Origin of the sequence: Dorea acetigenes, assembly GCF_025567385.1 — a bacterium.
GTDB lineage: Bacteria > Bacillota > Clostridia > Lachnospirales > Lachnospiraceae > Claveliimonas > Claveliimonas acetigenes.
The window spans coordinates 1-57671 of record NZ_JAOQJU010000015.1; the positions used below are offsets into that span (position 1 = coordinate 1).

Consider the following 57671-nt stretch of genomic DNA (forward strand, 5'->3'; position numbering starts at 1 on the left):
TGTTTAGAATTATCCTTCTGTCTAATCAAAAAAGAATAAGTCTGCAAGCTGTTTTCTTGCTTACAAACTTATTATACGAGGAGATGAGAAATGTAAATGTGGGAACTATGGTTTTTCTGGGTATTATGCTGATGATCTTTCAGATTCCGACCATTATAGGAGAAAAAGAAGAAGGGACGGATGGGAATGGGAAGTAATATAGAACTTATGATTTTGGACTGGATACAAAATATACGGACACCGGCAGGTGATGCGGTCATGTGTTTTATTACAAAATTAGGAAATGCAGGAATGATTTGGATTGTACTGGCAGTGATATTGTTGCTGATTCCAAAAACAAGAAAACCCCGCAAGGGGATACCACTATGGCCATCCGGCCAGGGAAAGAGGAAACCCCGCAAGGGGATACCACTATGGCCATTCGGCCCGGATACAAGGAAAACAGGAATGGTAATGATGGCTGCGCTGTGTATAGAACTTGTAGTGTGTAACGGAATACTGAAAAATCTATTTGCCCGGATACGTCCGTGTGACGTGAACACACAGATACAGTTACTGATCGCAAGACCGGATGATTTTTCTTTCCCGTCAGGACATACGGCGGCTTCTTTTGCAGCGGTGGCAGCGCTTTACTTTTCAGGGGAAAGAAAATTGTGGAAACCGGCATTGATCCTTGCGTGCCTCATTGCATTTTCAAGACTGTATCTGTACGTCCATTATCCAACCGATATATTAGGAGGCATTTTGGTAGGAATTGCCGCAGGATATGCAATCATTCAGCAATGTTATGTATGGATTGTGATGGCCAGCATTTGCGAAGGATACTTATGGCGTGGGATATTCAGAAAAACTTACCGATATGTCGGCAAGGATGAAGTCAGTTCTTGCGGTAAACGGAGATTCCTACAGTAACAACCGTCATGAAAATAATGGAACCATTATCCGGAACGGGGTGATATACAGGAATAAACAGACAACGGAAGAAACCTGTGTATTAAACTGGGACGGGACGATGGATATCTACCAGCCGGGGCATTACTGCCTGCTGCTTGTAGACGGAAGGCAGAAAAGCTCCAGGGGAATGTTCCTTGATGAGATGGCAAAAGTATTTGAAGATTTGGGTTGTAAGGCGGCTTATAATCTGGACGGCGGCCATTGTTCTTTTATGACGATGAAGGAGCAAGTGGTGAACCACCCTTATAAGCCGGAACATGAAGTAGAAGATGGAATTTTTATCACGGAGGGATTGTCATGAACAGAGTAAGAGAAATTTTATTGCATATATGCGTCGTATGCAGTCTGGTATGTGTGACTGCAAAAATTTTGGACTGGTATAATCCGTATATGGACTTCACGGGACATATATGGGGCTCCAGATGGCATTGTATCTGTCTGCGATTATTCTTGGGGTTACCAGGAAATATGTATCTCCAAAACAGAGAAAGGTAAGTGGGGGGACTACATATCTAAAGAATCATAGGAAAAGTGAATAGGAAAAGAACTTCGTATGCCCTACAAATAGAAGTCAAAATACTTATGTTCTGGAGGAAGCGAATAATCTGTTCGGTCAGTATTTGTGTGAAAAACTCGGTATGTGACGAGAGGGACATTCATAGAGTTTGTATTTTTTGTAAATAATTCGGATAGGAACTCCACACCATGAAAACACTTATCAACATGCTGTCCTAAAAAAGATCTTTCATCATTTGATACTGGCAGGAAGCTAATACTTCCTTTGGCTGCTTGTAATTGCTTTTAATCCAGCGAAAAGTCATTCCGACAAGTCCGCTGACATAGAAAGCGATTACGGATTCAACGGGACCGGGGAGCAAACTGCCCTTTGAGAGTTTTTCTTCTAATACCAGAGAAATATAGCGGCTGAAAAACTGGTAAAACATTTCAATTAATTCTTCGTTTATTTCTGTTTCAAAGAGATTGTAAAAAACTTTTTCTTTTTCCTGGCATTTACTCAGCAATACGACAAAAAAATCTTTGGGAGCATGTGTTTCCATCAATTCATCTAATTCTTTTGAGATTTTATTCAGGCAATACGAAAGTAATTCGTATTTGTCCTGAAAATGAAGATAAAAAGTACTTCGGACAATCATGGATTTCGCGCAGAGCTCATTTACGGTAATTTTAGGGAACGGCTTGCTTTCCAGAAGATCTATTAATGTATTTGCCAGGATTTGTTTGGTTTCCAGAGGAGAATTTTTGTTCATGGACAGGTCCCTTTCATTTTAATAAATCTATCATAAAGGATTTTCAGAAAAATCACAATATAAAAGAAGTATAACGAAAATAGAAAAATTTTATAAAATGAGACACATTTTCAAATATGTTTTGTCCGCAGAAAGAAATTCGTATTATACTTTTGATACCAGTTAGAATTCAAGGTTCATAACAGAAAGGAGGACATATGGTTGGCGGACAGGGTTTTGGAGGAAAGAGAACTGGAAATAGAGCGGCTCACAAAACAGTTAGATTATATGGAACAGGAATTATTAGAAAAATATTGTGATGTAGGGAAATTTGTTCTGGAAAAAGTTGAGAGAGAAAACAGAGAAATCGATCAATTGACAGATCAAGTCATCAAAGTAAAAAAAGAACTGATAAAAGTAAAAGGGGAGATTCGATGCCCGTACTGTTATCAATATAATGAGCCGGAGAGTATTTATTGTAACAGATGTGGAAAAAAATTAGAAAAAAAGAAGTTGGAGGAAGAAGATGATTAAGCAGGATAAACCAAATAAGAAACCGCTATATTATTATTATGTTATAGCAATTTTAGTTGTAATGCTGTTAAATGCATTATTATTTCCATCGATTCTGCAGTCCGGCGTAAAGCAGGTGGGCTACAATACTTTTCTTGAGATGGTGGACGAAGGGATTGTTACGCAAGTAGAAATGGAAGAGGAAAATAACAGAATCCTTTTTGTAACAGAGGAAGACGGCAGAACCAGGTATTATAAAACCGGTATTTTCCCTGATGAAGGATTGCGGGAGAGACTGGAAGAAGCAGATGTGGAATTCGGGGCAGATATCCCGACGCAGAATTCACCGCTTCTGTCATTCCTTTTGACATGGATTTTGCCGATGATAATTTTCTTTGGCGCAGGTCAGCTACTGTTTCGGATGATGCAAAAGCGAGGCGGTAATATGCCGGGAAATGCAATGAGTTTTGGAAAATCAAATGCGAAAATTTATGCGGAAACGGAAACAGGGAAGACCTTTGCAGATGTAGCGGGGCAGGATGAAGCCAAGGAAGCGCTGACGGAGATTGTAGATTTCCTGCATAATCCGGAGAAATATTCAAAAATCGGAGCAAAACTCCCGAAAGGAGCGCTGCTTGTAGGACCTCCGGGAACTGGAAAAACATTGCTTGCGAAAGCAGTTGCCGGAGAAGCGCATGTACCATTCTTTTCAATCTCTGGTTCTGATTTTGTGGAAATGTTTGTAGGTATGGGAGCTGCGAAGGTAAGGGACTTATTTAAGCAGGCAAATGAAAAGGCACCTTGCATTATATTTATTGATGAAATAGATACCATAGGAAAAAAGCGTGATAATGGCGGTATGGGCGGTAATGATGAAAGAGAACAGACTTTAAATCAATTGCTGGCAGAGATGGATGGATTTGACGCCAAGAAAGGTGTTGTAATTCTGGGTGCTACAAACCGTCCGGAATCTTTAGATCCGGCGCTGTTAAGACCGGGGCGTTTTGACAGACGGGTTCCGGTGCAGCTTCCGGATCTTCAGGGGCGCGTTGCGATTTTGAAAGTCCATGCGAAAGATGTCCATCTTGATTCCGATGTAGATTTTCTGCCAATTGCAAGGGCAACCTCCGGCGCATCCGGCGCAGAACTGGCAAATATGATAAATGAAGCAGCTTTGCGGGCAGTGCGTATGGGACGGGAAAGAGTAACGCAGGCTGATTTGGAAGAGAGTGTGGAAACTGTAATTGCCGGTTATCAGAGAAAAAATGCGGTTATGTCAGAAAAAGAGCGAAGAATTGTTTCTTATCATGAGATCGGTCATGCGTTGGTTGCGGCGAAGCAGAGTAATTCAGCGCCGGTTACTAAGATTACGATTGTTCCGAGGACGTCAGGAGCGTTGGGATATACCATGCAGGTAGATGAGGGCGAACATTTCCTGATGAGTAAAGAAGAAATTGAGAATAAGATTGCCACGTATACAGGCGGGCAGGCAGCGGAGCAGTTGATTTTTGGCAGTATAACGACCGGGGCGTCTAATGATATTGAGCAGGCGACCAAGCTGGCAAGGGGTATGGTATCCAGATATGGTATGAGTGATGATTTTGGCATGGTGGCGTTGGAAACGGTTACAAATCAGTATTTGGGCGGAGACACTTCGCTGGCATGTTCTGAGACGACAGCAGCCAGAATTGATGAGCAGGTCATGCAGGTGGTAAAAGATGCACGTGCGAAAGCAGACAAGATTCTTAAGGAAAATGAGGAGAAGCTCCATGAACTTGCGGAATATCTAATTGAAAAAGAGACGATTACCGGGGAAGAATTCATGGAAATACTGAATCGTTAAGAAAGTAGTGGAGAAAAAGATGTTAAGTTATTTATTTACGCTGGAATATTTGAAGAGTATAATTTATACGGTTCCGGCAATTTTACTGGCAATTTCGGCACATGAATTTGCACATGGGTATGTATCCTATAAATTAGGGGATCCTACGCCGAAAATGGACGGAAGGCTGACGCTGAATCCATTTGCACATCTTGATTTATGGGGAACGGTATGCCTGATATTGTTCCGGATGGGATGGGCGAAACCTGTCCGGATTAATACTGCGTATTACAAAGATAAAAAGAAGGGAACCATTCTGGTATCACTGGCGGGACCTGCGATGAATTATATCATGGCGTTTGTTTCTATGTTGATCTATGGATTATTTTATAAAGCAGGAAGCAGTTTCGGAATCTGGTTTTATTATCTGGCGGTTATCAACGTGGGACTTGGAACATTTAATTTAATTCCCATCCCTCCATTAGATGGTTCCAATGTTTTACAGGAACTGTTTCCGGGAATCGGAGATTTTTATCGCAGGATTAGGCGCTATGCAATGCCGATATTGTTCCTCTGTCTGTTTACAGGAGTTTTAATAATCCCGTTAAATCGGGTTAATTCGGCTGTGATGAATGGTATGTGGGATATTGTAAAGAAGATACTGAAAATTCAGATTCTCCCACAAGGATCCGGCTCTTATATATAGGAGCCGGATAACAAAAAGATAAGATTGGGACAGGTGATAATTTGAATTTACTGAAAGAAAATAAGCATACATGGATTATCTTGATCTATGGGATTTTCTATATTAGTTCTTTTGCGTTTTTGGAACAGAGCAATGTGAAGCCGCATATCATTCATTGTGCGTTGGACGACTATATTCCGTTTTGTGAATATTTCATTATTCCATATGTGCTATGGTATGTTTTTGTTGCCGTAACCTTATGGTATTTTGCATTCCGGTGCAGAGAGCGGGGAACCTGTTCGTTCAGGTAGTCAAGCTGTTATACCGGATTGACACGCCGACGAATATTTTCCCAAGTATGCATGTGTTTATTGCGGTTGCCTGCGGTGGCGCTATTTTGAAAAATGGAAACTGCCGAAAATATAAATCGGTTATGTGGGGAACGGGAACGCTTACGGTGCTGGTTGTGCTTTCTACTGTGTTTTTAAAACAACACAGCGTAGTGGATGTGGTTTTTTCCATTGTATTATATGGAATATGCTATTATGTGTTTTACAGGGTACTGCCGGGATATAAGGAGGAGATTACCCGGCTGGCAACCCGGGAGGAACTTCTGACGGTGCCGAATCTGCTTAGCACGTTTCGGCTTGTTCTTGCTGTCCTTTTTTGGGGAATTTACCAGAGATACGGAGGAATGGCAGAAAACAGAAAATTGTTGACCGGTATTTTGCTTCTGTCCGGGATTACCGATTTTCTGGATGGAAAAATTGCCAGAAGATTCCATATGGTAAGCGAAGTAGGGAAAATATTAGACCCAATCGCTGATAAGGTAACGCAGGGAGTGCTGCTTATTTGTTTCTTCTCTGAATATGAAGTGGCCAAAGGCGTGTTTTTACTGTTTTTGGTAAAAGAGTGTTATATGAGCGTGATGGGGACAAGAGCTATAAAAAGAGTAAAGAAAAACGAAGGCGCGAAGTGGTATGGCAAAATTAATACCGCAGTATTTTATGCGGTGATGGCTGTCCTTGTTTTTATCCCGGACATATCGGAAAAGGCGGCTAACTTGTTAATCTTGTGTTGCGGCGCTTTTATGCTGCTGGCATTTATTATGTATGGAAATTACTATTCTGTCCTGTTAAAAGAAGAGAAAGGATAAGGATACATTAGGGTAGAGAGTGTCCAATGCCTGGAAAAGCGGCTCGGTGCAAAGATAAGCGTATCAGAGGATTCGCAGCTTTGCGCCGAGCCGTTCTTCTGGGAATGGAAGCAAATTAATCGTTATTCGCTTCGCAGTGCAACGGCCGCGTCTTTCTTCGCAGCCATACGGGCCGGGATGTAGCCTCCTAATAAGGTTAGTACCGTACTGATTAAAACCAGAATAGCAGCGTGTGAAAATTGCAGTTGGGCGACATTTTCTAACTCAGTCTGATTGTATAGAACCTTATTAATCGGGAAGGTACACAACCAGGCAATTACAACGCCTAATGTTCCGGAAAACAGCCCCAGGATGCCGGTTTCGGCATTAAATACGCGTGTGATATCTTTTTTTCTTGCACCAAGAGCCTTTAAGATACCGATTTCTTTTGTACGTTCGATTACAGAAGTGTAAGTAATGATACTGATCATAATCATACTAGTTACCAATGAGATCCCTGCAAATGCAATCAGGACAATGGTGGTTGCATCCATAATACTGCCGCTCATTTCAGAAATATTGCCGGCGAGATCAGTATATAAAATCTGATCGGCCGTGTCCTTTCCGGTATTGTAATCATCCAAATAAGAGAGCAGCGCCTCTTTGTCATTAAAATCAGCGGCATAAAGCATAATCATATAAGGCTTGCTTTCAGCACCGAGACTTGTCAAAAACATAGAGCGGGTATTCTCATCCATTTCTTCCATCGTGATAACATTTAATTTGCTGTCCGTCTGGGCTTTTACGATCTCGGAATCTTTATTTTCGTTCATAATAAGCTCTGTTAATGCGTCGCTGTATGCTATGCCGGTTGACAAAATGCCGGTGGTGTTCTGGCGAAGAATGCCGGTGATGGTAAGTGTAATACTTTTATCAGATTCATACATGGAAGTATAATCCTGACCGGGTACGAAATTACCGGCTTCGGTCTGTATATAGTAATCATCATTATTGATTAGTTTAAGCTCAGTTCCAACGATATCATCGAAAGAAACAGAGTCTTTGTCTTCTACATCAAAACCAAGGTTTGTGAGAATACTGCTGTCTAATTCATTTTCTTCATTTACCACAAGTACTAAGTCGGTATCCTGTTTGGGATAATTTCCTGCAAGAAGCTCATAATTGGCTTCCAGATAGGAGTCTTTTTCCTTGTCCAGATTTTCCGGGTAAGAGGAAAGTCCGGCAGAGTTTATATCCATATTGGAAACGGTATCTGCGGACATAGAGTTCATATCTTTTGCAGAAAGTGTAACGGGAATGATTGTGCCGTCTGCATCTCTTAAAAGGTTCATACCGGTCAGGCGCATGTAACCGATATTGTCACAGATATCCGGATCAATGGAATTGATATATTCCAAATAGTCATCCGTAAGGATGTTAGTGTGTGTCTTCTGGTTGTCCTCAGCATCATAGAGATAAATCTCCTGTGCGTCGGTGTGTGAGATATCCTCTTTTTGTCTGTCCCGCACTTACTTGCGTATTTCGGTCATCGTCTCTTCGTCAAGTTCCATGGCCGATTGAGAGATAATAACCGGGAATTGTGACAAGGTACTATTCTGTGTATTGTCAATCTGTTTTTGGAAACCGGTGGACAGGCTTAGTATTACTGCAATTCCTATAATGCCAATGCTGGAGGCAAAAGAAGTAAGGAATGTCCTTCCCTTTTTCGTTTTTAGGTTATTGAAGGAAAGCGAGAGGGCAGTCTTCATGGACATATGTGTTTTCTTTATTTTAAAACTGTCCGGCTTGGGCCGCTCCTGATGAGGGTGGGTATCGGATATCAGATGTCCATCCTGAAAACGGATGATACGGTCGGCGTATTGTGTTGCAAGATCAGGGTTATGGGTAACCATGATAACCAGACGGTCTTTGGCTACTTCTTTGATTAAATCCATGATCTGTATGCTGGTAGCAGTATCCAAAGCGCCGGTTGGCTCATCGCAGAGCAGGATTTCCGGATCATTAGCCAGTGCTCTGGCGATTGCAACACGCTGCATCTGTCCTCCGGAAAGCTGGTTCGGTTTTTTGTCCAGATGCTTCTCTAGTCCTACCTGCTTTAAGACTTCCAGGGCGCGTTTGTGTTTCTCCTGTTTGGAAACGCCGCTCAATGTCATACCCAGTTCAACATTTGCCACAATACTCTGATGCATAATCAGGTTATAACTCTGGAAGATAAAGCCAACGGAATTGTTTCGATAGGCGTCCCAGTCACTTTCTTTAAAATCTTTGGTATGCTTTCCTTTGATGATTAAATCTCCGCCGTCGTATCGGTCAAGTCCGCCTATAATGTTGAGGCAGGTGGTTTTGCCCGAACCGCTGGTTCCTAATATTGCAACGAATTCCTTTTCGCGGAAGGCAACGCTAATATCATCAAGTGCAACGGTATCCGTATTGCCTGTGTGATATACTTTTCTTATGTTCTTTAGTTCAAGCATAATATCTCTCCTTTACATATGATTCATACATAATAGGATTCGTAAATGAGAGAATCAAGTGGTTTCATACTTTTTTTATTATTTCTCTGGTGTTTTAGTGATATCAAGCGGCGGCGTCATAAAAGAAGCAATCATCTGAGCCATCTGTTCGGGCGTCTCTTTATATCCGCTGTCGCTCCAAAGAATCAATGCAAAGGACAGACCGCCTGCACTAAAGTGTAAATGATAATTTGCAGAAGCGCTTAAATTTTGTTTTCCTAAAAGATTCGTATAAAAGTTTTTCAGGTTATCAACAAAATTTTGAAAGACCAGTTCAAGCAGGTTCGCTTTTTTTAATGTGGGAATCAAATTGCCATGTTCCCGAAAAAAGGTAAAAAAATGCACGGCAAGTTGGTAGAGTGTAATATTGGGATGGGACTTTATCTCTGATATGAAATCATTGGCGATATTGTTAAAGTATTGGATTAAAATATCTTCTTTGGAAGAATAAGTCCGATAATAGGTCATGCGTGAAACTCCGGCTTTTTTTGCGATATCTGTGACAGTGATGCTTTGGTAATCATTCTGCTCCATAAGAAGGAGCAGGGCAGTGGAAATATAATTCTTTACCAGCGCAGTCTCATGTTCTTCTTTTTTTCTTCCCATATATACATACCTCCGCTTCTAAGATTTTGTTTATAGATTTTACTTTTTTTTAATGAACAAATGGAAAGGATGTGTCACAAATGCGTTTTTCCGTATTGTTTCGGAAATACGGATTGTTTATACTAATTATTGTTACAAGTGTAACATGAAAAAGAAAAAATATCCAGACAAAAGAAGGAGGACTACGAATGAATTTATCACATATTGCAACAAGGAAAGCGGGCGAGAGCAATCGATGCAAAACACAGAAATAAAAAATGGCTGAAAGTAGGTTTTATTTTACTTTTATTCGGAATCGCAGTATTCAGACTTTGGGATTATTTGTGGGAAAGCTTTCGTGAAATTGCAAGGATTTCTGTTTGGGGAAAGATTGGAATGTTCCTGGCATCCACAGGTTATATGTTGATGGAAGGAATGGCTGTCAGCCGGTTAGCGAAGGTCTTTCATACAAATCTCAAGTGGAGAGAAGGCGTTGGGTGTGCCTATTACTGCAGTTTCGTAAGAGTTATGACGTTTGGGGGAGGAGCAGGTGCGGCGGAGATTTATTATTTGAGCAAAAAAGGTATGGAACCGGCACATGCTTTTGATACTACTCTGATACAATATCTGTGCCAGAAATTAACGGTTACCATTTTAGGAGCGGGGAGCCTGATTTTTCTTTTTAAAAGTATAGAAGATGTTATCGGGAAGTATAAGTATTATTTCGTGTACGGAGTGACAATCGCTGTTGTGATTATTGTCGCGATCATGCTGGTTTTATTATCAAGAAGAATCGCAGAGTTGCTGTGCGTGGGATTAGACCGGATCGGAGAAAAGAAAGCAGCCTGGAAAAATAAGACTGATCAGTGGAAGGAACAAGTGATGCTTTCACAAAAAGGGGTGAAAGCAATGCTTGGGGAAAAAGGAATACTGGCAGAAATGTTTGTGTGGAATACGCTGAAGTATTTTTGCTGGTTTTCCGTTCCTTTTCTCATATATGGAGAGAGGAATATGGGATTCTGGTATATTTCCGCCGGACTTATGGCAGTTGCAACGGTCATGGCTTCTGTTATTCCGGTGCCGGGCGGTTATGGAGCACTTGAATTTATGCAGCTTCTGTTGTTTGGATCCGTGCTTGGAAGGGCGAGGGCAGTATCCATGGTGATATTATACCGGGTAGTAACAACGATCTTGCCTGCTTTTATCGGAGGAGGGGTTGCGGCATTCTATAAAAGGAGAATCTTACATTGAATATATTGTTTACAGTAAATAGGGAATATATGGAACATGTCATAGATTGTATCCGGTCGATTATACGTTTTCCTTCAAATGACGGATATAATGTTTATATTTTACATTCTGATTTTCAGGCTCAGGATCAGATATATTTTATGACACAAATAGGAGATAAGAATACGATGGTGCATTTTCAGTTTGTTGATTCTTCGTTGTTTGCGTCTTTCCCGGAAAGCGACAGGTATCCGAGACTTATTTATTACCGTATATTTGCAGCGTCTTTACTGCCGCCGGATGTAGATAAAGTCCTATATCTGGATGGAGATACGATTGTAATTAATCCGCTTGAGGAGTTGTACAAGCGGGATTTTGAAGGAAATTATTTTCTGGCATGTACACATGTAAAAAAATTTCTCAACAAAATTAACCAGTACAGGCTCGGCATGGAGGAGGAAAGTACGTATATCAACAGTGGAGTTATGCTGATGAATTTAAGCGAATTACGAGAGAAACAAAATATAAAAGAAGTGATGTCATTCGTTGAGAAAAAAAGACGGTATCTTACCTTACCGGATCAGGATATTATAACCGCTTTATATGGAAATAAAACAGGGATTTTGGATACGATGAAATATAATTTGAGCGACAGGATGCTATCTTTTTATAATGCGGATCCGAGCCATAAAAAGATAGATTTAGAATGGGTAAGAGAAAACACGGTAGTGATTCATTATTATGGAAAACAAAAGCCCTGGAAAAAGAATTATTTGGGCATATTGGATGTTTTTTATCGTGAAATGAAAGACTGCAGATATATTTGAGGAGAAGAGTTATTATGTCAAAAAAAAAGAAGGCTGTGTCTCGACGGCCAATTGTAATTGGAATACCGAGGGCGATGCTGTACCACCGTTATTCTGTGTTGTGGGATTCTTTTTTCTCCGGGCTGGGCATTGGAACGGTTGTCAGCGAACCGACAACAAAAGGAATTTTGGAAGAGGGCACATCTTATGCGATTGATGAGGCCTGCCTGGCTACTAAAATATTTCTGGGGCATGTGAAATCGTTGATCGGGAAATGTGATTATATATTAATACCGCGCATTTCTAATTTTGGTTTACAGCGCAGTATGTGTACAAAATTCGAGGCGCTTTATGATATGACTGTCAATACCTTTCGCAGCACAGGACAAAAATTCCTTTCTTATAATGTGGATGTAAAGCATAGACAAGACGAAGAAAAAGCATTTCTGGAAATGGGAATTCATTTGGGATTCCATAGAAAGGAAGTGCAGAAGGCATATAAAAGAGCAAAAAAAGCGGAGTTGGAGGATGTCAAACAGAAAGTAAAAGAACAGGAAAGATTGTATCAATTACCGAAAACCAAAATTCTGCTGGCGGGACACAGTTATATCATTGAAGATGCATATATCGGAAGGCCGATTCAGAGAATGCTGGAAAGGATGGATGCAGTACCGATACGGGCAGATCTTACGGAACGGAAATCAGCGCTGGAACGAAGCCTGAAACTATCGCCTACATTAAAATGGGAAATTAACCGGGAGATTGCAGGAGGTATTTATAAAAAACGAAACAATGTAGACGGAATTATCCTTCTCAGTGCATTCCCCTGTGGCCCGGATTCCATGGTAAATGAGATGATAGTGCGGAGAAATAATGGAATCCCGCTTTTGAATCTGATCATGGACGGGCAGGACGGAGACGCTGGTGTAGAAACAAGGATTGAAAGTTTTATTGATATTATCGGATTTAAGAAGGGAAAATTATAATGGAGCAGACGAAAAAAGTATCATTTCCTATGATTGCGAGGTATAACTGTGCGATTCGTTATATTATAGAAAATGGCCTTGATGTAAATTATGTGATGCAGCCGCAGATGACCAGAAGGACAATGGAGCTGTACACCCGAAATTGATATTATGCCGGTGCTGCAGAATATAGGAAAAGATTATAAAATACCCATCTTATACCTGACATATGATTCTCAGACGAGCGATACAGGCTTGATGACAAGAATCGAAGCTTTTTACGATATGATACAGATGAGAAAGAAGGTAATCCGATGAGGGAAGCATATCTTGGGATTGATGTGGGATCAATTTCTACAAAAGGAGTTATTATTAATAAAGACAAAGAGATATTGGCAAGCGAGTATATCTGGACGGAGGGAGATCCGATTGGCGCGGTTAAAAGGCTGGTTGCTTTGCTGGAAAAACAGTTTGATAAAGAACATAATAAGATTGTTGCTACGGGAACGACGGGAAGCGCCAGGCGGCTGGTGGGGACCATTACCGGGGCAACTATGGTTAAAAATGAGATTACGGCGCATGCTGTTGGGACTACTGCTTTTTATCCGGAAGTTCGGACAATTCTGGAAATTGGCGGGCAGGATTCTAAAATTATATTAGTGGAAAATGGCGTGGCGGTAGATTATGCGATGAATACGTTATGTGCTGCAGGAACAGGGGCATTTCTCTCCAGTCAATCAAAGCGCCTGGGAATTGAAGTGGAAGAAATGGGAGACATTGCCCTCCGGTCAAAGCATCCGACGCCGATTGCCGCCAGATGTACAGTATTTGCGGAGTCAGATTTGGTTCATAAAATTCAGATGGGGCATACGAAGGAAGATATTATTGCAGGGCTCTGTAATGCGGTTGTTTCAAATTATCTGAATAATGTGGGAAAAGGGAAGAAAATTGTTCCGCCGATTGTATTTCAGGGCGGTGTCAGTAAGAATATTGGTGTAGTGGAAGCTTTTAGAAAGATGTTGGGATATGAGATTCAAGTGGATGAAAATGGACATCTGATGGGAGCGTTGGGGGCGGCTATACTGGCGGAAAAAAGTGAAAAGAGAAAAGAATTTGATTTTTCGATGGAGGGCACACAGTTCCAGACACGGGAAATCTGTTGCGGGCGCTGTGCCAACAACTGTGAAATTATGTGCGTGTACCGGGATAATGTGTTAATAGACAGTTGGGGGAACCGCTGTGAAAAAGGAGAAATCATTCATTAATTTGAGAAGGACGGTGTGGGAAGGAAAAATGATGTGGTTATTTTATGCGGTGGGTTCATCCTTTTTTGCAGGGATAACAGCAATTCTTGCGAAATGTGGAATAAAAAAGACAGATTCTAATGTGGCGACGGCGATACGAACGGTTATTGTACTGTTGTTTTCGTGGCTGATGGTGATGGTTACGGGAACGGCGGGAGAAATCAGGCAAATTGACAGCAGAACGCTCTTGTTTCTTGTGCTGTCGGGACTGGCGACAGGGGCATCGTGGCTGTGTTATTTTCATGCGCTGCAAAAAGGGGATATTAACAAAGTGGTGCCAATTGATAAATCCAGTACGGTACTGACGATTCTGCTGGCGCTTATCTTTCTTCAGGAAGGACTTTCTGGAATAAAAATTGTATCAGTTGTATTGATTGGCATTGGCACACTGCTTATGATTGATAAGAAGGATACGAAAGCAGACGTACAGAAACAAAGCGGCGGCTGGCTGGTTTATGCGGTCCTATCTGCGGTATTTGCAAGCCTGACTGCTATTTTAGGTAAGATTGGAATTACAGGAATTGACTCGAATCTCGGGACGGCAATTCGGACAACTGTTGTGCTGGTTATGGCATGGCTGATGGTATTTTTTACAGGAAAGCAGGGAGAAATTAAGAAGATAGAGAAAAAAGAACTGGCCTTTATCTGTCTGTCCGGTCTGGCAACGGGGGCATCGTGGCTGTGCTATTACCGGGCGCTGCAGGATGGTCCGGCGAGTGTGGTCGTTCCCATTGATAAATTGAGTATGCTGGTTACGATAGCTTTTTCCTGGATTGTATTTCATGAGAAATTGACAAAAAAGGCAGCGGTGGGAGTTGTGTTGATTACGGTAGGAACTGTCCTGCTGGCAGTCGTTTAAACCGTCCGGCTCTGGGCAGAATAAGCACAATTTTGAATAAACACCATATAACACTTGACAACAGTTATAAACTGTTATACACTGTTTGCAAAGGGAAAGGAGAATGTGCCGGATATGAAAATTATAATCAACACATCTTTGATGATTCCTATCTATGAGCAGATTGCAGACCAGATTAAACGGCTCATTCGTAATGGGGAACTGAAGGAAAATGATAGTCTTCCGTCGGTACGTGCTCTGTCTAAAGAGCTGAAGATAAGCGCCCTGACTGTGAAGAAGGCATATGACAGTCTGGAAAGCGAAGGCTTTACGGTGACGGTTCATGGAAAAGGAACCTATGTGACCGCAGCAAATATGGAACTTCTCCTGGAAGAACAGAAAAAGGAGCTGGAGGCAGAGCTGGAGCAGGCGGTTCAAAAGGGCAGAAGCTGCGGGATCAGCGATGAAGAGATAAGAAGTTTGCTCGAACTGATTTTGGAGGGATGAGAATATGTTAAAGATAGAACATTTAAAAAAGAATTATGATACATTTTCTCTGGATTGTTCTTTGGAACTCCGGCCGGGGTATGTGACTGGTTTGATTGGGCAGAACGGGGCAGGAAAGAGCACCACGTTCAAGGCGGTGTTGGGACTGATTGCGATAGATGGTGGCACGATTACCATATTGGGAAAAGACATCAGGGAATTTACTGCGAAGGACAGGGAAAAGCTGGGGGTTGTGTTATCCGATTCGGGGTTCAGCGGATACCTGCGGATAAAAGATTTGATTCCCATCCTGGAAAATCTGTATGAAAAGTTTGACAAAACATTTTTCGTGGAGCAGGCAGAGCGGTTCCGGCTTCCGCCTGATAAACAGATAAAGGATTTCTCGACGGGCATGAAAGCCAAGCTTAAATTGTTGGCGGCTATTTCCCACGATGCAAAATTATTGATTTTGGATGAGCCGACAGCGGGGCTGGATGTAATTGCGAGAGATGAGCTGCTGGAGTTGCTGAGGGAATTTATGGAACAGGATGAAGAGCGTTCGGTTTTGATTAGCTCCCACATTTCCGGTGATCTGGAATCTTTATGCGACGACCTCTATATGATACAAGATGGGAAAATTGTTTTGCACGAGGATACCGATGTTCTGCTAAGTGAGTATGCACTGCTGAAGGTGGATGAAGAACAGTATGAGAAATTGGATAAACAGTACATCCTTCGTGTGAAAAAAGAAACATACGGGTATAGCTGCCTGACAAATCAGAAGCAGTTTTATATAGAAAATTTCCCGAAGATTGCGATTGAAAAAGGAACGGTTGACGAAGTAATCAGCTTGATGGTAAGGGGGAATGAAGAGTGAAAGGACTTTTGATTAAAGATTTTAAACTGATGATGATGCAGAAAAATTTCTTCGCCATGATAGTCGTGATTGCTGTCGTTATGACGGTATTTACGGATGACATAGCATTTCCATTAGGATTTTTGACCTTTGTGGTATCTATGTTTACCCTAAGTACCATCAGTTATGATGAATTTGACAATGGTAATGCGTTTTTATTCTCACTGCCTGTCAGCCGTTCCGGCTATGTCGTTGAAAAATACTGCCTTGCGCTGCTTCTGGGAGGAGGAGCCTGGATTTTCGCAACTGTCCTGGCAATGGGAGCTGTGATAATCAGAAAAATCATGCCTGCCGGGGATTTAGTGGTGATTGCGCTGTTCATTCTGCCTGTTATGCTGATGATGCAGGCCGTTATGCTTCCGATTCAGCTTAAATTCGGTGGAGAGAAGGGACGTATTGCACTTATCGGAGCGAGCGGATTGGCTGTGGGGCTTGCCGCCATTATTGTAAAAGGGGCAGAGACAGTCTTACACATTGACCTGGTAAAGGGATTTGCCCATCTGCAGACTGTAAGTGTGAGAGTGCTTATTCTGAGTGTGGCTGCTGTGGCTGTTGTTTTGTTGCTGGCTTCAATGAAGATTAGTATTGCGGTTGTGAAGAAGAAAGAGTTTTAGAGATAATATGAACGGAAAATATCAACATATCAGACACGAATTTGAACCTGTTTACGACAGCAGTTCCCGCATTTTGATTCTTGGGACGCTGCCGTCAGTTAAGTCCAGGGAACAGCAATTTTATTACGGGCATCCCCAGAACCGCTTCTGGAAGGTTCTGGGGAATCTTTGCGGTTTGGAGAAGATGCCGGAGACGATTTCAGAGAAAAAAGAATTTCTGTTGCAGTACCATATCGCCGTGTGGGACGTGATTGCAGAGTGCGATATTATCGGTTCCAGTGACAGCTCCATTAAAAATGTAGTGGCGGCCGATCTTACAAGAATTCTTGAGGAAGCGCCGATTCGGCGCATTTACGCAAACGGGGGGAAGGCATGGCAGTTGTATATGAAATATAGTTATGAGATGACAGGAAGGGAGATTGTGAAGCTCCCTTCCACCAGTCCGGCGAATGCGGCGTTTCAGATGGATAGACTTTTGGCTGCCTGGAAAGAGTTAAAATTGTTCATTTAATAAAAGCCAGTTGGCTCTCCACCAGCGCATGATCTGCCAGTAGTCGGCGCCGGAGAGCCCATATTCTTTTATAAGATTAAATTTTGCCAGTACACTTCTTACATCTTCAAACCATACTTCGTGTTCCATTCCATTATTTATATAACGAAAATAAGGGGACATAGCAGTCTCGTCGAATTGAATGACGGCGTTATGATTTACCGCAATGCGCACGGCTTCTACATTGCCGATGGTGGCTGCCACAGTGACGCCCCGCTCAAAGGGCAGCGGCCAGTCATAACCATAGTTGGGAATGCCCAGATGAATCTTTTCAGGTGGAATCTCTGTAACCGCGTATTCTACGACCCTCCGTACCATATTTAAAGGTGCCACTGCCATGTTGGGACCATATTTGTATCCCCACTCGTAGGTCATAAGAAGAACAGAATCTGCCGCTGCACCCAGTGCGGCATAATCCTTTCCTTCATAGAGAAGGCCCGGCTGATTGGCAGAGGTTTTGGGGGCGAGCGCCACGGAGGTGGTATAGCCGTAAGGACGCAGCGTTTCCGCCAGGTCATTTACGAATGCGGTAAATGCATCCCGGTCCTCCGCCTTGATATATTCAAAATCCACATCCACCCCGGAAAAGTTTTTGGCCTGTATCGTACTTAGAAGCTGGCTGATTAAATTCTGTTTGTAGGAAGCGTTATTTATAACGGAAGTAATCAGGTTGTTGTTGAACTGGCCGGAAGCATCCAGTGGCGTCAGCGTGAGGATGGGACGGACATTCTGGGACAGGGAGCTTTGAATCATCCAGTAGTCGTCCAGAGGAGGGGATAGAAGCTCGCCCTCAGAGGTAAATCCGTAGGAGAAGATGAAAAGCTCTGTCAGGAAGGGCAGCGTCTGTTCAAGAACCCAGGGGCTGATGTAGGTGTAAGCGTAGCCACCGGCTCGAATCTGTGGTTTGGAAGAAAAGTCTTCTTCATCGGGGAACAAAATCAGGAGCGCCTGGCCAACAACAAGTTCATAAGGGTACACCAGTTGATTGTTGTAAATGATGGAATCGGCAGACACGCCATAATCAGCGGCGATGCGGTCAATATTATCTCCGAGAGATACAACATAAATATCCATAGAAAGATCCTGATAATCGTTTCGTTTAATATATGAACTGATGGCGCATAAAATGCGCTTTATGTCGAGTAAACAAAAATCCCGGTGTATGAAAACCCATATGGATAAAAAAGTAGAAAAAGTCAAAGGAACTGTGCTATACTGTTTTAACAGGCAAAAGATGTTAAGGTCAAAAGACGCATCCAAATAAGTTATTGTAGTATGAAAGGGAAAAGGTATGAAATTTTCTACGAAAGGCAGGTACGCCCTTAGAATCATGGCAGATCTGGCGATTCATGATAATGGGGAATATATTCGGCTGAAGGATATTGCTGAGAGGCAGTCGATTACACTGAAATACATGGAGCAGATCATGCCCCTGCTTACGAGGGCGGGCTATGTGAGGAGTTACAGAGGAAATAACGGAGGTTATATGTTGGCGCGGAAGCCCCGGGAATATACGGTGGGGGAGATTTTGCGCACGACAGAAGGCAGTCTGGCGCCGATTCCCTGTATTGAAGAGCAGCCGAATCAGTGCCCCAGGAAAGAGTATTGCACGACTCTTTCTTTCTGGGAAGGATTGGGAAAACTGATAGACGAGTATGTGGACGGTGTTACATTGGCTGACTTGATTGAAAAGAAAAATTAAAATTCCCTATTGACAGATAGGAAAAGTAGGGATATAATGCGATTATATTCATACAAAACATATCGAAATGGTAGGAAAGGAGAACGGAATGGCTGCTATTTATAGAGGAACACTTGGTTTAATTGGAAACACACCTCTGGTGGAGATAACGAATGTGGAGAAGGAATACGATTTGGAGGCAACTCTGCTTGTGAAGCTGGAGTATTTTAATCCGGCGGGAAGCGTGAAGGACAGAATTGCAAAGGCGATGATTGATGATGCAGAGGAAAAGGGAATCCTAAAAGAAGGTTCTGTTATCATTGAGCCGACGTCAGGTAATACCGGAATCGGGCTTGCGGCGATTGCAGCAGCAAAGGGATATCGTATTATTCTCACAATGCCGGAGACTATGAGCGTGGAGAGAAGAAATATCCTGAAAGCATATGGAGCGGAGTTAGTTCTGACAGAGGGAGCAAAAGGAATGAAGGGCGCCATTGCCAGGGCAGAAGAGTTGGCGCAGGAGATTCCGGGAAGTTTTATTCCGGGACAGTTTGTGAACCCGGCGAACCCAGCAGTCCACAGGAATACAACTGGTCCGGAGATTTGGAAAGATACGGATGGAAAGATTGATATTTTTGTAGCGGGAGTAGGAACCGGAGGAACACTGACCGGGGTCGGTGAGTATTTGAAGTCCCAGAAGCCAGACGTAAAAATCGTGGCAGTAGAGCCTGCTGATTCTCCGGTTTTGTCAGAAGGAAAAGGAGGTCCCCACAAGATTCAGGGCATTGGAGCGGGATTCGTGCCGGAGGTATTGAATACGAAGATTTACGATGAAATCATCAAAGTGGAGAATGAGGATGCATTTGCAACAGGAAAAATCCTTGCAAGGAAAGAGGGCGTACTGACAGGAATTTCTTCGGGAGCTGCTCTGTATGCGGCGATTGAGCTGGCGAAACGGCCTGAGAATAAAGGAAAAACGATTGTGGCGTTACTTCCGGATACCGGGGACAGATATTATTCCACCCCGCTTTTTACGGAGTAAGCGGCCATCTATAGGGAATGTGTCCGAAGGGAATAAAAGTAATAGTTTTAGAGCAACAAGTTGACAGCACAGTAGAAAGAACAAGGAGTTTACGTTATGGGAGAAAAAATTGCAAGAGAAAATAGAAAATTTAAATTCGAAACATTACAGTTGCATGTAGGACAGGAAACGCCGGATCCGGTGACAGATGCGAGAGCGGTTCCGATCTATCAGACGTCATCTTATGTGTTCCGCAATAGCGACCATGCGGCGGCACGTTTCGGACTGGCGGATGCCGGTAATATTTACGGACGGCTCACCAATCCGACGGAGGATGTATTTGAAAAGAGAATTGCAGCCCTGGAGGGCGGCGTCGCGGCTCTTGCAGTGGCGTCCGGGGCAGCGGCAATTTCTTATACCATTGAAAATCTGGCTCAGAACGGCGATCATATTGTATCCGCGAAAAATATTTATGGCGGTTCCTATAATTTGCTGGCACACACCCTTCCCCAATATGGTATTCAGACTACATTTGTAGACATTTTTAATTATGACCAAGTTGAGGCGGCGATTCAGGATAATACAAAAGCCATTTTTATAGAGACATTGGGCAACCCGAATTCCGATGTGGTAGACATTGAGGCAGTGGCAAATCTTGCACATAAGCATAAAATTCCGCTGGTTGTAGATAATACCTTTGCGACGCCGTATCTGGTGCGTCCCATCGAGTATGGCGCTGACATTGTGGTACACTCAGCGACCAAATTCATCGGCGGACACGGAACGACGATTGGCGGCGTCATTATAGACAGCGGAAAATTTGACTGGGAGGCATCTGGAAAATTTGCATCGCTGACAGATCCGAATCCCAGTTATCATGGAGTAAGCTTTACAAAGGCAGTAGGCGCGGCGGCATTTGTTACGAAGATTCGTGCGATTCTTCTCAGGGACACAGGCGCAACTCTTTCACCGTTTCATGCATTTTTCTTCCTGCAGGGGCTGGAAACACTGTCTCTCAGAGTAGAACGGCATGTGGAAAATGCCCTGAAAGTGGTGGAGTATCTGAAAAACCATCCGCAGGTAGAGGCAGTACATCATCCATCAGTAACGGAGGACGAGAGTCAGAAAGCGCTGTATAAAAAATATTTCCCGAAGGGCGGCGGTTCTATTTTTACCTTTGAAATTAAAGGTGACGCCCAGAAAGCGAAGGATTTTATTGACAATCTGGAGCTGTTCTCTCTTCTGGCAAATGTGGCGGATGTGAAATCGCTGGTAATCCACCCGGCTACCACTACCCATAGCCAGTGCACGGAAGAAGAACTTTTAGATCAGGGAATTCGTCCAAATACCATCCGTCTGTCTATCGGAACAGAAAATATTGATGATATTATTCAGGATCTTGAAGAAGCATTCAAGGCAGTACAGGAGTAAGATATAGGTATGAAAATCTCAAAGAAATGCAGATATGGCATCAGAGCTTTAATTGATTTGGCGGCAAATTCGGAAAATGAATATATGGTTCTGGGAAATATCGCAGAGCGAAACGGCATTTCTTCTCAGTATCTGGAGCAGGTGTTTGCGAGCCTGCGAAGGGCAGGTATTGTCAAGGGGAGTAAAGGCGCCCAGGGAGGATACCGGCTGAATGTTGTTCCGGGAGAACTTACTGTTTCGGAAATTCTTGAGGCGCTGGACGGGAGCTATCGGATAGAGGAGGAAGAGATTCCCGAAGATATTCATGGACGTGGGATTGCGCTTAGTATTCAGGAGCTGATTATTGACCGGCTTAACACGCAGATGGAACAGGTGTTAAAAAATGTTACGCTGGAAGATCTTCAGAAGAACTATCAGGATAGCAAACTATATAATCAGGATATGTATTATATTTAAAGGGATTGTCGGTTAATACCGATTTTTACCCCCTGACGTGCAGGGAAGAGACATTCCTACAGAATTCGGACTTTTTAAGCACCGAATTCTTTCGCGGAATGTCTCTTCCTTTTTGAACGGGTTATGGGTCAACTTTTAAATGGGGATTTGGGTAAAAATAATGTTTACACGAACGGGGATTTGGGATAAAATCTGTCCAATCGAAGTAAAATCCGGTAATTATAGAAGTCATCGATCACTGGATGTATTTACTGATAAATTCAGTAGTCGTATAAAAGAAAAATATGTTGTTCATACAAAAGACTATAAGTGGGAAAACGGTATTCATTATATTCCAGTATATATGGTACCATTTTTGTAAACGATGAAGATAAACAAATGTGGCAGGAAAACAGCTTGCAGACAGCAGATGGGTAAAAAAGAAAATGACATTTGAGGATCTCTGTGTTAGAATGGAGATAATAAAAAAGGAACAGACGCTACATCTCATTGTTTGAAAGGATGAAAGTCATGTATAAAGTAGAGATTAAATTTAATCCTAATAACCTGACGCCGGATGATATGGATAGAATCTGTGAGCAGACAGACCGGATTTTTGAGGAAGAGGATTTGGATTGTGCGGGAAGGGAGCCGGGAATGAGGGTATATCTTGACCGGGGACGCAAGCAGGATTATGGAAGATTCTGGGCGGCAATCTTTGCGCTGAAAAATGCGGTGGGGATTTCAAAGCATTTGCAGGAGTGCTTCTGGTATAACGGGAATGAAAAGGAAAACCTGATTACCGAATTTATGAGGAATTAAACGGATGGACAGCACACAGAGGAAAGGTATCAATTTCGACTTGGATACCGAGGCTTTAAAGGAGCATTAACCCAAAGGGGATTGGCATAATGCCTATTACGATGTGCGGGCATACTTCGAGCGGAATGGTTTTGAGCATATACAAGAATCTGGTTATCATTCTGTTGAGATTATGACAGAGGCAAGGGCAATGGCTGTAATTTATCAGATGACCAAAGAATTTCTGTGGCTGAATTACTGTGTAAGCGTCTGTACGATTTCAGATGTACCTGAATTATATGATATTTCCCATGTATTTGAACGGGAGGCACAGCGCCTGTCAGAAGAAAAATAAAATACAGATTTTACATAGCCGATTGGTTTCAAAACGGGAATCAGTCGGCTGTTTTTATGCTTGGATGTAAAAAATTCCGAAATCTGCTTATTTTTTGAAAAAATAATGTTCCCCGATACCTTGTGATTGATTTCAGCAAAAAGGACGCAAATGCAGACTAAAGTAATTGCATAAAAATGCTTTATCGACGAACGCCTCTTTCTGTGCTATGATAATTAAGTTATCATTATAGTATAGAAAGGGGTATTTTCTATGGGAAATCCCTCAGAAAATAAAGAGACAAACCAAACAAAAAAGAATATCTGCCTGGGCATCCTCGCCCATGTGGATTCGGGGAAAACGACGTTATCCGAGAGCATTTTATATCTGTGCGGCAGTATAAGAAAATTAGGAAGGGTGGATCATGGAGATGCCTTTCTTGACAATTTTGAATTAGAGAGAAGCAGAGGAATCACCATCTTTTCCAAGCAGGCGGTATTTGACCTGGGGAATACACGGTTTACACTTCTTGACACGCCGGGCCACGTGGATTTTTCGGCAGAGATGGAGCGGACGCTGCAGGTTCTGGACTGCGCGGTTCTGGTGGTCAGTGGAGCGGATGGCGTGCAGGGGCACACCCGGACGCTTTGGAATCTGCTGAAGCGTTACCAGATTCCCACTTTTCTATTTGTCAACAAGATGGATCAGGCGGGGGCAGATGAAGAGAAAATTCTGGAGGAATTGAAGAAACGTCTGAGTGATAACTGTGTGAGATTTAATGGAGAAGAGCAGGAAGATACTTCCTGGGAAAATGTTGCCGTATGTGAGGAGGCTGCGCTGGAAGAATATCTGGAAGAAGGACGGCTCGCGGATCAAACCATTATTCGGATGATAGCAGAACGCAAGGTCTTCCCGTGCTATTTCGGCTCCGCATTAAAAGTACAGGGAGTGCAGGAGTTTTTGGATGGCCTGGAGAAATATACAGGAGAAGGATTTCTTAAGTGGAATGCGGTGGAAGAAGGGGATAAATTCGGCGCAAAGGTTTACAAAATTTCTAGGGACGGACAAGGCAGCAGGCTGACTTATATGAAGATTGTGAGTGGAACCTTGAAGGTGAAGGATATCTTAAGCGGCAGAGGGAAAGACGGAGAGGCCTGGGAGGAAAAAGTAAATCAGATCCGCGTCTATTCCGGCGAGAAATATGAGCTTGTCCAGGAAGCTCATAAGGGAATGGTCTGTGCGGCCACAGGTCTGAATGCTACTTATCCGGGAGAAGGATTGGGGATTGTATGTGCGTCAGAAGAGCCGGTGTTAGAGCCGGTGCTGAATTATCAGGTTCGGCTGCCTGAAGGGTGCGATATCCATAATATGCTGCAGAATCTGCGCCAGCTGGAAGAAGAAGACCCTATGCTTCGGACCACGTGGAATGAAGAACTGGGGGAGATTCATGTGCAGCTGATGGGGGAAGTGCAGACGGAGATTCTGCAGGACATCATCAAAGAGCGGTTCGGCGTGGAAGTGACTTTTGGTACGGGGAACATTGTATACAAGGAAACAATAGGAACAACAGTAGAAGGAGTGGGGCATTTTGAGCCGCTGCGCCATTATGCAGAAGTACATCTGGTTATGGAGCCGGGCGATCCGGGAAGCGGAATGGTACTTGCTTCTGATTGCAGTGAGGACATGTTGGATAAGAACTGGCAGCGGCTGATACTCACCCATTTGGCAGAGAAGAGCCACAGGGGCGTGCTTATTGGCGCAGAGCTTACTGATGTGAAAATCACGCTGGCAGCAGGACGGGCTCATTTGAAACACACAGAAGGCGGGGACTTCCGGCAGGCGACTTATCGGGCGGTGCGCCAGGGGCTGATGCAGGCAGAAAGCATCCTGTTGGAACCATATTATGAATTTCGTCTGGAAATCCCGGCGGAAACGGTAGGGCGCGCGCTTACGGATATACAGCGGATGTCAGGAGAATTTCATCCGCCGGAGACGGTGGGAGAGATGGCGGTGATAACCGGGAGCGCTCCGGTGGCGGAAATGCAGGGATATCAGATGGAAGTTACCGGTTATACCAAAGGACAGGGAAGACTCGCCTGTATTTTCAGGGGATACAAGCCCTGTCATAATGCAGAGGAAATCATAGAAGCCAGTGGATACGATGCAGAAAGGGATTTGGCAAATCCGACAGGCTCTGTGTTCTGTGCCCATGGCGCCGGATTCAACGTACCCTGGGATCAGGTGCCGGATTACATGCATATAGAGAGCCAGTTGAAGAAACGGGAAGCAGAAGCAGCGGCAGCGCACAATGGGTTGCAGAATGTGGAACAGGACGAAACTCAGAGTATGGCTCGGAGCACGGCAGGAGCTGCGGGGGCAGCAGGGAGAAGAATATCCTGGAATGCACAAGAAGACAAAGAACTGGAAGAGATATTTATCCGGACTTATGGGAAAATCGAACGCCGGACGGCAGGTTCTTCGAAAACTGTAAATCAGGACAGAACAGAAAAATCCGGAAAAAAAGAAGAAACAATCCAGGAATACCTGTTGGTAGATGGTTACAACATCATATTTGCATGGGATGATTTGAAAGAACTTGCCAAAGATAATATTGAAGCGGCGAGGAATAAGCTGATGGATGTCCTGTGCAATTACCAGGGCTTTAAGAAGTGTGCGGTAATCCTGGTGTTTGATGCTTATCGGGTGGAAGGGTATACGATGGAAATCCAGAAATACCACAATATCCATGTAGTATACACCAAAGAAGCAGAAACGGCGGATCAGTACATCGAGAAGGTGGTTCATCAGATCGGGCGAAAGTACAATGTAACGGTGGCTACATCCGACGGCGTGGAGCAGGTGGTTACACTGGGACAGGGCGGAAGACTGATATCCGCAAGGGAGTTCCGGGAAGAGGTAGAAATCGTGCGGCGTCAGATTCACGAAGAAGCTGAGAATCACAGGGAGAGCAGGAAAAATTATCTTTTTGACCATATGGATAAAGACATGGCAGAAGAAATGGAAGAAGTCAGGCTGGGACGAAAGACGATCTCAGATGAAGATACGTCTTGTTAAATTCCAGCCAGTGCATTCATTTTATCAAATGTAAAATGATTAAATACAGCGATAGACCGTCCGACGCCGATGACTGCAAGAACCGTTCCGACGCCGATTCCCACCAGATGGCCGGAGAGGGCAAGCCCCAGTATGATGGTGACAGAAATGCATAGAAGGTCAAAACAATTTTTTGTGAAGCCCACACTCTTTCCAAAACAGTCGGAGAGGGCCTGTACAATTCCATCGCCGGGATTGGGAATGATGCGCATGTTTAGAGACATGGCAGCCCCAATTCCGGTTAATATAATTGCAATTATCAGGAAAAACAGCCGTCCGGCGAAGCTCCCGGCAAAACTTCCCGCATATGCAGTCTGCAAATCGGGAATCAGAGCGCCGAATATATTTAGAAATCTGGTAAAAACTAAGCTCAGAGGAAGCTGAAGGATATCCTTTAAAAGAAGAGCTTTCAAGCTGCCGGTATGGTGAGAGACATGCAGAAGCATCTCCACTACAATAAAAAGCGTATAAAGCGCCAGTGTTATATTTCCAAAATTCAGATTCCATATATCCGAAACGCAGAATGCGACAGATATAATGGGCGAAACTCCCAGCCCTGTTTTGGTATTTAATGTAATGCCAAGCGCCAGGATTAAAAGCCCCGCAGCGTAAAAGAAACCTCGATATATCTTTTCTTTTGTCATAGTCTTAACCTCTTTTTTCCATAATTTCCATTAAGAATTTTAGCACAAATAAATTTTTTGCGCTATAGTCGATTTTTTGATGTATGTTTTCGGCAAAAAACGATTGTATATTGACGAAAAAACCGCAAAAAGTAACAAAAAGTGTAAATACGCTGTCGGAGAAAAGATAATCCCTTGTAAAAATGAATGGATTTGTGTAAAATAGTAAAGGCTCCTGTGAAAGGGATGCAGTTAGAAAACAGTAAGAGAAAAGGAAATTTGCGATGGAGTACATAAAAAAAGAATGGAAGTCGATTGCAGCCGCTGTGTTGGTGGTAGTGGCTTCTATTGGAATGCTTTATTATAGCAAAGATGCCGTGGTAAGTGAAGTAGTAGGGGAAAATGTGCCGGTGATTGATCCGCACAAGGCGATTATTGCGGCGATTATTATGATGTTTGTAGGGCTGGGGATTTATTTGTTAAGAAGAAAATCATATCCTGCCGAGTAGATAATAAACTTTATAAAAAGGAAAGAGAACGGGAAGTTAATTATGAAGATGAGAGAGCGGAAGACAGAGATGCTCTGGATACACAAAGCCATGCTTCTTGCGTTTATGGACATATTAATTACACTGGCGGTTTATCTGGCAGCACTGCTGATAAGATTTGATTTTTTATTTTCACGGATACCGGAAGAATATATACAAGGCTATATATGGTCCATGCCATTCTGGGTCATTGCGACAGTTGTCGTATTTTATGCCTTCAGGCTGTATCATAGTGTATGGAGGCTGGCAAGTGTGGCGGAGGTCAGGATGATTCTGACGGCATATATTACTTTGATACCGGTATATGCGGCGGGCATTCTCTTTATGGATCTGAAAATGCCCAGATCCTATTATTGCATCGGATACGTATTGTCCGTCTGCGCGACAACAGGAATTCGTTTCTCTTACCGGATACTGCGGGCTTATTCCAAGCGGAACAGCCAGGTATTCAACGTGAAAGAGCGGGAGCATGTCATGATTATCGGAGCGGGCGCCGTAGGACAGACACTGATAAAGGAACTGATTAACTCCGATAAAATGAACGTAAAGGTTTGTTGTATTATTGATGACAATCCGAGCAAGATTGGAAAACAACTGGAAGGAATTCCAATCGTAGGAGACCGTTATGACATTATCGAGATGGCGGCAAAATACGATATTGACCGTATTATCTATGCGATTCCGGCTACAACCGGAAAGAACAGAAAAGATATTCTTAACATTTGCAAGGAAACAAAATGCCGTATGCAGACAGTTCCGGCAGTGTACCAGATTGTAAATGGCGAGGTAAATGTGAGCAAGCTTCGTAATGTTGAAATCACCGACCTATTGGGAAGGGCACAGGTGAAGGTCAACAACGAAGAGATATTTGCGGCAATCAAAGGGAAAACGGTTATGGTTACCGGTGGCGGCGGTTCCATCGGAAGCGAGTTGTGCCGTCAGATTGCCCATGCAGAACCAAAGCAGTTGATAATCTTTGAAATCTATGAAAACAATGCCTATGAGATTCAGCAGGAGTTAAAAAGAACTTATCCGAATCTGAATCTAAAGGCGCTGATCGGTTCCGTGCGGAATACGAACCGTATCAACTGGGTCATTGAAAAATACCGTCCGGACATTATTTTCCATGCAGCAGCGCATAAACACGTGCCGCTCATGGAGGACAGCCCCAACGAGGCGATTAAAAATAATGTTATCGGAACCTACAAGACCGCAAAAGCAGCCACCAAGTATGGCGTTAAGAAGTTCGTGCTGATTTCCACAGACAAAGCGGTGAATCCGACCAACATCATGGGGGCGTCCAAGCGTCTCTGCGAGATGGTGGTACAGATGATGAACCGGGAGAGTTCGAATACCGATTTTGTGGCAGTGCGTTTTGGAAATGTACTGGGAAGTAATGGAAGCGTAATACCACTTTTCAAAAAACAGATAGCCGAAGGCGGACCGGTCACGGTAACAGATAAGAACATCATTCGTTATTTTATGACCATACCGGAAGCAGTATCTCTGGTACTGCAGGCTTCCTATTATGCCAAAGGCGGAGAAATCTTCGTACTGGATATGGGGGATCCGGTTAAAATCGACGATATGGCGAGAAATCTGATCCGTCTGTCAGGATACAAGCCAGATGTAGATATTATGGTAGAATATACCGGACTCAGACCGGGCGAAAAGCTTTTTGAAGAACTTCTGATGGATGAAGAAGGGCTTCAGGAAACAGAAAATGAACTGATCCATATCGGAAAGCCCATCGATATGGACGACGAATGGTTCAAAGAGAAGCTTCATGAACTGGATGAAGCAAGCCGTCACGAGGACGGGCATATGAAAGAGATTGTGGCAGAGATTGTGCCGACTTATCATATTGACAAAACAAAACATGCAGGTGCATAATAGATTGTGATTTGAGTGAAGCTAGATTTTTGTGACTTTATGCATGGCTGAACATAGCATCTATCAGTTCAGCCATAACAGCTCGAATTAGCTGCTTCGCAGCTTATTTCGTCGCATACGCGGCTAAATTCTCGCTTATGGCAGAGCGCCATATACAAAGTACATAAAATCTTCGTTTTCAAACAAGTTTGAACTCAGATTTTTATGACTTTGTGCATGGCTGAACTGATAGAAAAAATTTTCGTGGAGTTGAATCGTCGCCTTGCCGCGTTCAACTGCCCGGAATGTAATAAATGAAGATAATCATCCGCCTGAATGAAGGCGGAATGGCGTAGCCTACCCTTTTTGGGGTGGGCTGTTTTATTAAAGGCAAGGGATAATAAAAAGAATAGGAGAACTGCCCATGTGGTATGTTGTGCAGACACGCACAGGCACAGAGGAAAGCATACGGATACAATGCAAAAAAAATGTATCCGCCGAAGTGCTGGAGCGGTGTTTTATCCCTTATTATGAAGAGCAAAAACGTATCCGTGGAGAGTGGACAACACAGACGAAAGTCCTTTTCCCCGGGTACGTTTTTATGATTACAGAAAATGTAGAAGCTCTATATGAAGAATTGAAAACAATCATCGGGCTGACAAAGCTAATCGGAACCGGTGAAGAGATTGTTCCGCTTCAAGAAGAAGAAATCGCTTTCCTGGAGAGTTTCGGCGGTGCAAAGCAAGTGGTAGAGATGTCCCAGGGTGTCATCGAACACTCGCAGGTCAAAGTAACATCCGGACCGCTGCAGGGCAAGGAAGGATATATACGGAAGATAGATCGCCACAAGCGCAAAGCCTGGCTGGACATAGAAATGTTTGGAAGAACACAGAACATCCAGGTAGGGCTGGAGATTGTGGCAAAGATAGAATAGATGAATATATATAATAGAAGAAATGCAGAGTAAGAGAGTAAGGAAAAGTCCCTGGAGGGGCTTTTTTTAGTGGGGAAAGGAAGAAGTGCTCTAAATGGGTAGAAAAAGATAAATGGAGCGTTAGAAGTATATGGATAAAAACTTTGCAAAAATAATAGGAATTATAGCGACAAGCGTGTGTGTGGTATTTTGTGGATTGAGCGTTATTGCAAAATTGAAGAAAAATAATTCTGTATATCAGAATGTTCCGGAAGAAAAAAATGTGCTGGAAGGTCATCGGGTCGTTTTTGTGAAAGATGATCGCGATGCTGAAAATGCAGATGGTGTAAGAGGACATTTGGAATCAAGCGGAATGTCAGAATATAAACCTGGAATATATGAGAAATATTTTAAGAGAATTTTAGATGTTGTGTTGTCTTTTAGTGGCTTGGTTGTTTTATCACCACTTTACCTTGGAATTTCGCTTGCAATTATTATTGATGATCCGGGACCGGTGCTTTTTACACAGAAGCGAATGGGACAGAATAAAAAGTATTTTAAATTACATAAATTCAGAAGCATGAAAATGTGTACTCCGCATGATGTCCCGACGCATATGTTGGATAATCCGGATAGATATATTACAAGAGTAGGAAAATTCTTAAGAGCGCATAGCTTAGATGAACTACCACAGATCTGGGATATTTTTATTGGAAATATGTCAATTATCGGACCTCGGCCAGCACTATGGAATCAGGATGTGTTAACTGCTGAAAGAGACAAATATGGTGCGAATGATGTTAAGCCCGGGTTAACCGGCTGGGCGCAAATTAATGGAAGGGATGAGCTTGAGATTCCTGCGAAAGCAAAACTTGATGGAGAGTATGTGCAAAAAATAGGAATAGGAATTGATATTAAGTGTTTCCTTGATTCTATTGGTGTATTTGCGAATGATAACTCTGTTGTCGAAGGTGGTACCGGGGAGTTAAAAAAGCATGAAATGAATGAATCATGTAAAAAATGTGCTGAAGAAAAGAAAAAGATACTTGTAATTTGCCAATACTATAAACCGGAGCCTTTTAGGATTTCTGATATTTGCGAAGAAATGGTTCGACGTGGGCATGAAGTGCAGGTTGTTACGGGGTATCTCAATTATCCGGAAGGAAAAATTTATGATGGATATGGGAAGGGAAAACATATTGACGAAATTATAAACGGTGTAAAAGTACATAGGTGTTTTGAAATTCCGAGGGGAACAGGAAGCGTGAAGAGAATGCTTAATTATTATAGTTATGCGGTAACTTCTACAGCCTATGCCTTATCAAGTAAGTGTAGGACTTCTGATGGGAAACCATTTGACGTTGTTTTTTGTAATCAGTTAAGTCCTGTGATGATGGCACATGCAGCGATTGGCTATAAAAAAAGATACAAAGTACCAGCTATCATGTATTGTCTTGACTTATGGCCGGAAAGTTTGATTGCGGGTGGTATTACAAGAGAGTCTTTGATTTATAAATATTATCATCATGTCAGTAAAAGAATTTATAGACAGGTGGATAAGATTCTAATTACAAGTCGTATGTTCTCTGACTATTTTAAGAGCGAATTTGGTATTAGAAAAGATAGAATAGAGTATCTTCCACAATATGCGGAAGATATTTTCGAAGAAATGCCAATAAAAGAAGAAAATGGAATATTTGATTTTATGTTTGCCGGAAATATAGGAACGATTCAATCCGTGGAAACAATACTGGAAGCAGCAAATCTTTTGAAAGACGAGCCGGTTCGGTTTCATATCATTGGCGGAGGTACTGATTTGGAAAGATTGCAGAAGATTGGTAAGAATCTGGAGAATGTAGAGTTTTATGGAAGAAAACCACTTGAGGAAATGCCAGACTTTTATAAAAAGGCAGATGCAATGCTTGTTACATTGGCGGCTGATCCTGTGCTTAGTCTTACTCTTCCCGGGAAGGTGCAGAGTTATATGGCGGTCGGGAAACCTCTTATTGGTGCGATCGATGGTGAAACAGAAATAGTGATAAATGAAGCGCAATGCGGATTCTGTGGTAAAGCAGGTGATGCAATTGAGTTGACTGAGAATATCAGAAAATTTATTGCAAGAGATACAGATAGGAAACTGATGGGAAAAAATGCAAGAAAATTTTATGAAAAAAATTTTAAGGAATCCATGTATATGGATAAATTAGAAAGTATGGTGGAGATATAACCAAAAGTGTGAAAAGGATTTATTATGAAGATTTTGATGATTAATGTCGTCTGTGGTATTCGCAGCACAGGTCGGATTTGTACAGATCTTGCGACTGCACTGGAAGCGCAAGGACATGAAGTAAAAATTGCATATGGTAGAGAAAAGGTTCCTGAACAATTTAAAAAGTATGCTGTGAAGATTGGCTCAGATTGGGATGTTAAAGTTCATGGTGTGAAAGCAAGATTACTGGATGGAGCAGGATTTGGCAGTAAAAAAGCTACAAAGCAATTTGTTAAATGGATGAAAGAATATGACCCAGATGTAATACACCTTCATAATCTTCATGGCTACTATATAAATATAGAAGTTCTCTTTGATTATTTGAAATGTAGCGGCAAAAAAGTGATATGGACATTGCATGACTGTTGGGCTTTTACCGGTCATAGTGCGTATTGTGATGCGGTAAAATGTGAGAGGTGGAGTAAAGGTTGTTATAAATGCCCTCAAATAAAAGAATATCCGAAAAGTTTTATTGATAGATCCAAACAAAATTGGAAGAAGAAAAAAACTATTTTTTCTGGAGTATCTGACATGACGATTATTACTCCGTCACATTGGCTTGCTGGCTTAACAAGAAAGTCTTTTTTGTCGGAGTATCCAGTTGAAGTTATTCACAATGGTATAGACACAAGTCAATTTATGCCATTGGAGAATGATTTTCGAGAATTTTATCATTTGGAAGATAAATTTGTAGTGTTAGGCGTTGCGACAGCATGGAGTGACTTAAAGGGATATTCAGATTTCTTAAAGTTGGCTGAGATGTTAGATGATAAATTTAAGATTGTTATGGTTGGATTGACTGAAAAGCAGTTAAAAGAATTGCCTCCAAAGATAATTGGAATAAAAAGAACGGCAAGCGTTAAGGAGTTGACATATATTTATAGCGCTGTGGATGTGTTTGTAAATCTGACATATTGTGATTCTTATGGTTTAGTTAATGTGGAATCAATTCTTTGCGGAACGCCGGTAATTTCATATGATACAGGAGGATGTGCGGAAAGCGTTGGTTTATGCGGGTATGTTGTTCCACAGGGAGACATAAAAACTATATATGATATGATTAAGAAAATAAAAACAAAGCCTTTGGATTTGAAGGTTGATAGACTGGCATGTGATAACAAACGAACTATCAAGGAGTATCTGGGAAAATACAGGGGTACTGGAAACAAAAGATTGATTTATCCCATAAAATGATAGGCATTACAAGAACGAATAGTGTAAAGCATCTTGCGAATTTGTATTCTATTGCAGATGTATTCGTAAACCCAACGGTTGAAGATAATTATTCAACAACTAATCTTGAAACAATAGCAAGTGGAACACCTGTTATTACCTATAAAACGGGAGGGAGTCCAGAGAGTGCTGTGTTATTTGGAACAACCGTGAAAGAAAACACTGTTGAAAATATAATAGATAAAATTGCCGGTTTGCGACCTATTCCTGATAAAAGAGGCTGTGTAACTAAAGATAAAATAATAGAGCAGTACTTAAATTATTATTAGACATGAGGAAGAAAATACAGTTGAAAGTTTTATTTATCACTAATGTACCTTCACCATATAGGGTGGAGTTTTTTAATGAATTAGGAAAATATTTGAATTTGACAGTAATATTTGAAAAATCTACTTCGGATGAAAGGGATAGTTCTTGGAATAATTATGCTTTTGAAAATTTTGAAGGAATTGTTTTAAAAGGAATAAAAATCAATTCAGATACTGCGATTTGCTTGGGCATTATAAACTTCTTAAAGCGGCATAAGTTTGACTATATTATTTGTTCAAACTTTACTTCGCCAACTGGAATGTTGGCTATTCAATATATGAGAAAACATAGTATAAACTATTATTTGGAGTGCGATGGTGGATTTGCCAAAAATGGGGAAGGAGTTAAAGAAGGTATAAAACTATATTTCATAACTGGGGCAAATGGATATTTTAGTACAGGAGTGGCTTGTGATGAGTATTTTATTGCTTATGGAGCCGATGCAGAGAAAATAATTCGTTATCCATTTACATCAGTAAGGGAGGAAGAAATAGATATAAACATACCTGAAAAGGGAAGAAAGGATGAATTACGCGAAAAATTAGGTATGAAAGAAGAAAAAATCGTTCTTGCGGTCGGTCAGTTTATACCAAGAAAAGGGTTCGATATATTATTAAAAGCAGTATCCAATCTGCCAGAAGAAGTAGGGGTATATTTTGTTGGAGGAGAGCCGACAGAGGAATATCTTTTATTACAAAATGAAAACCAACTTAATAATGTACATTTTGTTGGATATAAGTCAAAAAATATTTTGAATGAATATTATTATGCTTCAGATATTTTTGTGTTACCGACACGAGAGGATATATGGGGGCTTGTTATAGAAGAAGCAATGGCACATGGGTTACCAATTATTTCTACTAGCAGATGTGCAGCAGCGCTAGAACTAGTTAAGAATGATGTCAATGGTTACGTTGTCCCAGTAGAAGATGTGGACGCGATTTCAGAGAAAATTATAGAAGTGCTCACTAATTCAGAAAAACAAAAAGCCTTTGGAAAGAATAGCTTGAATATAATGAGAAATTATACGATAGAAGCTATGGTGCAAAAGCACCTGGAAATATTGTGGAACATGTAAGGAAAGATGAAGGATGAAAAAAACAATTTTACCGATAACGGTTTTGATACCTACTATGAATCGACCGCAAACATTGAAAAGAACTCTGAATAAATATTTAGACAGTGAGTGTCTTCCAGCGCAAATAGTGGTTGTAGATCAAAGTACGAGTGAAGAAATTGCTGCAGAAATTAAGCGATTAGTAGAAGAAATTAGAGGAAGAATAGAAACTTTTTATGTGTATCAGGCAGAGCCGTCTTTAACAAAAGCCAGAAATACAGCCTTTTCTTATGCGAAACATGAAGTAATAATATGCTCGGATGATGATATAGACGTTTATTCGGATACCTTAAAACAAATATACAATTTGATGTCGAATAAGCAGATTGCAATGATAGCAGGACTTGATGACAATGCATCAGAAACAACGTCTAAGATAGGGTATCTATTGGGAACGAAATCTTTTTCAAAAAGAAATATTGGACATGTTACGTGGTCCATGTTAGGATGTTTTCCGAATAAAATTACTGAGCAGACAGATACAATGTGGGCTATGGGATTTTTCTTTGTTATCCGAAAATCTCTTGCAAATAAATGGAAACTAATGTGGGATGAGAAGTTGACGGGGTATGCATACGCAGAGGATTTGGACTATACTTATGATTATTATAAAAAAGCCAAGGCAGAAAAACTGAAATGTATTATGTCCAACAGAGTACATGTGAAGCATATGGTTAGCAGAGAGTATAGGACGCCGACGAAAAAGAGTGCTTATATGTATATTTTAAATAGGGCATATCTGAGTTACAAACATCAGATGGGATGGAAGTCTGTTGTTGCTATGCGATGGTGCAATTTTTGGCGATTTGTTGAATGGAAGATTAAAAAGCAGAATGCCGAATGCTTAAAAGAAGCCATGAGATATTGGAGGAAACATCGACTTGAGATTCAGAAAGGGGATTTTCCATATTAGTACAATATCTGAAAATTCGTGTTTTCAAACGAGGATGGAAGGCTCGGAAACTATAGATACTGCTAGAAAGGATTAATGCTTTGAAAACAATTAAATTAACCTACATTGTGCCGATTTATAATGTGGAAAAATATCTAGAGGATTGTATTGAAAGTATCATTAAACAAGGCGTAGAGAGTTCGGAAATTATTTTGGTAGATGATGGTTCGACGGATGGAAGTGCTGCGATTTGTGATAGATATGCGGAGTTCTATATGAATATAAATGTTATTCATAAACAAAACGGTGGTATTTCATCGGCCAGAAATATAGGTTTAAAAGCGGCACAAGGAGAGTATATATGCTTTGTTGATAGCGATGATTTTTTTGAAGAGAATTTTGCTGACAAATTCTTGAATATTTGTGAAAAGTATAGTCTCGATATTATCCGCGGATGGTATGCGATTTATGATGAGGAAACAAAAGAATATCAAGAACATAAGTTCCCTGATATATCATATGCTAATAAAGTTTTGCCGGGATATGAATTTTTGAAAAGGTCAATCAACGAGCATGCTAACGAAGTGGTTCCATGGCTGGGCTTTTTTAAAAGAGAATATTTGACGAAGCATAATCTGCTTTTTCCAGAGGGTATAGCGTATGAGGAAGACCAGTTGTTTTTTCTTGAAGCATTGATATGTGATCAAAAGTGCAGGATTTATCAGAGTGATTTAGAGTTTTATGCTTATCGAAAGAGAGTCGGAAGCGCAACCAAAACACCAACACTGAAGCAAGTACAAGATGTAATTTACGTGGTGGAAAAAGAAAATATGCTATTAAAGAAGTACTCACTTTCTTCGAATGTCAAAAAGGCTGTGAAGAGATATATTTGTTCTTCTTTTTACCAGCTTACATCTATTTATGGGAGAATCAATATCCAAAATAGAAAGAAAACCGTGAGGATGATTCCATTTTGGATGAAATGGCAGTGCATTTGGAATGCTTATGATAATCACCAAAGGTTAAAAATTTTCTTGTTTACTTTTGCAAGATGGCTCGTGGATACAGTTTATAAAAAAAGAGGATTATAGTAATAGGTTATTGTTATTTATGATGTCATATAAGGAGAGAGTTTTTTGGTATCTAAAAAAAATTTTTATACTGGGTTAATTGTTATAGCATGTGTTTTTTGCAATTTGTCACAGATGCCTAATTTAATGGAAAGCGGAATAATAAGTTTGGCTTATTCAGGGACGTGGATTTTTATAGCGGTAATGCTTTTGATTGATAGAAGAACATTGAAATGGCAGTATTTGTTATTACCAATTGTTTTTGATGTGATATGTTTGGGAGGAAGATTTTTAGGAAAATCCTATTTTTCTTCAGATTTATTTCGTCCAATTAATTTATGTGCATTTATTTTGCTAATTGGGATATGGGCTGGAACATATTTGGATTACACAAATTTGAAGAAAATATCTTTTGCGTTTATTACAAGTGCTTTGGCTGTTGCGATATATTTATATTTTAATATTTTCAGAGGTGTAGACTGGGGAGGTTCTGGGTATCTTTATGGCTCTAAAAATTCGGCGGGGCAGATATTCCTTGTGGCAATAATACTGATAGCTACACAATTCTTACAGTATAATAAAGTTTTATCTGCGTTTGCCATGATATTTTTTGCGGCTTTCATTATTATGATGAAAAGCAGAGCGTCAATACTTACACTTCTGATAGTGATAATTTATTTTATTTTATTTATACTGAAAAAGAAAATTCATAAAGTAATAGGCATTGTTATATTAGTTGCCACATTGATAATTATATTTACAAACGCAGAATTATACAATTTATATATCAAAGAAATTATACTTAATAATAAAGATATTAATGATTTGACGGCAGTTACTTCTAATCGTGATTTGCATGTGGAATATTTTAAAGCAAATTTTGGAATGTACTGGTTTTCTGGAACCGGAGGTACTTATTTGGAATCTATGCCTTTAGCGGTATTAATGAGTTATGGAATCCTAGGAGGAATTCCGGTGTTGCTTTTTTCTTTACAACCATTGTATATAGGATTTAAGTATATTAGGGACAAGCGGTATAGGTTATTTTGTGTTTTGATTATAGCTTTATCTATAACTATGTGGATTAATGGCATATTTGAGGAACAGTCACCGTTTGGACCAGGCGTAAAATGTTACTTTTTGTGGTTGGTTTTGGGATTATTTATTGGTTATAGAGATTCGACAAATAAATTGTTATATTATGAGAGGTAAAAGATGAAATTAGTTATCGTATTATTGACACATATTGATAATTTGCCACCAGCAAGGAATCTATTATTGAGTCTTACAAGGTTGGATGTACAGGTCAGTTTAATAACTATGTATAGCGCGGCACTTCCGAGGGAAATAAAAGCTGCTAATAATTTTAATATTATCGATCTTCAATCGAAAGAATCAACAAATAGAATTCAGGCATTGGGAAAGCGTGTCTTAAGGCGAAAAAAGTTGAGAAAAGTAATTAAAACAATTACGAGAAAAGAAGATGTAATATGGACAATTACAGATTATGATGCCATGGAGACGGGAAGCCTGTTATTGAATTATCGACATGTTATGCAGCTTATGGAACTGATTCATGATATACCAATATTTGACGAGATTCCGGTTGTTAAAGCACATATAGAAAAGTATGCAAGAAAAGCAGAGATGATTATCGTTCCAGAATATAATCGAGCGCATATTCAAAAGGCATACTGGCAACTATGCGAGACACCGAAAGTTATCCCAAATAAACCAAAAGTGGAAGAGAAGAAGTATGATATAAAAAAAATTAGTTCTGATGCGGCAAAGGTTTTTCAAAAAATTGGCAATCGAAAGATTGTACTTTATCAGGGAACATTTGGCTATGAGCGAGTATTGGATCAGTTTATAGAAGCGGTAGGTTTGCTTGGAAAAGAGTATTGTATGGTTTTGATGGGACGAGATGATATTGAGGTAAGAAAATTACTAGATAAATATCCTGAAACTTTCTTTATACCATTCATCTCAGCACCTGATCATCTTGCAGTTACGAGTAGAGCTCATATTGGTGTACTCTCTTATGTTAATACAAGCAATATCAGACATTATGATCCGTTGAATGCATTATATTGTGCGCCTAACAAACTATATGAGTATGCTTGCTTTGGAATTCCGATGATAGGAAACGATATACCAGGACTGGAAATCCCATTTAAATTGAATAATATTGGACAATGTTCAAAATTAACAGCGGAGGCGATTGCGATGACAATAAGAGAGATTGAAGAGAATTATGATACTATGAGCCGCAATTGTAAAACATTTTATAGTAGTGTCAACATAGATAGAATAGTAGAAGAGATTGTTAGAGAGCTTAAAGAGAAGTGATATATGAGAATAATATATTGTTACTGAACTTACGTGACATAAAATGCATGTTATTAGATAGGTATGGTGTAAAAACTGTAATTAGATTATTTGAGGTATATGTTTGTAGGTAAAAATGTGGTCTATGTAATCGGAGGAGGAAGAAGATGAAAAAAGTGATGCTTGTTTTTGGAACTAGACCAGAAGCAATTAAAATGTGTCCACTTGTAAATGAATTGAAACGGAGAAAAAAACTAAAAGCAATTATATGTGTTACCGGTCAGCATCGACAGATGTTAGATCAGGTTTTGAGTGCATTTAATGTTAGTCCCGATTATGATTTGTGTATCATGAAAGACAAGCAGACCCTTTTTGATGTAACCGTTAATATTTTGGAAAAAATTAAAGATGTATTGGAAGAAATACAACCGGATGTTGTACTTGTTCATGGTGATACATCTACGACATTTGCAACAGCATTGGCATGCTTTTATCTGCAAATTCCTGTCGGGCACGTAGAAGCAGGATTACGTACATATGACATTTATTCTCCTTATCCAGAGGAATTTAACCGTCAGGCAGTTGGCATTATTAGCCAGTATAATTTTGCTCCTACAGAGTTTGCGAAGAATAATTTATTAAAAGAGGGAAAAAAAGAAGCAACTATTTATGTTACAGGAAACACTGCGATTGATGCTTTAAAAACAACGGTATGTGATACATTTACGCATCCAGAACTTGAATGGGCTGAAGGAAGTAGATTGATTCTTATTACTGCTCATAGAAGGGAAAACCTGGGCGAGCCGATGAAAAATATGTTTAGGGCGATTCGAAGAGTTATGGATGAACATTCAGATGTAAAAGCTATTTATCCAATTCATATGAATCCGTTGGTTAGGGAGATTGCAAATTCCATTTTGGGAGATGATGATCGAATTCATATTATTGAGCCATTGGATGTGTTAGAGTTTCATAATTTTCAAGCAAGAAGCCATTTGATATTAACGGATTCAGGTGGAATTCAAGAAGAGGCACCTTCGCTTGGAAAACCAGTTTTGGTGATGCGAGATACAACAGAAAGACCTGAGGGGATAATAGCGGGAACTTTAAAACTGGTTGGAACAGAAGAAGACACTATATATAAAGAATTTACAGAACTTTTAACAAACCAAGAAAAATATGATGCAATGAGTTGCGCGTCAAATCCATATGGTGATGGGCATGCATGTGAGCGAATCGCGGATATATTGGAAAAGAGTTTATAAAAAATAGGTTAATTTAGAAGTTATTGCTATGAGCAAAATGTTGGGAGAATATTGTGTTTAAAGATAAACTTACAAAGAAAGATATAAAAGCAATAGTATTGTTTTCGATTGCTTGGCCTATTGCAACTATTCGGAAAAAAAAACATCCGGACTTATGGCTTGTATCAGAGAGACCAGAAGAAGCGCGAGATAATGGATATTGGCTGTATAAGTATATTAAAAAGAATGCACCTAGTCAGGATGCGGCATATGTAATTGCAGCTAATGCTGAAGACAAATTAAAAATTGAAAAATATGGCAATATAATTTCGTTTGGTACTTTGGAACATTATATAGTTTATTTAATGGCATCTAAACATGTGAGTGCGCATGTGGATTTAGATTCTCCAAACAGTAGAGTATCTAATTTTTTAGAAACACATGGTTTGTTAAAAAATAAGAGAGTTTTTTTACAACATGGTATTACTAAGGATAAAATTAGTTTTGGCTATTATTCGATTAGCCGGGCAGATTTGTTTGTGTGTGCCGCACAGCCGGAATATGAATTTTGTAAGGCAGAGTTTGGCTATCCAGAAGGAACGGTGCAGTTGCTAGGATTCGCTCGTTTTGATGGTTTGGGAGTGGAAAAGCCTAAACATCAGATATTGCTAATGCCAACATGGCGAGCGTGGCTTGCTAATGCTGATGAAAAAGAATTTAAAAAGAGTAGGTATTTTCAAGTCTATCAAAATTTGTTGTATAATGAAGAAATTGAAACCTTGCTTGAAGATAACGAGCTTGAATTGATTTTTTACCCTCATTCGGATATGCAGAAATTTGTTCATTTGTTTTCCGTAAAATGTAAAAAGATTATTGTATCAGATGCCGGAAGGTTTGATGTTCAGCAGCTATTGAATCAATCGCGAATGTTAATAACTGATTATTCAAGCGTAGCATTTGATATGGCATATATGAATAAACCAATTATATATTATCAGTTTGATTATGATGATTACCGGAATGGACAGCATTCAGAGGGATACTTTTCATATGAAAATGATGGCTTTGGTCCAATTTGCAGAGAGGAGGAAGCTGTGATAGCCGAGATAAAAAAATATGTTTGTAATAATTTTGTTACAGATAACAAATATGCAGTGCGTCAGAATACGTTTTTTAGCATAAGAGATCAGAATAATTGTAAACGTATTTATCAGGCTATTAGAGAGTTATAAACGATGGAAGACTTAATTAGCGTAATAGTACCAATATACAATATAGAACCCTACGTAAATCGGTGCGTTGAAAGTGTTGTGAAGCAAACGTATTCTAATCTTGAGATTATACTTGTAGATGATGGTTCGGAAGATAATAGCCCAAGTATCTGTGATAAATGGAAAGAAAAAGATTCCAGAATTGTAGTGATTCATAAGGCAAATGGGGGATTATCTGATGCGCGTAACGCTGGAATGAAAATTTCACATGGGAAGTTTTATAGTTTTGTTGATGGTGATGACGAGATATCACCAAATATGCTTGAGAGATTATATAAAGCTTTACGAAATACCGATTCAGATGTTTCAATGTGTAGAATGGAGAAAATAGAAGCTTGTAAGAGCTATGTAACTAGGAAATATAAGTTTGATTGTAAACAGAAAATATTATCCTCTAAGGAAGCGATTCAATTACTTCTCAAAGATGAACTTGATTGTAGTGCATGCTTGAAGCTTTATTCGGCAAATGTTTTTGGCAAAATTGAGTTTCCATTTGGAAAAACGAATGAAGATTTTGCGGTAATGTATAAGGTGTTTGCTAATGCAAGTAAAATTGTTTATATTCCAGATATTTTATATCATTATTATTTTAGGGAGAATAGTATCACGTCGACTAAATTTAATAGAAGCCAATTTGATAAAATTGATAACTGCCTTGAGATGATAGCCTTTGTGGAGAAAGAAATGCCAGATATTATACCTGAAGCAAAATCATACCTATATCGGCAAAGTATGTATTTACTTAAGACAATATGCTTATTAGGAATTAAACATGAATATCCAGGTCGATATATGCAGTTAGTAAATATTTTAAGAAAAGGCTCACTGAATATCATACAGTATAAATGGTTGTCTGTAAAGGAAAGGGGAATGTATTTATTTATAGCATGGATGCCTGATTTATATGTAAAGTGGAAGGAAAAATAGTATTAGTATGGAGTTGATAGAAAAATTAAAGGCGTTACGCAGAGAAATTCAGTATCAGAAAAAATATGGAAAAAAGATTAGAAAAGCGCGAAAAGAAAATAAAAAATTATATATCTGTTTAGGATCAGCAGTTCATGGAAATTTGGGAGATCAGGCATTAGGTCTTTGCAGGGTAGAATTTCTTAAATATTGTGGAATTTCTAATTCAGATATTATTGAATATACGACTAGAGATAAAATGAGATATTGGCTGCAAATTTGTCGAGAAACTAAAGAATCAGATATAATAGTACTCCGTGGGGGTGGATATTGGGGAGACTTATGGATAGATGGATTTGAGGAAATCCTTACATATATAAAAGAGTTTAGAAATAATAAAATAATAGTCTTTCCTCAATCTGTATATTTCTCTGATTCAAAGGAAGGGAATGCTCTTTTTCAATATTCTAAGTTAATAGTTAAAGAGGCCCCCAAATTGATTATTTTTGCGCGAGATATAGAATCATATAAATTATTAAAACGGTGTTATCCGGAGAGTTTAATTGAGGTTGTGCCAGATACGGTACTTTCATATCGGCCGAAGAATTTGATGAAATGTAATCGAAAAGGGGTAATACTTTGTCTAAGAAATGATAAAGAAAAAAATCAATCTATAGATGTTAATAAGATAGTTATTGATAATTTGAAGAAAGAAAAAATTGAGTATCAATTTCAAGATACAAGTATTGATTTTAGTTTACAGAATCTAAGCGATAGAAGAGAAAAATTATTTGAACTTTGGAATAAGATGGCAACAGCAGAATTAGTAATTACGGATCGGCTTCATGGAATGATTTTTGCCACAATTACGGGAACTCCGTGCATAGTGTTTAACAATATTGATGGAAAAGTGGGGCATCAATTTAAATGGATTGAAACATTGGGATATGTTTTTTTGGTAAAATCAGAAGAAGAATTTGAACATATTTTACATATAGCATTATCTATATCTGATGTTGAGTATCCTTTAGAAGATATGTTGAAAAAATATACAAAACTTGCGGATGCATTAAAAATGTAGTAAAGCTAGGGAGGAAAACGTGTCGGAAGGAAGAACGAAAAAGGCTGCAATGAATGTGGCGTTTAACTTTTTAAATCAAATATTGACACTTATTTTATCATTTGTTTCACGGACGGTTTTTGTCTGGGGATTGGGGGCTGAATATCTTGGTATAAATGGATTATTTAGCGATGTGTTAGGCTTATTATCTATGGCAGATTTGGGATTTGGCACGGCGATGGTTTATAGTTTTTATAAACCTTTGGCTGATAATGATTATAGAAAAATAGCTGGATTGACGACTTTTTATAAAAAAGTATATACAATTATTGCGGCTGTTGTATCCATTGTAGGTGTTGCGCTGATACCCTTTCTTCCATATTTAATAAATTTAGAAAAAGATATACCACATTTGACATTATATTATTTATTGTCATTAGCAAATGTGGTGTTTTCTTATTTGTGTGTATATCGAACGTCTATTTTAAGTGCAGATCAAAAGAGTTTTAAAATAACAAGAATAACAATGATAGTTAATATAATACGTTCGATTTTACAAATTATGGGCATTGCTATTTGGAAAAGTTATACGTTATATTTGGTTTTAGGGTGTATTTCTGTTCTTATAAATAATTTGATTGCGTCTTATGTAGCTGTAAAAGAATATCCTTTTATCAAAAATTCTGTAGAACTTAAGGCTGATGAAAGAAAGAATATATTTGCAAATATAGGATCTGTATTTTTATATAAAGTATCCTCAGTTTTGTTAAATACGACTGATAATATGTTGATTTCAGTGATAGTTGGAACAATAGCTGTGGGATATTATTCCAACTATTTGATGCTCCAAAATAAAATTTCTATGTTTTATACGTTACTTTTTACTTCATTAACTGCTAGTATCGGAAATTTGATTGTAAATGAAAAGGCGGAAAGGCGATATGAAATTTTTTGTTGTGAGCAATCTGTGAGTTTTATAGCTTGTGGTTTCGTAATTCCTTGCTATATTCTTCTTGTAAATGATTTAATGAGTATCTGGTTAGGTGATGACTTTGTGCTGGATAATTTAGTAGTGGTGGCGATTGGACTTAATATGTATCTTTCGTGTGTCCTCCAGCCTTTATGGTCTTATAGAGAAGCAACTGGATTATATAGAAAAACCAAATGGATAATGATTATGTGTGCAGTCTTAAATTTGGTTTTGTCAATTATTTTGGGGAAAATTGTTGGGCTGGCAGGCATACTTTTTGCATCAGGTCTTTCAAGATTGCTTACTTATGTTTGGTATGAACCTAGGCTGTTATTCAAAGAGTATTTTGAATTATCTCCTAAAAAATATTATATACAATTATCACTAAATGCTATTTTAATTATATTTCTTGTAATCGGCATTGGTTTTTTAAGTTCTTTTATTCAAGTTAATAGCGTTTTGTCTTGGTTTGTAAAAGCATGTTTTGTAGGAATTACTTCTTTGACAATTGTATTAATGATTTACTCTAAAACAGAAGGTTTTAGGATATTAAGATTAAAGATTGAAATGTATTTGAAAAATAGGAAAAGACAATTTTAAATTAGGATTCTGTGATTTTGAGACTTTGAGGTTTCCCGGCGTAATTTTTTCAATTTAGGTAAAGCAATTATAAATGAACTCATTGTATATAAAATCTAGGGAGCGTCTATATATGAATAACACATTCACTCCAGAAGAACTAAACAGCCTCCGCTTCTATCAGGGAGATATTTCTCGGTATCAAATCGTTTCTGATGAAACGACCAAAAGGTACACGTCTCCATTCTACACTTCCAAAGGAGCCTATCACATCCTGAATTTACTATTATATCCCGGTATTAATAATGAACTGGCACGTATCTGCCATGAGAAGAAAAAACTTCCCATCCATCTGATAAATCATCTGGATGAATTGATGTATGTATATCGGAACATTTTCATTGCAGCGTGCAGGTATCAGCGCATCCATGAAGGAGGAGGAACCATACATGCATTTCGCAAGGATCGGATGCAGTCCATGGAAATGCTTGAACATCAATCTACTTTTGCGTTCACATCATGTTCTTTAAGAGATGATACGGAAGGCTACTTTTTGAAAAAGGATGGTATCCTACTGTTGGAGTTCGAGATTCCGGATTCGGTACCGTATATTATCATGAACGATGTATTGGGGGATAATCCTTACCAATATCAGGAAGAATTGTTGCTTATGCCATTTACTATGTTTCGTAAGGAACCGCTGCAATTCACTGAAAAAGAGTTGGCATATAGAGACATACATAACAAACCGCCGGAGAAGAAATATTTGCTTCGTCCGATACAACTGGCTGATGCTCTTTTCTTGCAGGAAGTAGGAAAAGACACATCAGCCGACGTTAGATACGATGGAATCCAGAATACAGATAGTCAATTTATTTATAACGAAGATGAGATTGCCCATGCAGTACGATTTCTGAGCAGGCTTAAGGATGCTGCCGGACTGGAAGGAAAGGCAGAGGAGGTTCTTCGGTACTGCAGATGGAAGGAAGCGGTGCGTCGGGAGGTGAAGAGGATGATGGGAAGCATATGTGCGGAGTTTGACATGGGAGAACAGTGAGTATGGAAGAAAAATATGAGGAATTAAAGTCGGAGATTTTCAAGCGGCTGACAGAATATAAGGAAAAGAGAAGAGACTATGAGAAAAGTGTCAGGAGATGCAACTTTGTCTTATCTTTATGCACTCCAGCGACGGCTGTCATAATATTTGTCAGTTTTTATTTGGAAGAATATGAGACGTTTTTAAAAGGAGTTGTCCTGGCGCTTTCTGTAATAACTGTTTTTTTAGTTATTATGCAAGGAATGAGAATTATGGCGGAAAATTGATTCAGAGGAGTACGACTTATTTTGCACTTTGCAATCTTCATAGGAAGATGAAATATGCGTCAGATAAAGATGCGAGATATGAAGAATTCGCAAAAGAGTATCAGGAGATCATGGAGAATGATAACCGTATGAGTCTTGCCAATTCCGTTTCACTTGTGGACATATTACAGAAGAATTATATGAAAGGAATTGCGAAAGAGAATAGTTTCCCCGCCGCGAAGCAGAAGGATGTGGAGAATCAGTGAAGGGATATAGAAGAGATGGGAAAAAAGAAAAAGAAGAAAAAACGCCTGACAATAGAGGGGCAGTTAGAGAATTATTATCTGCATGAAGACCATACGGAGCGTAATGAGGTATTGTGGCATGCATGGTGTCAAAACAAACGGTGGCTTTCTCAACTGCTTGAGGCGACGATGAGTGCATTCCCAACGTATAGTAAGCATGATGAATCCCATGCAAGTACAGTGCTTCACAATATAGAGATGATTCTCGGAGAGGCAAGGATCAGGGAATTATCGGCGTCGGATTGTTTTATGCTGCTGCACACGGTATATATTCATGATATCGGTATGGTGATTACGCATGAGGATCGGGAGAATATCGTGCAGAATGAGAAGTTCCTTGACATGGTAAAGGAATTAGAGGATGACAGCGATGTGGTCTTTCAGAAAGCCATCAGATCACTTCGGCAGACGAATTATGAGTATGATGATGAAGACAGCAAAGAAGAGCAGACAAAGCGGTTATACGCAGACAAACTATCTGTGTATTACGCGATTCTGCATCTGATCGCGAATTATAGAAGGTCAGAACATGGCGAGACGTCGGCGGATCGTCTGTCAAAGTGGACCTTGGATTCTGAAAAATTAGGCAGCGGATTCTCGATGGCGGGAATTCCGCAGAGAATATTCCTGTTAATCGCAAAATGTGCCGGTTTGCATACAGATTCTGATTTTGCTCATATTATGGAACTTCCGCAGGAAGATAACGGATATGTCTCGGATTATCTTCATCCCAGATTTGTTGCGGTACTTCTGCAGTTAGGGGATATTCTGGATATGGACAACGACAGGTTCCATCCGTTGACGAAGGAATTTGTAGGTGTTCTTCCAGAGATCTCGGCACGTCATTATGAAAAACATCAGGCAATCCGAAGACTGTATATCAGACCGGACATTATCTCAATCGAAGCAGACTGCAAGACGCAGGAAGCGCTGAGGTTAGTCAGAAAAGAATGCGACATCTTAAAGGGAATTTTGAAAGAGGCCGGTTATAACTGGATGCTGATCTGTCCCAGAGGCTTCAGCGGGGCGCTGCCCACCGTGGATTCGGTTAAATTATATCTGGAAGGAATGCAGATTCCGGAAGAACTTGTGGCTACGCAGTTCCATATCTCACAGAGTAAGGCATTTGCAATTCTGGAAGGTTCCAATGTGTATAAGGGACAGTTTGTATTCTTGCGGGAATTCCTTCAGAACGCGATTGATGCCAGTAAGATGCAGTATTGGCAGGAATGTGTAAGAACCTGGGGATATTATCGGTCAGGTGAGGAATTGCGAGGGATGTCTCCGGATGAACTGGAGGATATTCTGTCTACAGATATTTTCCCAATCGAGATCGAGATGCAGATCGTCAAGAGGAATGAGGAGAAGCAGGATTTCCCGATTACAGAGGAAGACATCGAGGCTCTTCGAAAAGAGGGCGATAAAGGCAGATGGGAGTATGGAGTCAAGGTTCGGATTAAGGATTTTGGAACGGGGATTGATAAGGATAGTATCCTGGGAATAGCGAAAGTAGGGAATAGCCGGAGACGTGACCGTCATATGATCGCGGATATGCCGGAATGGCTGAAGCCAACTGCAGAATTCGGCATTGGCCTGCAGAGCGCGTTTATCTTAACGAATATGTTCAAGTGTTACACTTTTACAAGGAGTAACGAGAAATATGAAGTTACGTTCTCTACCGTTAAATCGAATTATTATGAGGGATATATCAATGTAAAGCCCAGAGATTCTTTTGATACAAAAGATGATGTATATGGGACCTGTTTTGAAGTGTTCGTGCCAGTTTCAAAAAAGATGCTGCATGAACAGTATCCGACGGCATGGGATGGTAAGGATTATTTTGATGAGGATTATGAATTGCTTCGTCCCTTGCGTCATTCCGCTGAACTTTTGGCGCAGATGGCACTTTACCTGGATGAACAGATCGGGGAACAGTTATTTCCGATTCATCTGAAAGTGGAAGATATTCCGGGAATTACGATACCGTTGAATCTGTCGGATAAGAATCGACTCCATAGATTGAAGTGTAATCTGGGCGAGAAAAAGGTATGGAAGGATAATTTAAATGAGATTGCAGATTATGTACATAATACAGAACTGAATCAGCAGATTCAGGATACGTTCGCTGACAGAGTATGGGACAAGACAGCGAAATCATGGATATTCTATTATAAAAAGGAAAAAGATACGGACAAAAATGTATTGATTGAGAAGACGGATCATTCCACGGCATTGTTAGATACCTGGAATGGTTATTTTTATGTCTGGAATAATGAATTATGTACGTTCTGTACGATTAATATGAGGAATTTCCTGCTGCGCGAACAGAGGGAACTTGAGAAAACGGACAGGCAGTGTGAAAGCAGGGAGAATTATAAAGGCGTCCGCATCTATTACAAAGGGATTGAACTTGCGGAGATAGAACTTCCGGATATTGGGAATGAGTTGTTCCAGTCTATTGATATCAAAGGAAAACTTGCCAGGGAGTACATCAATTTGAGCAGAAAGGGATTTGCGGATAAGGGAGAGGAGTATTTTCTGCAAGAGATCTATGAGCCATTGATGGAATCTGTCCAGAGCCTTTTAAAGGAGATGAATAAGAATCAGCCGGAAGCAATTGTAGAAGGGGTTCGGGAAAGTCTGGAAAGGAAGAAACGGTTGCTTCAGACGTTGTCGGGTGAGGATGCGAAATACAAATGGTTTCGCCTTTTTGGATATCCATTATTGGATGAATTACGGAATATTTCATATACAGGAGTGGACATAGAACATTGGCTTGATGAGGCAAAGCAAGAACTTCTTGATCTTTCTAAGGAGAATGTCGTACTGATCGTAATGCTATCATTTCTTGCAAGGAAAGGTGAATTCAACCCGATACTTCGACTGAGTTGTGATGATGGTATGGAATCAAACTGTTGTTGGAACGACGCGCTTGAATGTGTTCGGGAGTATAGCAAGTGGCTGCAAGAGGAATTAAAAGGAAAATCAATATTATTTGAGATTGAGCACCGCCCGGAGGTGAACCTGCAGAAGTCAAATTATGTGACTGGAAAACCCAGTCACATAATCAATCTGGCAGATATATTTTCAGACGATTATCATTTTATGGTTGTTTCAAAACGGGAAAATGTGTCTGTATCATGGAAGCAATATCTGACACCATTCTATATCAAGAAAGAATTGAAGGATCATGAAGATCTGCTTGAAATCTTGAAACAATATACTCTCATGGATAGTTTCTCGACCGAGAAGATGGAGTTGGAGAAGAAGGTGCAGGAAAATGGACAGAATGCTTTGGAGATTGCGCGTAGTTATGGAGTGAAAGCTGTTGGAATGGCTGGCGAGATGAGTCCGGGAGAATATCTGCAGCAGTATTTTATGAAATGGATGCTTCAGTATGTCCCGACAGCAGCTCTTTTTATGAGTGAGGATGGAAATACCAGAGTGAATATCTTATCCAGGCAGATATATCCTTTTATATTCGTAAATCAGTCATATAAAGCCAGCGTGGTAAGACGTATTATGGAAGAGGTAAAACGGTATGGAATTCAGAGATATTCGATACCGGCATGGCAGCGGATGGAATATCTGAAATGTAAAGAGCTGCCTTATACGCATTATTTTGTGAAAAGAGGATATCTTTCGAGGGAATCTTATGGGAAATTGATCTTTCCATTTGGTGCACATGAACTTCAGATTATCATGAACAGGATGAATTCTCCAAAAGCCAGGGATAATGCGGAAAAATTGGAGGAACTTCTGAAACTTCTGAATAATCGTCAATTCTTATTTGAAGATCTGCAAAGAAATGACGATAAAATCAAGAATCAGATAGGGCAGATACAGAAGCAGAAGAAAATTTCTGATGACGGGTATCTAAGTATGTACTATAGATTCAAAAAAGAGTGGGAGAATGGATACGGTCAGGGAGAATGTATTGTGAGTGAAGTGCGCGATGAGTACAGAAGCTTTGTTATGACCTGTATTAAAGCGGAAAATAAGAAAAGCGGATTTTCATTATCAGAGTTCTGGGAATTGCAAAAACAGTGTGAATATATCCATGTGTATATTTTGCTGATGGCACTGTGCAGATATTATGGAGAAGAAAAGATACTACCTCTTGAATCACTTTCCCCAAGAGAGTATAGCAGATTCGCAGCGGCATGGCTCTATGTGATTCGAAAGGAATACATGACAGATGCTTCGGAAATCGCGGAATATAAAGACAGTTTCCTCGATATGATGAAAAGAGGAACAGGAGATATTTACCATAAGCAGCAGAAGATTCTGGAATATATTGCCGGACATAATAGTTTTGGTTTGACGGGTCAGAATCTGTGGAGCTGCTGGATGAGATGCATTGAAGAATTACTCGACATATTTATTCAGATAGAGATGAGCGCTTTCAGTAATCTTGGAAGTAGACTGACTGATTTGGAATATTTTGAGAAGAGAATACTGTGAAAAGATTATCTGCTGGAATAAAAAATACGAAAGACTAGACTATCAGGAAGAAGGAACCAAAGATGCCGACACTAGAATATAATCCGGAGCGAAAAGAATTGTTAAAAGAGATATCAGAAACGCTGAAAGAGATCGGACAGGCGGGACATATTGTGAAATATTACTGGAAAATAGGAAGACTTGCGGAACAATTAATTATTCAAACTCTTGGTGAAGAGAATTGTGTGTTTCCCATAGATATTGAGGCGCTTGTGAAAGAATTCGGAATTGAGGTTGAAGATGAATTCATGGACAAATTTCAGAATACCAATGTCCGAGCACTGAACCGCAAGATCGGGCAGCTCGTCATCCGTAAGGATTCGTATACCGGAGAGAAGAGCGTGATTATACATATCGATAATAAAGTGCCGCCCTCTTCCAGGCGGTATGCAATTGCGAATGAATTTGTTCATTATCTGCTTCATTATGATGAAGACAGGTATTATGAGAATTATTTTATCATGCCTATCTGTCCGGTTAAGATGGAAGAAATCGCAGCAGATATTTTTTCTGTATTCCTATTGATTCCTATGAGACAGTTTGTTGTAGAGTTCGCCCAATATGTGGAATATCGTGTGAACACTCAGAAGGTTCCAATCTCAACGGAAGAGTGGATGCGGTATTTGTCAGAACGCGCTGTTCTGTCGGATTATTATGTGGCGTATGGGTATCAGTATCTTCGTGGAATCGGATACTGGGTTTATCAGGCTTATAATGCTGCAGAAGAGCAGATGAAAGAAATCGCTATGGATGAGGAGGAGAAGAAAGAGATTATAGAATGGATGGATGGCTACTATACAAAAGAAAGAAGTCGGTGGATCTTCCAGGCTTAATGGGATAGATAGAGCATCAGAAAACAAAAGGGAGGAAGAACAACATGTTCCAAGGAAAAACATTACTAATCACAGGCGGTACAGGCTCGTTTGGCAACGCAGTCCTGGACCGCTTTTTAAAAACAGATATCAAAGAGATACGTATATTTTCCCGCGATGAGTTAAAGCAGGACAATATGCGTCATTTTTATCAAAAAGAATTCCCTGAGTACAGCGATAAGTTGAAATTCTACATTGGAGACGTCCGTGACATCCAGAGCGTGAGGAATGCCATGCACGGAGTTGATTATATCTTTCATGCGGCAGCATTAAAGCAAGTTCCATCCTGTGAATTCTTCCCGGTAGAAGCGGTGAAGACTAATGTGTTGGGAACGGAGAATGTGCTGACTGCGGCAATCGAAGCTGGGGTAAAGAAAGTCATCTGCCTTTCTACTGACAAAGCGGCATATCCGGTGAATGCCATGGGAACATCCAAGGCTATGATGGAGAAGGTGATTGTGGCGAAGTCAAGAACGGTGTCCCCAGAAAAAACTGCAATCTGTTGTACCAGATATGGCAATGTTATGTGTTCCAGAGGCTCTGTTATTCCATTATTTATCAGTCAGATAAAGGATGGGAAGGAATTGACAGTTACTGAGCCTTCTATGACTCGTTTTATTATGAGCCTGGAAGAGGCGGTTGAGCTGGTGGTATTTGCCTTCCAGAATGCAGAGTCAGGAGACATTATGGTTCAGAAGGCTCCGGCATGTACGATTGAAGTGCTGGCACAGGCAGTAAAGGAAGTATTCCATGCAGAGAATCCAATCAAAGTGATCGGCATCCGCCATGGAGAGAAAATGTACGAAACATTATTAACGAATGAAGAGTGTTCCCATGCCATTGACATGGGAAATTTTTATCGTGTACCATGTGACAAGAGAGATTTGAATTACGACAAATATTTTAAAGATGGCGATGTGGAGCGGAATACGCTGACAGAGTTTAACTCAAGTAATACGGAACTGTTGGATGTTGAGCAGGTGAAGCAGAAACTCCTATCTTTGAAATATATTCAAGATGAACTGGCTGATTGGGAAACTGGCTGTTTTTAAATGATTTTTGTGGAGGAATTCATTATGAACATTTTAATTACTGGTGCCCGGGGGTTTGTCGGCAAGAACCTTGTGACGAATTTATACAATATTAAAGATGGAAAGAATCGTACCAGGAATTTTGAGATTGGCGAGATTTATGAGTATGATATAGATACAGAACCAGCCCTGTTGGAAAAATTTTGCGAGAAGGCTGATTTTGTGTTTAATCTTGCCGGAGTGAATCGACCGAAGGATAATGCAGAATTTATGGCAGGAAATTTTGGATTTGCATCGACACTTCTGGAAACATTGAAACGGTATGAAAATACTTGTCCGGTGATGCTTGCGTCTTCCATACAGGCGACGCTGATCGGTCGTTATGGTGAATCAGATTATGGAAAGTCTAAGCTGGCAGGAGAGGAACTTTTTTTTGCTTTTGGAGAAGAAACAGGAGCAAAGGTGCTGGTATACCGTTTCCCGAATCTTTTTGGAAAATGGTGCCGCCCGAATTATAATTCTGCTGTGGCTACATTTTGTAATAATATTGCAAATGATTTACCGATTATGGTAAATGACCGTTCTACGGAGTTGGAATTGCTTTATATTGATGATTTAGTGGAGGAACTTTTGGATGCCTTAGAAGGAAGGGAGCATCATTGTGACTATGACGGGCTGGAAGTGAAGGATTCTGCTGCGGGAAGATATTGTTATGTGCCGGTGACACATAGAGCAACGCTGGGAGAGATTGTTGATTTGTTGGATAGGTTTAAGAACCAGCCAGAGTCCTTGGTGATGCCGGAGATTCCGGCTGATTCATTCGCAAAGAAGTTGTATTCTACGTATTTATCTTATTTGCCGGAGAAAAAGGTATGTTTTCCACTGAAGATGAATGTGGATGAGCGGGGCAGTTTTACAGAGCTTTTGAAAACAGCGAACAATGGGCAGTTTTCCGTGAATATCTCAAAACCGGGTATTACGAAAGGACAGCACTGGCACAATAGCAAGTGGGAATTTTTTATTGTGGTAAGTGGACACGGTTTGATTCAGGAACGGCGGATTGGCTCAGATGAGGTGCTGGAATTTGAAGTGTCCGGTGAAAAGATCGAGGCAGTACATATGCTGCCGGGATATACGCACAATATTATTAATTTGTCTGATACAGAAAATCTTGTGACTGTGATGTGGGCTAATGAACCATTTGACCCGAAACATCCAGATACATTTTTTGAAAAAGTGGAGGAGTAAGGATGGCGTCTTTTAAGAATAATGGGAAGCTAAAGTTGTTAATCATTGTCGGAACAAGACCGGAGATTATCCGTCTTGCAGCAGTGATTAAAAAGTGCAGGAAATATTTTGATACGGTGCTGGCACATACGGGGCAGAATTATGATTATAATCTGAATGGAGTTTTCTTTCATGATCTGGAGCTGGATGATCCGGATGTGTATTTGGATGCAGTCGGTAAGGATTTGGGAGAAACTATGGGGAATATTATTGCCCGTTCCTATGAGCTGATGGTGGAGATTCAGCCGGATGCAGTACTGGTTCTTGGTGATACCAACTCTTGTCTTTCAGTGATTGGGGCAAAGAGATTGCACATTCCGATTTTTCACATGGAAGCAGGAAATCGATGCAAAGATGAGTGCCTGCCGGAGGAAACGAACCGAAGGATTGTAGATATTATTTCAGATGTAAATATGTGTTATTCCGAGCACGCACGGCGTTATTTAGCGGAAAATGGTCTGCCGAAGGAACGAACCTATGTGACAGGTTCACCGATGGCAGAGGTGCTGCATAGCAATTTGAAAAAAATTGAGAGCAGTGATATTCATATGCGGCTTGGATTGGAGAAGGGAAGATATATCCTGCTTTCTGCTCACCGAGAGGAAAATATTGACACGGAGAAGAACTTTCGATCTTTATTCACGGCTATTAATAAGATGGCGGAAAAATATGATATGCCAATTTTATATTCCTGCCATCCACGTTCCCGGAAGCGATTGGAAAGTTCCGGTTTTCAACTGGATAAGCGTGTGATTCAGCATGAGCCACTAGGATTCCATGATTATAATTGTCTGCAGATGAATGCGTTTGTGGTAGTGTCGGATAGTGGTACACTGCCGGAGGAAAGTAGTTTCTTCACATCTGTGGGACATCCGTTCCCGGCAGTATGCATTCGCACATCCACTGAGCGACCGGAAGCATTGGACAAGGCTTGCTTCATCTTGTCAGGCATTGATGAAAAGGGATTGCTGCAGGCAGTAGATACGGCAGTGGAGATGAACCGGGATGGAGATGTGGGAATTCCGGTGCCGGATTATGTGGAAGAGAGCGTCTCCACAAAAGTGGTAAAGATTATTCAGAGTTATACTGGTGTTGTGAATAAAATGGTGTGGAGAAAAGAATAATATAAGTAGTATTTTTGAAAAAATATTGAAAGACCTGTCGAAAAACCAGATGAAATGTGGTAAAATAGAGACGGCTAATCAAGGTAAGGAAACAAGGAGAACGGAGTTCTATGGTTTTTCTTACCTTTTTTTGACCCTATATAGATTACGCATAAGCACTAAATAATGGAAAGAATTGGTGTTTACGAAAAACAAGTGGGAACTACATGGTTTGGAAACACGGGATTTTTGATTTTAGCATTGATCAGGTTATCTATTTTATACCAAGAAATTTTGGAGAAAAACTTAATTCGTTTACGATAACAGTCAACATGAGTTTTGATTCACCATCGTTTGATATGGAATTGAGAGAAATCGGCCATGTTAAAAAGGAAAGAGGTGTTTCTGAACATATTCTTAAATATCACAGGAAAATAGAAAAGGATGATTGTGTTAAGTATTTTTTTAAAATTGATAAAGAATGTATTAATATGGACAATGTTTATTACATATTTATAAAGCCAAGAAAAAAATAGTACAAAACCCGTAACAAGGAGAAATACCGGGCAGAGCATGAGCACAGATAATCGAGAGTAGAAAAAAATACATATAAATGATATAATCGAAAAAATCTGTCGAAAGTGGGAACAGAAAAAGGGTTCTAATGACAAGATTCAGATTTTTGAAAGTCAGCAAATACGTACTGCTTGGAATGATGACAAGAAGAATGGTATTTTTCAGTTCAGGATGTTGTGGCAGTTTTGACAGATAGTGTCGATCCCAAACAATACATCAAAAAGATGCGTACCCGCGATCTAGAACTTTCCTCCAACTGGGGTACAATTTGTACCCCAGTTGAAATGACCGCTGCTGATGGAAAACGAAGAAAAATCCAGGCAGCCAATGTAGAAGGTATCCTGCGAATCATTCAGTCGATTCCATCTCCCAAAGCAGAACCCTTTAAGCTATGGATGGCACAGGTAGGCAGAGAGCGTATCGAAGAAACCATTGACCCGGAGCTGATCATAGACCGGGCGCTCGAAACCTATAGAGAACGTGAGGCTGCATTTTGTGCAGTCTGGTGTTGAATGATACAATAAGAATACAGAGTTACATAAAGATGGTATAGCGGAAGAAGGAAAAAGCATGGATAAAAAGAATGTTATTAGCCACGCAATTGACATAATTGTTCTGGCACAGGAACCGAATCCTTTGTCATGCATCAAACTGGCGAACAATATGATTACGGCAGAGGATCCAATATCAGAGTTAGTCTATAATATGGCAAAGTCTGAACTTTCGGTAGCAGAAGGGATTATGGCGAACTTTGTTTACGAAGGGGATAAGAATGGTGCGATTCATCGAATCCTGACGCATCTGGAGACGGCAGCGAAGATGGCGATTGATTATTACAAGAAGAAAAATAACGCAGAAAATCCAATTAATTTTATGAATCCCTGGTTTTTAACTGAGAAAGGGAAGACAGTGCATGGTGATATTGTCAGGATACAGTATTATCAATGTGTTTTACATACATTGCTGGGAAGTGATTCTGAATGTATTGTTCGGCTGCTTCAGCAGATACCGCTATATACGGACTATCAGTTTGGCATGTATACGGATGCGGTTTCCAGATTATTTGATACAGAAGAGTGGGAGAATATTCTTATTTACAGAAAATATTACTTTATAGAAAATATGTGCTGCGCGGCGGATATGATAGATCGTATGCCTTATCTCTTCCCAGGATCTACGCTGATTAATGATGGATGTCTGAAACGGTTGCAAAGGTTTTTGGAGACGCGGGTGGATGCAGGGTTGGCGAAGGTCATTGTGGAGCAGAGATTGAACATGAATGTGAGAAATTACATATAATTCACAGTATGTTGCTTTTAGTAAGATTCTGGTGGTTGACATTTTGATTATGCAATGCTAAACTAAGAATTACCAAAGAGTCTGAACTATATTTTGATATATTTCGACATTTCTTTTTTATTTTATGATAATATATACTTAAGATAGACGTCGATTTTTGTATCTGCTTCGTATTATAGGATGCCTGG

General features: G+C 40.3%; 57 protein-coding genes. 51 read left to right on the plus strand and 6 right to left on the minus strand.

Translation table 11 applies throughout. The annotated features are described in order from the left end of the window. The 3 genes from OCV99_RS11605 to OCV99_RS11615 all read left to right on the plus strand — a co-directional run. Positions 1-197, plus strand: a 197-nt coding sequence (locus OCV99_RS11605) for a hypothetical protein (protein WP_262575490.1), incomplete at its 5' end; no start/stop codon positions are given. After that, positions 181-912, plus strand: a complete 732-nt coding sequence (locus tag OCV99_RS11610) for a phosphatase PAP2 family protein (protein ID WP_331490724.1) — start codon at positions 181-183, stop codon at positions 910-912. The genes OCV99_RS11605 and OCV99_RS11610, both read left to right, overlap by 17 nt. Further along, a complete protein-coding gene (locus OCV99_RS11615; RefSeq protein ID WP_262575492.1) occupies positions 833-1255 on the plus strand; it encodes a phosphodiester glycosidase family protein in 423 nt (140 codons plus the stop codon). Before OCV99_RS11610 ends, OCV99_RS11615 begins: the two co-directional genes overlap by 80 nt. 430 nt (positions 1256-1685) lie before the next feature. On the opposite strand, the gene OCV99_RS11620 is transcribed toward OCV99_RS11615, so the two are convergent. Beyond that, positions 1686-2222: a TetR/AcrR family transcriptional regulator C-terminal domain-containing protein gene (locus tag OCV99_RS11620; RefSeq protein ID WP_158370672.1), complete on the minus strand. Its 537-nt coding sequence runs from the start codon at positions 2220-2222 to the stop codon at positions 1686-1688. 201 nt (positions 2223-2423) lie between these two features. Here OCV99_RS11620 and OCV99_RS11625 point away from each other — a divergent pair, with 201 nt between their 5' ends. The 4 genes from OCV99_RS11625 (at position 2424) to OCV99_RS11640 (ending at position 6377) form a co-directional block, all read left to right on the plus strand. Further along, a complete protein-coding gene (locus OCV99_RS11625) occupies positions 2424-2735 on the plus strand; it encodes a hypothetical protein (RefSeq protein WP_158370674.1) in 312 nt (103 codons plus the stop codon). Further along, positions 2728-4557 carry an ATP-dependent zinc metalloprotease FtsH gene (gene ftsH / locus OCV99_RS11630; RefSeq protein WP_158370676.1) on the plus strand — a complete coding sequence of 610 codons (1830 nt, stop codon included), beginning with the start codon at positions 2728-2730 and terminating at the stop codon, positions 4555-4557. Before OCV99_RS11625 ends, ftsH begins: the two co-directional genes overlap by 8 nt. A 19-nt stretch (positions 4558-4576) precedes the next feature. After that, complete coding sequence (locus OCV99_RS11635; protein WP_158370678.1) at positions 4577-5242, plus strand: site-2 protease family protein; 666 nt, start codon at positions 4577-4579, stop codon at positions 5240-5242. A 238-nt stretch (positions 5243-5480) separates the two neighbouring features. Beyond that, positions 5481-6377 carry a CDP-alcohol phosphatidyltransferase family protein gene (locus tag OCV99_RS11640; protein WP_262575495.1) on the plus strand — a complete coding sequence of 299 codons (897 nt, stop codon included), beginning with the start codon at positions 5481-5483 and terminating at the stop codon, positions 6375-6377. A 122-nt stretch (positions 6378-6499) separates the two neighbouring features. Here the strand turns inward: OCV99_RS11640 and OCV99_RS18040 are convergent, their stop codons facing one another. The 3 genes from OCV99_RS18040 to OCV99_RS11650 form a co-directional block, all read right to left on the minus strand. Further along, positions 6500-7885, minus strand: coding sequence for an ABC transporter permease (locus tag OCV99_RS18040; protein ID WP_317248339.1), 1386 nt, complete (start codon positions 7883-7885; stop codon positions 6500-6502). Further along, on the minus strand, positions 7886-8851 hold the full coding sequence (locus OCV99_RS18045) for an ABC transporter ATP-binding protein (RefSeq protein WP_317248341.1): 966 nt from the start codon (positions 8849-8851) through the stop codon (positions 7886-7888). It abuts the gene before it with no gap. Positions 8852-8929: 78 nt separating this feature from the next. Then, positions 8930-9496 carry a TetR/AcrR family transcriptional regulator gene (locus OCV99_RS11650; protein WP_158370682.1) on the minus strand — a complete coding sequence of 189 codons (567 nt, stop codon included), beginning with the start codon at positions 9494-9496 and terminating at the stop codon, positions 8930-8932. Between the two features lie 204 nt (positions 9497-9700). On the opposite strand from OCV99_RS11650, the gene OCV99_RS11655 reads away from it, so the two are divergent. From OCV99_RS11655 to OCV99_RS11700, 10 genes are all read left to right on the plus strand, one after another. Then, positions 9701-10726: a lysylphosphatidylglycerol synthase transmembrane domain-containing protein gene (locus tag OCV99_RS11655; RefSeq protein ID WP_262575498.1), complete on the plus strand. Its 1026-nt coding sequence runs from the start codon at positions 9701-9703 to the stop codon at positions 10724-10726. Beyond that, positions 10723-11532, plus strand: a complete 810-nt coding sequence (locus OCV99_RS11660) for a glycosyltransferase family 8 protein (protein WP_158370686.1) — start codon at positions 10723-10725, stop codon at positions 11530-11532. Before OCV99_RS11655 ends, OCV99_RS11660 begins: the two co-directional genes overlap by 4 nt. A gap of 14 nt (positions 11533-11546) precedes the next feature. Next, positions 11547-12497, plus strand: a complete 951-nt coding sequence (locus tag OCV99_RS11665; RefSeq protein WP_158370688.1) for an acyl-CoA dehydratase activase-related protein — start codon at positions 11547-11549, stop codon at positions 12495-12497. Further along, positions 12497-12643, plus strand: a complete 147-nt coding sequence (locus OCV99_RS11670; protein WP_262575500.1) for a hypothetical protein — start codon at positions 12497-12499, stop codon at positions 12641-12643. The genes OCV99_RS11665 and OCV99_RS11670 overlap by 1 nt, the downstream gene beginning before the upstream one ends. Positions 12644-12790: 147 nt before the next feature. Continuing rightward, positions 12791-13741: an acyl-CoA dehydratase activase gene (locus OCV99_RS11675; protein WP_158370690.1), complete on the plus strand. Its 951-nt coding sequence runs from the start codon at positions 12791-12793 to the stop codon at positions 13739-13741. 31 nt (positions 13742-13772) lie between these two features. Then, entirely contained in the window at positions 13773-14639 is an 867-nt protein-coding gene (locus tag OCV99_RS11680) for an EamA family transporter (protein WP_158370800.1), read from the plus strand. Positions 14640-14753: 114 nt separating this feature from the next. Further along, positions 14754-15125, plus strand: coding sequence for a GntR family transcriptional regulator (locus OCV99_RS11685; protein WP_158370692.1), 372 nt, complete (start codon positions 14754-14756; stop codon positions 15123-15125). Between the two features lie 4 nt (positions 15126-15129). Beyond that, positions 15130-15981: an ABC transporter ATP-binding protein gene (locus OCV99_RS11690; RefSeq protein ID WP_158370694.1), complete on the plus strand. Its 852-nt coding sequence runs from the start codon at positions 15130-15132 to the stop codon at positions 15979-15981. Further along, the gene (locus OCV99_RS11695) at positions 15978-16634 is read left to right on the plus strand and encodes an ABC-2 transporter permease (RefSeq protein WP_158370696.1); all 657 of its coding nucleotides are present in this window, start codon (positions 15978-15980) and stop codon (positions 16632-16634) included. Before OCV99_RS11690 ends, OCV99_RS11695 begins: the two co-directional genes overlap by 4 nt. 7 nt (positions 16635-16641) lie before the next feature. Then, positions 16642-17145, plus strand: coding sequence for a DNA-deoxyinosine glycosylase (locus OCV99_RS11700; RefSeq protein ID WP_158370698.1), 504 nt, complete (start codon positions 16642-16644; stop codon positions 17143-17145). On the opposite strand, the gene OCV99_RS11705 is transcribed toward OCV99_RS11700, so the two are convergent. Further along, positions 17128-18258 (minus strand): glycosyl hydrolase family 18 protein, encoded by a 1131-nt coding sequence (locus OCV99_RS11705; protein WP_158370700.1) that lies wholly within the window; start codon positions 18256-18258, stop codon positions 17128-17130. The genes OCV99_RS11700 and OCV99_RS11705 overlap by 18 nt on opposite strands. Positions 18259-18475: 217 nt before the next feature. On the opposite strand from OCV99_RS11705, the gene OCV99_RS11710 reads away from it, so the two are divergent. The 7 genes from OCV99_RS11710 (at position 18476) to OCV99_RS11740 (ending at position 25962) form a co-directional block, all read left to right on the plus strand. Then, complete coding sequence (locus OCV99_RS11710) at positions 18476-18886, plus strand: RrF2 family transcriptional regulator (RefSeq protein WP_158370702.1); 411 nt, start codon at positions 18476-18478, stop codon at positions 18884-18886. Positions 18887-18974: 88 nt separating this feature from the next. Further along, positions 18975-19907: a cysteine synthase A gene (gene cysK, locus OCV99_RS11715; RefSeq protein WP_158370704.1), complete on the plus strand. Its 933-nt coding sequence runs from the start codon at positions 18975-18977 to the stop codon at positions 19905-19907. A gap of 96 nt (positions 19908-20003) precedes the next feature. Then, positions 20004-21317 carry an O-acetylhomoserine aminocarboxypropyltransferase/cysteine synthase family protein gene (locus OCV99_RS11720; protein ID WP_158370706.1) on the plus strand — a complete coding sequence of 438 codons (1314 nt, stop codon included), beginning with the start codon at positions 20004-20006 and terminating at the stop codon, positions 21315-21317. A 9-nt stretch (positions 21318-21326) separates the two neighbouring features. After that, positions 21327-21773, plus strand: coding sequence for an RrF2 family transcriptional regulator (locus tag OCV99_RS11725; protein WP_158370708.1), 447 nt, complete (start codon positions 21327-21329; stop codon positions 21771-21773). A gap of 510 nt (positions 21774-22283) precedes the next feature. Continuing rightward, on the plus strand, positions 22284-22574 hold the full coding sequence (locus tag OCV99_RS11730) for a hypothetical protein (RefSeq protein WP_158370710.1): 291 nt from the start codon (positions 22284-22286) through the stop codon (positions 22572-22574). Positions 22575-22764: 190 nt separating this feature from the next. Further along, on the plus strand, positions 22765-22908 hold the full coding sequence (locus OCV99_RS11735) for a hypothetical protein (protein ID WP_262575505.1): 144 nt from the start codon (positions 22765-22767) through the stop codon (positions 22906-22908). A 252-nt stretch (positions 22909-23160) separates the two neighbouring features. Continuing rightward, positions 23161-25962, plus strand: a complete 2802-nt coding sequence (locus OCV99_RS11740; RefSeq protein ID WP_158370712.1) for a translation factor GTPase family protein — start codon at positions 23161-23163, stop codon at positions 25960-25962. Here the strand turns inward: OCV99_RS11740 and OCV99_RS11745 are convergent. Beyond that, entirely contained in the window at positions 25959-26645 is a 687-nt protein-coding gene (locus OCV99_RS11745) for a YczE/YyaS/YitT family protein (RefSeq protein ID WP_158370714.1), read from the minus strand. The two genes, OCV99_RS11740 and OCV99_RS11745, sit on opposite strands and share 4 nt — an antisense overlap. 263 nt (positions 26646-26908) lie before the next feature. Between OCV99_RS11745 and OCV99_RS11750 the strand changes: the two genes are divergently transcribed. The 27 genes from OCV99_RS11750 (at position 26909) to OCV99_RS11880 (ending at position 57483) form a co-directional block, all read left to right on the plus strand. Then, positions 26909-27133: a hypothetical protein gene (locus OCV99_RS11750; protein WP_158370716.1), complete on the plus strand. Its 225-nt coding sequence runs from the start codon at positions 26909-26911 to the stop codon at positions 27131-27133. Between the two features lie 42 nt (positions 27134-27175). Continuing rightward, the gene (locus tag OCV99_RS11755) at positions 27176-29065 is read left to right on the plus strand and encodes a polysaccharide biosynthesis protein (protein ID WP_331490726.1); all 1890 of its coding nucleotides are present in this window, start codon (positions 27176-27178) and stop codon (positions 29063-29065) included. A 403-nt stretch (positions 29066-29468) separates the two neighbouring features. Further along, entirely contained in the window at positions 29469-29978 is a 510-nt protein-coding gene (gene loaP / locus OCV99_RS11760) for an antiterminator LoaP (RefSeq protein WP_158370719.1), read from the plus strand. A gap of 130 nt (positions 29979-30108) precedes the next feature. After that, positions 30109-32184, plus strand: a complete 2076-nt coding sequence (locus OCV99_RS11765; protein WP_262575509.1) for a sugar transferase — start codon at positions 30109-30111, stop codon at positions 32182-32184. Between the two features lie 24 nt (positions 32185-32208). After that, positions 32209-33420 carry a glycosyltransferase gene (locus OCV99_RS11770; protein WP_158370721.1) on the plus strand — a complete coding sequence of 404 codons (1212 nt, stop codon included), beginning with the start codon at positions 32209-32211 and terminating at the stop codon, positions 33418-33420. After that, complete coding sequence (locus OCV99_RS11775; RefSeq protein ID WP_158370723.1) at positions 33417-33728, plus strand: glycosyltransferase; 312 nt, start codon at positions 33417-33419, stop codon at positions 33726-33728. Before OCV99_RS11770 ends, OCV99_RS11775 begins: the two co-directional genes overlap by 4 nt. 20 nt (positions 33729-33748) lie before the next feature. After that, the gene (locus OCV99_RS11780; protein WP_158370725.1) at positions 33749-34846 is read left to right on the plus strand and encodes a glycosyltransferase family 4 protein; all 1098 of its coding nucleotides are present in this window, start codon (positions 33749-33751) and stop codon (positions 34844-34846) included. Between the two features lie 13 nt (positions 34847-34859). Next, positions 34860-35798 carry a glycosyltransferase family 2 protein gene (locus OCV99_RS11785; RefSeq protein ID WP_158370727.1) on the plus strand — a complete coding sequence of 313 codons (939 nt, stop codon included), beginning with the start codon at positions 34860-34862 and terminating at the stop codon, positions 35796-35798. An 80-nt stretch (positions 35799-35878) separates the two neighbouring features. Beyond that, positions 35879-36868, plus strand: coding sequence for a glycosyltransferase (locus OCV99_RS11790; protein WP_262575513.1), 990 nt, complete (start codon positions 35879-35881; stop codon positions 36866-36868). A gap of 45 nt (positions 36869-36913) precedes the next feature. After that, positions 36914-38059: a hypothetical protein gene (locus OCV99_RS11795; RefSeq protein ID WP_158370731.1), complete on the plus strand. Its 1146-nt coding sequence runs from the start codon at positions 36914-36916 to the stop codon at positions 38057-38059. A gap of 3 nt (positions 38060-38062) precedes the next feature. Further along, a complete protein-coding gene (locus OCV99_RS11800; protein ID WP_158370733.1) occupies positions 38063-39196 on the plus strand; it encodes a glycosyltransferase family protein in 1134 nt (377 codons plus the stop codon). A 146-nt stretch (positions 39197-39342) separates the two neighbouring features. Beyond that, entirely contained in the window at positions 39343-40440 is a 1098-nt protein-coding gene (wecB, locus tag OCV99_RS11805; protein WP_158370735.1) for a non-hydrolyzing UDP-N-acetylglucosamine 2-epimerase, read from the plus strand. A gap of 53 nt (positions 40441-40493) precedes the next feature. After that, positions 40494-41651, plus strand: coding sequence for a CDP-glycerol glycerophosphotransferase family protein (locus OCV99_RS11810; protein WP_262575517.1), 1158 nt, complete (start codon positions 40494-40496; stop codon positions 41649-41651). A 3-nt stretch (positions 41652-41654) separates the two neighbouring features. After that, positions 41655-42617: a glycosyltransferase family 2 protein gene (locus tag OCV99_RS11815; RefSeq protein WP_158370750.1), complete on the plus strand. Its 963-nt coding sequence runs from the start codon at positions 41655-41657 to the stop codon at positions 42615-42617. A gap of 7 nt (positions 42618-42624) precedes the next feature. Beyond that, a complete protein-coding gene (locus OCV99_RS11820; protein WP_158370752.1) occupies positions 42625-43677 on the plus strand; it encodes a polysaccharide pyruvyl transferase family protein in 1053 nt (350 codons plus the stop codon). Positions 43678-43696: 19 nt separating this feature from the next. Continuing rightward, a complete protein-coding gene (locus OCV99_RS11825; RefSeq protein WP_158370754.1) occupies positions 43697-45226 on the plus strand; it encodes a lipopolysaccharide biosynthesis protein in 1530 nt (509 codons plus the stop codon). Positions 45227-45338: 112 nt separating this feature from the next. Beyond that, complete coding sequence (locus OCV99_RS11830; RefSeq protein WP_158370756.1) at positions 45339-46262, plus strand: hypothetical protein; 924 nt, start codon at positions 45339-45341, stop codon at positions 46260-46262. Positions 46263-46264: 2 nt separating this feature from the next. Further along, entirely contained in the window at positions 46265-46528 is a 264-nt protein-coding gene (locus OCV99_RS11835; protein ID WP_158370758.1) for a hypothetical protein, read from the plus strand. A gap of 47 nt (positions 46529-46575) precedes the next feature. Then, complete coding sequence (locus OCV99_RS11840; protein WP_262575521.1) at positions 46576-46773, plus strand: hypothetical protein; 198 nt, start codon at positions 46576-46578, stop codon at positions 46771-46773. A gap of 15 nt (positions 46774-46788) precedes the next feature. Further along, positions 46789-51276 (plus strand): HD domain-containing protein, encoded by a 4488-nt coding sequence (locus tag OCV99_RS11845; protein WP_158370762.1) that lies wholly within the window; start codon positions 46789-46791, stop codon positions 51274-51276. Between the two features lie 62 nt (positions 51277-51338). Continuing rightward, positions 51339-52148, plus strand: a complete 810-nt coding sequence (locus OCV99_RS11850) for an ImmA/IrrE family metallo-endopeptidase (RefSeq protein WP_158370764.1) — start codon at positions 51339-51341, stop codon at positions 52146-52148. Positions 52149-52192: 44 nt separating this feature from the next. After that, the gene (locus OCV99_RS11855) at positions 52193-53239 is read left to right on the plus strand and encodes a nucleoside-diphosphate sugar epimerase/dehydratase (protein WP_158370766.1); all 1047 of its coding nucleotides are present in this window, start codon (positions 52193-52195) and stop codon (positions 53237-53239) included. Between the two features lie 24 nt (positions 53240-53263). Continuing rightward, on the plus strand, positions 53264-54466 hold the full coding sequence (locus tag OCV99_RS11860) for a capsular polysaccharide biosynthesis protein CapF (protein ID WP_158370768.1): 1203 nt from the start codon (positions 53264-53266) through the stop codon (positions 54464-54466). Between the two features lie 2 nt (positions 54467-54468). Then, positions 54469-55629 carry a non-hydrolyzing UDP-N-acetylglucosamine 2-epimerase gene (gene wecB / locus OCV99_RS11865; RefSeq protein ID WP_158370770.1) on the plus strand — a complete coding sequence of 387 codons (1161 nt, stop codon included), beginning with the start codon at positions 54469-54471 and terminating at the stop codon, positions 55627-55629. A gap of 206 nt (positions 55630-55835) precedes the next feature. Beyond that, positions 55836-56144, plus strand: coding sequence for a hypothetical protein (locus OCV99_RS11870; protein ID WP_158370772.1), 309 nt, complete (start codon positions 55836-55838; stop codon positions 56142-56144). Positions 56145-56369: 225 nt separating this feature from the next. After that, on the plus strand, positions 56370-56696 hold the full coding sequence (locus tag OCV99_RS11875; protein WP_262575525.1) for a BRO family protein: 327 nt from the start codon (positions 56370-56372) through the stop codon (positions 56694-56696). A gap of 58 nt (positions 56697-56754) precedes the next feature. After that, complete coding sequence (locus OCV99_RS11880; protein ID WP_158370774.1) at positions 56755-57483, plus strand: hypothetical protein; 729 nt, start codon at positions 56755-56757, stop codon at positions 57481-57483. The last annotated feature ends 188 nt before the right edge of the window (positions 57484-57671 follow it).

Coding starts and splice junctions, on each gene's coding strand:
- OCV99_RS11665 (WP_158370688.1), top strand. CDS start 11,547: ATGTCAAAAAAAAAGAAGGCTGTGTCTCGACGGCCAATTGTAATTGGA.
- ftsH (WP_158370676.1), top strand. CDS start 2,728: ATGATTAAGCAGGATAAACCAAATAAGAAACCGCTATATTATTATTAT.
- OCV99_RS11710 (WP_158370702.1), top strand. CDS start 18,476: ATGAAATTTTCTACGAAAGGCAGGTACGCCCTTAGAATCATGGCAGAT.
- OCV99_RS11685 (WP_158370692.1), top strand. CDS start 14,754: ATGAAAATTATAATCAACACATCTTTGATGATTCCTATCTATGAGCAG.
- OCV99_RS11735 (WP_262575505.1), top strand. CDS start 22,765: ATGGCTGTAATTTATCAGATGACCAAAGAATTTCTGTGGCTGAATTAC.
- OCV99_RS11835 (WP_158370758.1), top strand. CDS start 46,265: ATGGAAGAAAAATATGAGGAATTAAAGTCGGAGATTTTCAAGCGGCTG.
- OCV99_RS11815 (WP_158370750.1), top strand. CDS start 41,655: ATGGAAGACTTAATTAGCGTAATAGTACCAATATACAATATAGAACCC.
- OCV99_RS11800 (WP_158370733.1), top strand. CDS start 38,063: ATGAAATTAGTTATCGTATTATTGACACATATTGATAATTTGCCACCA.
- OCV99_RS11650 (WP_158370682.1), bottom strand. CDS start 9,496: ATGGGAAGAAAAAAAGAAGAACATGAGACTGCGCTGGTAAAGAATTAT.
- OCV99_RS11845 (WP_158370762.1), top strand. CDS start 46,789: ATGGGAAAAAAGAAAAAGAAGAAAAAACGCCTGACAATAGAGGGGCAG.
- OCV99_RS11870 (WP_158370772.1), top strand. CDS start 55,836: ATGGTTTGGAAACACGGGATTTTTGATTTTAGCATTGATCAGGTTATC.
- OCV99_RS11830 (WP_158370756.1), top strand. CDS start 45,339: ATGAATAACACATTCACTCCAGAAGAACTAAACAGCCTCCGCTTCTAT.
- OCV99_RS11785 (WP_158370727.1), top strand. CDS start 34,860: ATGAAAAAAACAATTTTACCGATAACGGTTTTGATACCTACTATGAAT.
- OCV99_RS11745 (WP_158370714.1), bottom strand. CDS start 26,645: ATGACAAAAGAAAAGATATATCGAGGTTTCTTTTACGCTGCGGGGCTT.
- OCV99_RS11620 (WP_158370672.1), bottom strand. CDS start 2,222: ATGAACAAAAATTCTCCTCTGGAAACCAAACAAATCCTGGCAAATACA.
- OCV99_RS11725 (WP_158370708.1), top strand. CDS start 21,327: ATGAAAATCTCAAAGAAATGCAGATATGGCATCAGAGCTTTAATTGAT.
- OCV99_RS11765 (WP_262575509.1), top strand. CDS start 30,109: ATGGATAAAAACTTTGCAAAAATAATAGGAATTATAGCGACAAGCGTG.
- OCV99_RS11755 (WP_331490726.1), top strand. CDS start 27,176: ATGAAGATGAGAGAGCGGAAGACAGAGATGCTCTGGATACACAAAGCC.
- OCV99_RS11680 (WP_158370800.1), top strand. CDS start 13,773: ATGTGGTTATTTTATGCGGTGGGTTCATCCTTTTTTGCAGGGATAACA.
- OCV99_RS11850 (WP_158370764.1), top strand. CDS start 51,339: ATGCCGACACTAGAATATAATCCGGAGCGAAAAGAATTGTTAAAAGAG.
- OCV99_RS11705 (WP_158370700.1), bottom strand. CDS start 18,258: ATGGATATTTATGTTGTATCTCTCGGAGATAATATTGACCGCATCGCC.
- OCV99_RS11730 (WP_158370710.1), top strand. CDS start 22,284: ATGTATAAAGTAGAGATTAAATTTAATCCTAATAACCTGACGCCGGAT.
- wecB (WP_158370735.1), top strand. CDS start 39,343: ATGAAAAAAGTGATGCTTGTTTTTGGAACTAGACCAGAAGCAATTAAA.
- OCV99_RS11635 (WP_158370678.1), top strand. CDS start 4,577: ATGTTAAGTTATTTATTTACGCTGGAATATTTGAAGAGTATAATTTAT.
- OCV99_RS11775 (WP_158370723.1), top strand. CDS start 33,417: ATGATAGGCATTACAAGAACGAATAGTGTAAAGCATCTTGCGAATTTG.
- cysK (WP_158370704.1), top strand. CDS start 18,975: ATGGCTGCTATTTATAGAGGAACACTTGGTTTAATTGGAAACACACCT.
- OCV99_RS11670 (WP_262575500.1), top strand. CDS start 12,497: ATGGAGCAGACGAAAAAAGTATCATTTCCTATGATTGCGAGGTATAAC.
- OCV99_RS11740 (WP_158370712.1), top strand. CDS start 23,161: ATGGGAAATCCCTCAGAAAATAAAGAGACAAACCAAACAAAAAAGAAT.
- OCV99_RS11675 (WP_158370690.1), top strand. CDS start 12,791: ATGAGGGAAGCATATCTTGGGATTGATGTGGGATCAATTTCTACAAAA.
- OCV99_RS11690 (WP_158370694.1), top strand. CDS start 15,130: ATGTTAAAGATAGAACATTTAAAAAAGAATTATGATACATTTTCTCTG.
- OCV99_RS11610 (WP_331490724.1), top strand. CDS start 181: ATGGGAATGGGAAGTAATATAGAACTTATGATTTTGGACTGGATACAA.
- OCV99_RS11860 (WP_158370768.1), top strand. CDS start 53,264: ATGAACATTTTAATTACTGGTGCCCGGGGGTTTGTCGGCAAGAACCTT.
- OCV99_RS11820 (WP_158370752.1), top strand. CDS start 42,625: ATGGAGTTGATAGAAAAATTAAAGGCGTTACGCAGAGAAATTCAGTAT.
- OCV99_RS11700 (WP_158370698.1), top strand. CDS start 16,642: ATGAACGGAAAATATCAACATATCAGACACGAATTTGAACCTGTTTAC.
- OCV99_RS11770 (WP_158370721.1), top strand. CDS start 32,209: ATGAAGATTTTGATGATTAATGTCGTCTGTGGTATTCGCAGCACAGGT.
- wecB (WP_158370770.1), top strand. CDS start 54,469: ATGGCGTCTTTTAAGAATAATGGGAAGCTAAAGTTGTTAATCATTGTC.
- OCV99_RS11855 (WP_158370766.1), top strand. CDS start 52,193: ATGTTCCAAGGAAAAACATTACTAATCACAGGCGGTACAGGCTCGTTT.
- OCV99_RS11640 (WP_262575495.1), top strand. CDS start 5,481: ATGGTATTTTGCATTCCGGTGCAGAGAGCGGGGAACCTGTTCGTTCAG.
- OCV99_RS11750 (WP_158370716.1), top strand. CDS start 26,909: ATGGAGTACATAAAAAAAGAATGGAAGTCGATTGCAGCCGCTGTGTTG.
- OCV99_RS11840 (WP_262575521.1), top strand. CDS start 46,576: ATGAAATATGCGTCAGATAAAGATGCGAGATATGAAGAATTCGCAAAA.
- loaP (WP_158370719.1), top strand. CDS start 29,469: ATGTGGTATGTTGTGCAGACACGCACAGGCACAGAGGAAAGCATACGG.
- OCV99_RS11720 (WP_158370706.1), top strand. CDS start 20,004: ATGGGAGAAAAAATTGCAAGAGAAAATAGAAAATTTAAATTCGAAACA.
- OCV99_RS18045 (WP_317248341.1), bottom strand. CDS start 8,851: ATGCTTGAACTAAAGAACATAAGAAAAGTATATCACACAGGCAATACG.
- OCV99_RS11880 (WP_158370774.1), top strand. CDS start 56,755: ATGGATAAAAAGAATGTTATTAGCCACGCAATTGACATAATTGTTCTG.